This is a genomic window from Streptomyces sp. NPDC001606, from assembly GCF_053596835.1.
The window spans coordinates 1-57,671 of the sequence record NZ_JBSFHC010000025.1 but is presented as its reverse complement, the minus strand read 5'-3'; the positions used below and the strand labels follow the sequence as shown (position 1 = coordinate 57,671).

Here is a 57,671-nt window from a genome sequence, read left to right as displayed (position 1 = left end):
CAGGTCGTCGACGCTGACCCGGAAGGTGACCCGCCGTGGCTGGTCACCGCCTACATTCCGGGATCGTCCCTGGCCGAGGCGGTCGCCACCCACGGCCCACTGCCGGAGCCGGCGTTACGGGTGCTCGGCGCAGGACTGGCCGAGGCGCTGGACGCCATCCATGCCGTCGGGCTGGTCCACCGAGACCTCAAGCCGGCGAACGTACTGCTCGCCGACGACGGGCCGCGCGTCATCGACTTCGGTATCGCCCGCGCGCTGGACGGGACGGCGATCACGCGCACGCAGGTCGTCATCGGCACGCCTGGCTATATGGCGCCGGAACAGATCGCGGGCGGCGCGATCAGCCCGGCCTGTGACGTGTTCAGCCTCGGCCACGTCCTCTGCCACGCTGCCGGGTGCGCGCCGTTCGGTCACGGCGAAGCGCAGGTGATGCTCTACCGGGTCATGCACACCGAGCCCGACCTGAGCGCCGTCCCGGAGCCCCTGCGGCCGACGATCGCCGCCTGCCTCGCACGGAGCCCCGCAGACCGGCCCACACCTGCTCAGTTGTTGGAGCGGTTCGCATCGCCCGCCCATGACGAACCCGCCAAGGCGTGGCTGCCTGCGCAGCTACGGACGGTGCCGGCGGGGGTTGCGGGGGATGTTCGGTCGGTTGATCCGGATCCGATCAGCCTTGCATCGCCGCCAGCCGGGCGCCCCGGCAACCGGACCCTGACCGCGATCACCGAGCCCCGGGATACTTCCGGCTCACAGGCGCCCGGGGGCCGGAAGCGTTGGCTTTACTGGCTCTTGGTGCCGCTCGCCCTCGCGCTCATCGCCGCTGCCATCTGCGTCCCCCTGTTCGTGCTGGACGGCGACGGCTCCCGGCCACCGAACTGCTTCCCGTCCAGCGCCAGCGGGGACGGCTCTCGGCACGAGGTGACCAGTGTTCCGATGGGGACGCCGCACCCGCCCGCACCCGTCGGGCCCGCCGACCGGACGACCATCGAGCTCGGCCAGTCGGTCACGCTCAGCTGGGACCACGCCGGCGCCGTGTCACAGGTCGCCGCCATGCTCGGCGACGCCCCCCGGTATTCCGCCTGGCTGACCACCACATCCTGCACTTTCACGCCCAACGCTGCCGGCGTCTACCACTGGGAGGTGAGCAGCGCGAACGCAGCCGAAGGGCAGGCGGGCAGCGCATGGTCGGAGGATCGGTACCTGTTCGTCAGGCCGAAGGGCTCCTCGACACCCAACCCGGTGCGCGACGCTCCGGACGTCCCCCGTCCGGTGGCCCCGGCGGACCAGACCGTGGTCAAGGCCGGCCGGCCGATCACCCTGAGATGGATGGCGAGCGGCGGCAATTCGTACGTCTCTGTGCTGCTGCCCGGCGGGAAGTGGCAGACCATGGCCTGGCAGAAAACGTCGACATACACATACACCCCGCCCTCGCCCGGGATCTACGTCTGGACGGTGCACACTGCGGACAACGTCGCCTGCGTCGTCGGCACCTGCATCAGCGGGGGGAGTGCGCAGCGGTACCTGATCGTGGAATGAGGTTCGCACTCGCAGGTCGCCGTCCCCGGAAGCCCCCTCAAGACCTGGGCGTTGTGCGAGACACAAGGCGTGCGACCCGAAACCGATCAAACAGACTTCCGAGCACATCTTCGCGATCCCGCGACTGCTCCGAGACGACTCCACAGACGCGGTGATCACCGACCTTCCGTGTCCCGTCCACGAGGCCAGGGGCTCCGCGGCGACTTCCGCCGCCCAGACGGCGACCTGGTCAACCAGGCTCCCGTCGGCATGCCGTGGACAGAACCAACACCGCACTACGCGACGCTCACCAGCGCGCCCTCACCGCCCTGATCAACAGCGGCGAGTACCGCAGGATTCTCACCGACTGGGGCCTCGAAGACGGTGCTGTCACCACAGCCCGTATCCTCCACAGCTGGCCTCGTCACCCTCACCCGCGGTGCCCGATCAGGGTAAATAATGCGACAGACGTCGGTCGGGGCGGTCGGTGGAAGTGCCACCGCATGGCGATCAAGGGAATTCTGTGCGACGTACGGACCGGTATCCCGTGGCGTGACTTGCCGTCACGGTCGGGAAGCGACAGATCGTGTGCCCCGTCAGCCGCTGGGCGGCGGACAGGACAGGGGAGGAGCTTCTGCGTGTTGTCCAGCGTGACGCGACGCCGAGGCTTGAGTGAGCCGAGGCCGCCCACACAACGGGGGCCTCGGCTCACTGGCTTTGTTCACGAGATTGGACAGCAGATGTTGACCACTTCGGGAGGTGCGAGAGTCTGGTGCTGTTCGATTGCCCGCGGCTAGAAGAGGTCGGCCGAGGTGCCCTGCGTGAGGTTCTCGAGAATCGTGCGCAGCCACGGGCTGCGAACGGCTGGTAGCCGGACCAAGGTGTGCTGAAACGTTCCCCAGTCGGCCTGGAACAGGGAGTTGGGGAGCAGCGGGAGCGGGTCGTCGCGAAGTACGTCTTGGGGTATGCGGCCCGACGCGGGAACCGGCAAGTACGGCTGGGGCGAGACCAGCCACAGCCACACCCCCAGCGGCAGAGGCACCAGGTATGCCGACGCAGCCGGGCCGGCAGGGGCCCAGGTCCGACCCGTCTGGGGATGGACCGGCACGAGCAGAATGTCGACGCCCGCGTCGGGGGAGGGCAGTCCCGGTCCCGCCAGGACGGCGCGCCGCTTTGGGGGACCTGCGGGCAGCAGGGCGCCGAGCGGGCGTTGGAACATGTCGGCGGTCAGACCGCCCGGGACCCTCAGCGGCTGCCCTTGGGAGGCCGCAAGCAGGTGGGCGAGGGCATGGCCGGCAGCCGCCTCCCACCGCGGACTCCACGACCAGCGGTGGTTCGACTCCAACTGTCCCCACCTGGCGATCGGCTCGAGCAGGGGCGTTTTCTCCTCCTCCTCTGCCAGCTCCGCCCAGGAGAGGGGCGCAGCGTGGGCACCGTCGATGGGGACACGGTGCACGGCGTCCGAGCTGAGTCGCACCGCCTGCCAGAGCGAGCAGTCGTCGACCCTGGTCGCCACGGGGAGGTCACATGCCTCGCATGCCATGTTGGGCCCGTCGGCTCCGTCGAGACCACAGCAGGCACCGCCGCGCTTCTCAGGAATCAGCCGGGTTCCACGGATGTCACCGGGCGCGATGACACTCGCCCCGGGCGTGCCGTCGGACAGGGAGCAGACCGGCGCGTAGATGCCGCGTGCCTCCGCCTCGCCCGGATCGATCTCGTCCCACATCCGCCACGGTCCTCCCCAGGGGTCCGGGTCCACGGCAAACGTCCCTGACTGCATCAGCACCGGAAGCTGGATCCCGTTCCCGTACACCTGACGGGCATGGACTGGCAGTGCGACCTGGGACAGCGGGGTGGTCAACTCGGCACCGCAACCCGCACACACGAAAACGAACAAATGTCCTCCGCCTGGGAAACAGACGCATCTTCGCAGCTCACCGGCACCCAGCCAGCATGTTTTCTCATCCGCTGCGGGATCGGCGCGGAGCATCAACGCAGGGCGGGCACGGGCCGGCCGCCACCTCTGACGGCGGCAAGCGACTCACTCAGTGGTCGGATTCCTGGTGTGTTGTGGCGCCTCCCGAAGTGGTGAACATCTGCTGCCCATGCTCGAGAACGAAGCCAGCTCACCCTCGGACCGGGTCGACGGTGGCTGTCTGCTCTTGTGTGCTGGACACGGCCGGGATTCGGCGGCGCATGGGGAGAAGGAAGGCAGTCCGGTGGAAGACCGGGGCGTCGCCGATCCCTGGGAACGGCAGAGCGGGGAATCGGCCCAGGCGTTCGAGGCGTTCGCCGCGTGTCGCGATCTCGGCCCGACGCGGGTTGTCACGAAGGTCACCCGCAGAGCATCCGGCGGAGCGCCGGGGCCGGCCCGGCGGGCGGCAGCGTGATCGCCCCGACCACGAGGCCGACCACGCCTCCTGCCGGGCCGCGCCCGGCCCCGACCTCGGCTGGGTCGGCACGGGTGGCTTCATCGCCCGCACCGCAGGATCCCGGCACGGAACCTGAGTGACGACCCCCACCGGCAGGCCGCCACTCACACTGCTGCGGCGCCTCAGTCGCGATCCGCCCTCGACAACCCCACCGGAATGGAGACGATGCCTGGCTCGATCCGGCGGCCGATCGATCGGATGCCGCACGCGCGTGCATCCGAGTTCAGGCGGCCATGAGCCCACTTGGGGCGCCGAATACATCGTCGAACGCCGAGGCGCGCGTGGCGGGGACGAGGAAGTACGGCGTCCCGGATCCGGCTGTGGTTCGACGGGGGCCTTCCTCCCCGAGGCTGAGGGCGTCGTGTGGGGTAAGGAGGTCGAGGTTGTCGAAGACGTAGTAGAGGGGGAGCTGGGTCCAGGCGACGAGCTGTAGGTGGGCGGTGACGGCGGCCCGTTCGACGGCGTGACGCCGGCTGGTCCGACTTGTCATGCGGCTCTTACAGTCGATCAGGACGACCTGGCGGCCCTGTGCGGCGATGAGGTCGGGTGTCCAGCGCAGCGAGCTGGTGGTGTGGTGCAGGGCGAGCCGTACGGGCTCGCCCATGACTCCCTGCCCCCAGGGGCTGACATGCCAGCCGCGGTGGTTGAGTTCCTGGGTGACGCGCTGTTCGTGGGCGTCACCGATCGCCTTCCTTCTCTGAAAGCTCGGCATACGGGGGAGTGTGACGCATGCGGGGCTCGGCGAAACGGCAATCGTCCTCGGGCCCGCATGCTTCAGCCACCGCCGGCCATCGTCCGCGGTTGTCTGTGGGTGTCCGGCAGTGTCCGGGTGAGTCTCATGGTGTCTCGTTGTGTCCCCCGGTGACTTGCTCGAAGTCGGCCGAATGCAGGCGCATCGTCCCGCAGTTGTCGGAGCCTCGTGTTCAGGACCGTTTCTGTGGCTTGTCGGCAGGCTGCGGTACTGCTGTGCTGCCCCCGCAAGGCCTTCGCAGCCCGAGGCTCGGGAAGCCAGGCTGTCGCTGCTCGGATGGGGCCTGCGTCTGCGACTTGAACAGCACGGGGCGGCCGGGTCAGTAGCGGGCCGTACAGGCCGGCGGCTGGCACCAGTGGGGGCGGGCAGGCCGGCTTCGCGGGCTCGTTCGGTGGTCGCCTCCGCCGTAGGCGAGCCAGCCCACCTCCGCCCGCCTGGGCCAGCCCCTGAGGATGCGGCGCAGGCGGGTGAACGAGGCGCTGTTCTCCGCGATCAGCATCCAATCGGCGCGGGCGCGAGCTCGTACATCGCAAGGGGGGCGAGGGAGGGGTACGCCCGCAGGTGGTCGGTGATGCTCAGCAGGCCCGCGGTGACGAGGCGGTGGATGGAGATGCGGGCGAGGCGTTTCTCGTCGCCGTACAGCGCGTAGGAGCGTTCGGGGATCGGTACGGGTTCGGCGTCGGGATGGTCGCGGAGGTGGTCCTTGATGGGGGAGAGGAGGCCGAGGTCGGCCCGGCTCAGCGGCAGATGTGCGGCGAAGGCGAGGGGGTTCGACCCAGGTCCGGGGGCCCGGCCCTTGGGTGCGGGCCCGACGGACGGTGAGCCGTTCCACCCACAGGGGGAGCGGGGGTTCGGAGGCGTGGTCCCAGCCCCGGCCGCCGACGGCAGGAAGCCGGAGGACGCCCTCGCCGGCGAGCTCTTCTGCGGCGCCGGCGAGGATCCGGCGCTGCAGCGGAGAGGTGGACAGGCTGGAGTCGCCCGCGTCGGCAGCCTGCGCCAGCAGATCGAAGCCGACTCGGCTGCGGTCTGGTCGGCGAGGAAGACGGTCATGTGCTCGGCCGGCGTCACTCGTCGCCCTCCGCGTTGCCGGTTTCGGTCTCACCGCTCTGGCGCGGGATGCCCGGGCCGGTGCTGAACAAGTCGACTCGGTGGGCTACGCCTTCTACCTGCGTTCGATGGCCGGTTCCACGACGAGCGATCCCGGCGCACACCGCGGTGGCCGTGAGAGGGCCGAAAGCCGGGCACGGTCCGGGCCGCTACGCGGCGGGCTCCTGGCGCAGGTCCAGGAAGCAGCGCAGCCGCACGCCCGGCTGGCCGGGCTCCCGGGTCGTGCGGTCCGCGACCGCACACCGCCCGGCGAGCAGTGCCTGGACCGAGCTGGGGCTACTCGAGGAGGCCGAGCGCGGTATCCGGCCGGCAGTGCGGACAGGCCGGTACCTGGCGCCGGAGCGCGTCGGGTATGGACGATTTCGAGGTGGACGAGGTGGTCCAGCGGGCGCTGGACCGGCTGACTTTGCGGGCGGAGACCACCACCGCCATGACCAGCACGCTCGATTCCTACGCTGCGGTTCGACGGGTGTGCCGCATCCTGACGCCCCAGCTGGCCGACTGGTGCGCGGTCGACCTGCTCGACGAGGACGGCCACCCCCGCCGGGTCAGCGTGTCCACCGCGATCCCGGCATCCTGCTGGTCGGCGGCCTGACCGGGGTGCTGCCCGATGTCCCGGAAGATCCGGTCGGCCGAAACTCCTCGCCGGCATGGCCGCCGACCACGCCGACGACATCGCCCTCCTCGTCGCCCGCGCGCCCGCCCCGTCCCAGCAATTCAAGTGACCCTGTAACCCGGAGAAGGTCGTCGTTCCTCTTGCAAGCCGCGGTCCTGCCAAACGAGCCAGCCGGAATCCGTCCCCCCTGGGCGGCCCGGACACGCTCAGGGCCTGGGCACAGGCCCGTCGCCGGCGGACACGATCCTGGTCGAACATCAGGATCTTCCCCATCCGGCGCGATCGGAAGACGGCTGCGTCGAGCATGCCCGCCCCCCCTTCCCGGTGAGGAAGGAGGGGTCGTAGGTCTCTTCGTCTTCGGGGCTAGTCGTCCTCGATGGGGCGCAGGGCGCCGGGGTCGCCGAACACGATCATGGTGTCGCCGGCCTGCACGGCGGTCTCGGGATCGGGGTTGGGTTCCAGGGCGCCGTCGGCGCGGCGGATCAGCAGGGGCAGCGCTCCGCCGCAAGCCTGTCGCAGGGGCCGGCCCACGAGGCGGGAGCCGGCATCGAAGCGGATCTCCTCGATCCGGACGTCGGAGCTGCCGGCCCGGGTGAACTCCAGGAAGTCCACCACGTGCGGGCGGACCGCCAGCAGAGCCATCCGCCGGCCGCTGGTGATGTAGGGAGAGACCACGCTGCTCGCGCCGGCGTGGGTGAGGCGTTCGGCCGACGCCGCCTCCGAGGCGCGCGAGACGATGGCGAGCGAGGGGTTGAGGGAGTGGGCGATCAGGGTGATGTAGACGTTCTCGGCGTCCGAGTCGACCGCGCAGACCAGGCCGCGGGCGTGCGTGATGCCCGCGCGGCGCAGCACCTCCTCGGAGGCGGCGTTGCCGATCAGGTAGGGCGCGCGCTCACGCTGCAGCTGCTCTTCCAGGGCGGCCTTGCTCTCGATGACGACGAAGGGGACACCCTCGGCCTCGAACTCGCGGGCCACGGCCTGGCCGACCCGCCCGTAGGCGCAGACGATGAAATGGTCGCGCAGCGTGTCGATGCGGTGCTGCATGCGCCGCCTCCTTCCCGCGGGCCCGAACCGCCCCTCCACCAGTGCTGTCCCGATCAGCCCCAGGGCCGCGACGAAGACCGCGACCCCCACCACCGCCAGCGCGGCGGTGAAGAGCTTGCCCGCCTCGGTGAGCCGGTCGGCGCCGGAGAATCCTTCCGTGGTCAGCGTCATCACCGTCACGTAGACGGCGTCGGGCAGCGAGAACCCGAGCAGCGCATACCCGCCGACGCCAGCTACGAGCAGCACCAGGAGGGCGAACGCCGCCAGGAGCACCCGCCGGCCCCTGCGTGTCGGCCACACAGCACCTCCTGACCCTTCACCTTTGTCTTCAGTGTCCTCGCCGGGCATCGGGGAGCAACACGGAAGCGGTGCGGCGCCGTGGGGGTGGTGGGGGTGGGCGGGGTACGCCGGATGCGCGGTGGACGTACGCCGGGTGGACGCGAAGGGGGCGAAGGGGGCCTGTTCAGTGCAGGATGCTGACGGCCCGCGCGATCACGAGGAGCGAGGTCAGGAGCGCGGAGATGCTCTGGATGGCCATCAGGATCTTGGCGCGGGTCGACAGCGGCATGGTGTCGGTCGGGCTGAAGGCGGTGGAGTTGGTGGTGGACACGTACAGGTAGTCCATGAGGGTGGGGACCCAGTCCGAGGTGGCACTCGCGCCGTCGGCGACTTCCTGGACGGCGTCGTCGTTCTCATCCTGGGAGAAACGGAAGTCCGCCAGGGGCAGGGCGGAGCGGGGCGCCTGGGTGCGGCTGACCGGACCGCCCCGATCCAGCTCCCAGTAGGCCAGCCCAAAGACGATGATGTTCGTGAGCCAGACCTGTAGCGCGGCCACCAGCAGGGACCGGCCGTCCTTCACCCCGGCGTACACCAGTTCGTGGATCAGGATGGCCAGCGCCACGAGGTTGCTGACCGCGATGACGCCGACGAGCGTCAGCGACAGCACGCGGAACGTCTTCGTCTGCCGGGTCAGCCGTTTGGGGTTGATGGCGATGAGCGGGATGAGCAGCAGGCATTCCAGGGCGGGCAGGACGTAGCGGGGAGCGATCAGCAGCCGCTGCGGCAGCACCAGGTACAGGGCGATCGCGGCGAGGGTCGCGACCACCGCCGGAAGCCGTGCCTCTCCCCTGCGCTCATGCCTCGGATGCCGGACACTGGCTTCCGCCCGCGTATGTGCCATCCCACCCGGCCTTCCGGTCGTTGCCGCAACGGACCGTGCCAACGGCGCCTCGCACACCTTCTGCCGTGCCGGGCGCCGCGCACTCCCAGCATGTACCCCGAAGCACGCGGGCCGTGCCTGCGGGGGAAGGACACCGCCCGGCCGGGTGTCTGTCGGCCGCGCGAGCCGACTTTCGCTGCCCGGGGGTGCGTCTGCTCGCCGAACGGCTTCACCTGGGCGGCGCGCTGGGTGGTCTGATCCTGCTGGCGATCGCGACGAACCTGCCCGAGATCGCGATCACGGTGCGCCTTGCGGCCAGCCTGCAGCTGGTCCTGGAGGGGGCCATGGTGGTCGTTGTCCTGGCCGTGGTCGTGATGGGCACCCAGCTCTCGGCGAACCTGCACGCCGCCCGGCCGGCCCCCGCTTCGGTGGCGATCGCGATCCTGTGGGTGGTCGGTCTCGTCCTGCTGAACCGGGCCGGGAAGGGTCTGCCGTGGCGGGAGGGAGGCGACGCATCCGACAGCCAGCCCGAGCCACGCGGCCAGTCCAAGGGCAGGAAGGAGAAGGCCGCCAGCGACAAGGGCGTGAGCACCACGTGCCGGGCTGGTGTTCGGCGTCTCCGCGCTGGCCACGCTGGTGGCCGGTGTCGTGATCGAGCGAAGCGGCGAGGAGTTCTGCACCCGGCAGGGACTGAGCGGTGTGCTGTTCGGCGCGACGGTGCTGGCGGCGGCCACCTCGCTGCCCGAGGTCAGCACCGGCCTGACCTCCACCAAGCTGGGCGACCACCAGCTCGCCCTCAGCGACATCTTCGGCGGCAACGCCTCCCTGCCCGTCCTGTTCCTGCTTGCCACCGTCATCTCCGGCAAGCCGGTCCTGCCGGCCGCGCACGACACCGACATCCACCTCACCGGTCTCGGGATCATCCTCACGATCGTCCACATGGGCTGGGCTGATCTTTCGCCCACGCCGTCAGTAGCCGTGAGGGAGCCCGAGACCGTGGTCATCGTCGCCTGCCTGCTGCTGCCGGTTGTGGCGGTACTGCTGTACGGCATGGACCGTGTCGAGGACTGGCTGTCACGCACCCCGCGGCCACCCCGCCACTCCCGTACCCGGCACTTGCGTCTCATCGAGGGCGGCAGGCAAGGCTCTCTGACGCATCCGCAGACCAGCTGGCGGCGGCCCGCCGCCTGACCGCGGGCCCGCACGCGGAACGTCCCGCTCGTGTCACCGCCACATGCGCAGTGCCCGCTGCGGCAGGCGCCTGACCAGCCAGGCGCTGACGAGGCCGATGGCGGCGCCGGCGGCGACGTCACTGGGGTAGTGAGCACCGGACTGCACCCGCTCCACGGTCACCAGGGCGGCCGGCACCGCGCAGACCGTCGCGGCCAGCGGCCAGGAGGGGGCGATCGCTGCGGTGAAGGCCACAGCTGCCGCGGTGTGCCCGGAGGGGAACGACGAGGAATCCGGCCGGTCCTCGACCTCGTCGTGAGGGATCCATTCCTTGGGTGGCCGCGGCCTGTCACTCACCTGCTTGCACACACCATTGGACACCAACTCCGCCAAGGTGAGAGCCGCCAGACCAGCTACCGCAGCCTTACGGCCCTTCCACCCGCCGGCCCAGACCATCACCGCCGCGGCACCGCACCACAACTTGGTGCTCTCCGCCGTTTCCTCCACCGCCGACAGCGTGCGGTGAAGCGCCGGTTCCCGCCAGGAAGCCATGCGCTTGGTCAGACGGCGGTCCCTCTCGTGCACTGCGGCCAGCAACCTCATGACCTGCTGGTATCCCGTGCTCACCAGATCACGCGTCCGCCGCGGTGGGGCTCCCGCAGTGGACTATCACGCAGATCCCTTACAGGCGCTCCCGCCGCATCTGGGGTATGGACATCTTCTCGTCCGCGCCCCCATGCCTGCGCCTGATCGACGGTCGAGGACCGGCCGTCGGTCAGATGGTGAGAGCGTGGCGGAGTGTTGCGCGGCAGTCGATGACGGCGTCGACGCCGACGATGCTGATGGTGCGCATCACGGACTCGCCGGGTGCGGCCAGACGCAGCCAGCCGCCGGCCTCGCTGAGGGCCCGGTGGGTGGCGATGAAGATGTTGATGCCGCTGGAGTCCAGGAAGGTGACCTGGCGCATGTCCACCACGATGCGCGGGCGGGGAGTGCTGGAGGCGTCCAGGGCCTGGCGGAGCGTGTCGCCGGTGTGGTGGTCGATCTCTCCGGCCAGGGTCAGCACGCGGATGCCGTCGGTGGCGGTGGTCACGACCGACAGCCGGCCGGCCTGCCCAGCGTGTTCCGTGCCCGTCATCTCTGCCTCAGCCATGCCGTGATCCTGGCACACTCAGACCCTCACGCACAGTGCCGCCCGGCATGGTAGGAGCGGTGCCGGTGTGTGGCCCATCCGACAGAAAGGGCATGGCGTGATCCGCGACTGCGCGGGTACGCGCAGGAAGATTTTGTGAACGGGGGAGCGAATGGCGGTTGTGATGGAATCAGACCCGGCGCCGGCAGGCGGCGCGGCACCAGACAAGCCGGTCATCCAGACCAGCGTGGCCCTGGTCGGAGACGGCACGGACATCGCCCACGCCCGCCACCTGGCCGCCGGCTTCCTCACCCGGGTTCAGGCCGAGCACGGCCTGCCCGTCTCGCAGCGTGCCATGGACCTCACCCAGCTCGTGGTCAGCGAACTGGTCACCAACGCCCGCAAGTACGCCCCTGGCCCAGTGCTGCTGGACCTGCAGATCACCGGTGACATGATCGAGGTCGTCGTGTGGGACTCCGACCCGGTGCTGCCGGTCGCCCGCGCTGCAGACGCCGGCCGGGTCGGCCAACACGGCCTGGAGATCGTCATGGCCGTCGCCCAGGGCTTCGAAGCGCAGCGCGAACCGGTCGGCAAACGCATCACCGCCCGCCTCGCCCTGGCCGACGACCCGGGCGGCGCCATCTCCGGACGCCAGCCCTTGTAAAGCGAAGGTCGTCGGTTCGAATCCGACAGGGGGGCTCTGGCAAACCAGCTCTGACCTGGGGTTACTCTCTGGCGGGGCGCTTTATTCGGCCTCGGACTCCGCGTCCGGGGCCGATTGCGTGAGCGGCGCGTGAGCGGATGCGCCGCCACGGCCCGGCTGGGCGGCGGATTCCTCGGCATCCGCCGGCGTCTCGTCGGTGCCGGATTTCCCGCCGTCAGCCGCCTCGCGCTCGGCTTCGGGCTTCTCGGCATCACTCGCCCGGCGGGCGCGCGGTACGAGCCGCGCTGTGGCCTCGGCGATCGCCAGGTCTGCCTCGGGCAACAGGCTCGTGTACGTGTCGACCGTGATGGCGATCGAGGAGTGGCCGAGCATCTCCTGGATGTCCTTCAGTCGGCCCCGGCCGCGTGGGCCAGCGTCCCCGCGCCGTGGCGCCTCGGCGCCGACCGGTCCGGCCCGCCGGGGCGCGAAGCCGCCCGTCTTCCCCGTCGCCGCGATCGACGATCCGGCATTGCCGGAGATCCTTGCCGAACCGGCAGCGGCTCGGGCGGACGAGATGGATGCCGACACCGTCAACCGGGAGCTGCCCATCGCGCGCAGGACGATCGGCTGGTGGCAGCGGAGAGGCTGGATCACCTTGCTCAACTGGTTGTGTGTCGAGCGGGTGCCGCCTGTGTTGTTGGTGCTTGCGCCGGGAGGGAGGCGGTCGTGTCGTCTCCTTCCCGGTGGGCCGGGCGCCGGGGCAGCCGCGATGCGGGCAGCAGGCCGAGAGCGGCGAGTGCGGCCAGGATCAGCAGAGTGGAGCTCATGGTTGAAGCAGTTGAGCCGGTTGCGCTGGCCGCGACGGCGATGCCGAAGGTCGGCCCGATGTTCATGGCGGTCTGCTTGAGCCCGCTGACGACTCCGGCGTACCCGGGCGGCGCGTCACCGACGACGGTCCCGGTGGCGGTGACCATCACGGTGGCGAACCCGGCACCGATGGCGGCAAAGACTGCAGCCATGGCCATCCATGTGCTGGCCGGACCGAGCCGGGACAGCCCCGCGATGCCGACCACGACGAGGACCGTACCGGCGATCGCGGTGCGGCGCGCACCGTAGCGGCGCAGTGCCGCGACCGCGGCGGGTGAGCCGAGGACCATGAGCACGGTCAGCGGGAGCACGCGCAGACCGCTGGCGAGGGGGTCGAGGCGAAGTACGTCCTGGAGGTAGAACGTGGCCCTGAACAGCGCGCCGAACACGCCGGCGGTGGTGACCAGCAGGATCGCCATCGACGCCGTCACCGGTACGGACCGCGCTACGGCTGGTGGAACGATCGGGTGCGTGGTGCTGCGTTCGTGCCAGGTGAGCACCGTTGCGACGCCGATGACGGCGAGGAGTTCGAGCAGCGTCGGCGCGGCGGTCCAGCCCCGCGCGGGTACATCGGACAAGGCGTGGACCAGGGTTGCGAGCGCGACCGCCAGCAGGCTCGCGCTGGTGAGGTTGAGCCGTGACGAGTTGGCCCGTTGAGGTGCCGGCGTCCGTACGGCGAGGGCGAGGACGGCGATGCCGAAAGTGAGGGGCACGTTGACCCAGAAGACGGCGCGCCATCCCAGATGAGCCACGAGAACACCGCCCAGGAGCGGCCCGGACCCTGCCGCCACTGCGATCGCACTGGTGCGGATGGCGATCGGCGTGTCGAGCTGGTCCGCGGGATACGCCAGCCGTAGCAGCGCGAGCGTCGCAGGTTGGAGGAACGCGGCGAACCCGCCCTGCACCGCGCGCAGGACGATCACCCAGTCGACGGCCGGCGCAAGCGCGATCCCGGCCGAGGCAGCCCCGAAACCGAGGACGCCGACGATCAGCAGGCGCGGGTGACCGTACCGATCCCCGAGGCGCCCGGCGATCACGAGTAGCGCGGCCACGGCGACCAGATAGCCGGTGCTCGTCCACTGGATCTGCGCCACGCTCGCGCCGAGATCACGCTGCATGCCGGGCTGCGCCATGAGCAGGATGGTTCCGTCCAGTGCGACGATCATCGCGCCGACCACGCTGACCAGAAGTGCAATCTGCCGCTGTGCGGGGGCGGTCATGAGGTTGCCGGGCCGAGATGGGCGTCCAGCACTGCCGCGATGAGCCGGTCGCGTTGGTTGTCGCCGGGGTCACCGTCCAGCGGTGGGCCGCCGAGGGCGAGTTGCAGGCTGCCCCAGGCCCACAGCTGGGCCACGCCGTGCAGGTTCGACCACAGGGCGGCGGCGGTCACCGCAGGCGGCGGTCCGGCCTCGTTCGGCCCGTCGGCGTTTCGCGCGGCTTCCCTCTCCGACAGGCATCGGGTGACGAGTCCGGTGAAGTGCCGGAACAGCGGGAGGGTCGACTCGCGCAGCCTCGGTTGGTCCGATGCCTGTGCCGCGCCGTCGAACAGGTCGTGCCGCCACATGAGTTCGAACATGCCGCGGTGTTCCAGCGCGTACCTGACGTATGCCCGTGCGAGGGCCTCCAGCTGGCCGCGCGGTGTGGTCGTGCCCGCGACCGCGGCCTCGATCATGGCTGCGAGGTCCTCGAAGCCGCGACGGCCGATAGCCGAGAGCAGCGCGTGGTGCGTGGGGAAGTACCGGCGTGGCGCCCCGTGCGACACCCCCGCTCGCCGGGCTATTTCCCGCAGGCCCACGGACGCGGAGCCCTCGGTCAATACAAGGTCGACCCCGACATCGATCAACCGCTCCCGAAGGGAGCTTTCATCAGTCATAGACAGTGTCTACCATGCAACGTAGACACTGTCTACTCAGTTGGATGAGTGATCGTCATCCTCAGCGGGTGGCGGGGCCGCCTCGGCTCGCTCGCTCACGGCGGCACGCTGACCGGGAATGGTCACGCCCGACAGGTCGAGGCCCTTGTCGAGGCGGAGCGTGCCGTGCGGGTTGATGTTCGACCAGAACAGTGCGGTCAGCCCACGCCGGTGCGCATCACCCAGCTTCATTCCCCAGGCGGCGCAGCCAGGGCTGGCGAGGTAGTCACACGCGAAGGTCGTGCGCACCGCGCGGCCCAACTCTCCGAGGGCCTGCTAGGTCGGGCGCTTGGGGCCGCCGTGGGTGAAGCGCCGCAGCACCTGCTCCGCCTCGGCGGTGCCCAGGCACAGGGCGGTGGCGTACTACGGTGCGTTCGCGTGAGTCATGGTCTCGTCGAGGCGGCACGGGACGCGTGGTGTCGTGCACTGGTGACGATGAGCGAGACGTTCTGCCCGCCGAAGCCGAAGGAATTGCTGAGCACGGCCTCCTGGGAGACGTCTCGTCGCTCTGCGACGACATCGAGATCGATATCGGGACCGACGCCGGCCGCGGTGATGTTGCGGGTCGGCGGGATGACGCCGTGCTTCACACTCAGGACGGCGATGAGCGCTTCGATCGCGCCGGCGGCGCCGAAGAGATGACCGAGCGCCGCCTTGGGGGCCGTCACGGTGGCGCGGCCGAAGATCTTCCCGATCGCGTGCGCCTCGGCGACATCGCCGACCGGTGTTCCGGTGGCATGGGCGTTGATGTGGCTGATCTGCTCGGGAGCCAAACCGGCTTGTGCGAGGGCCTTCCGCATGGCCGAGATCTGACCGGAGCCGTCGGCAGCGGGCGCCGTGATGTGGTGAGCGTCGGCGGCGATGCCGGCACCCGCGAGCACCGCGTGGACGCGCGCGCCGCGGACGCTGGCATGCTCGGCGCTTTCGAGCACCAGGACAGCAGCGCCTTCACTGAGGACGAATCCGCTGCGGTCCGCGGCGAACGGCCGGGACGCAGACGCAGGTTCGGCGGTATGCCGCGACAGTGCCTGTGCCTGGGCGAAGCCGGCAACGGTGATCGGGGTGATCGCGGCCTCGGTCCCGCCCGCGATCACCACGTCCGCCTCGCCGGCACGGATGAGCCTGGCCCCCAGGGCGATCGCCTCGGCACCGGAGGAGCATGCCGAGACGGGCGTGTAGACCCCGGCTCGTGCACCGTATTCGATGCTGATCAGCGCCGCCGCCGCATTGGGCATGAGCATCGGGACCGTGCGTGGCGAGACGCGCCGCGTTCCGGCCGCCTCCAGCACGTCGTCTTCCTTCAGCAGCGTCCGTACGCCCCCGATGCCCGTGCCGATCGCCGATGCGAGCCGGTCCGGGTCCACCTCCGGGGCACCGGCATCGGCCCAGGCTTCGGCCGCCGCGGCGAAGGCGGCCTGCTGCGAGCGGTCGAGGCGCCTGGCCTGCACCGGCAGCAGCAACTCGGCGGGGTCGATCGTCATCGTCCCCGCGACGGTGTCGGGAAGGCCAGTGTCCTCGTGGCCGGGTAGGACGCCGCCGCGGATGCCGGACTCGCCGGCGAGCAGGGCTTTCCAGGTGGATGCCATGTCTGCCCCGAGGGGTGTGATCGCGCCGAGTCCGGTCACGACGACTTCAGTCCGGTGCATGCCTTGCCCTTGGACCTTTCTTGTATGCGATACAAACAGATGATGCCTTGTTGTATCACATACAATTAGGGTGTGGAGAAGAAGCGAACCGAAGCTCGATCAACGTCGACTCGGTCGCGTGACCGCGGTCGCGCGACGAGGCGCCGGCTGATTGAGGCAACTGCCCGGCTCTGCAAGGAGCGGCCCGGCGCTGAGGTGAGCGTCGCGGAGATCGCGAACGCGGCGGGCGTCTTCCCCAATCAGGTCACCTACTACTTCGGCTCCAAGGACTCGCTGCTCGTGCACGCCGCCTTTCTCGGCTTGCTGCACGACGCCCGACGGATCGAGCGCATCGGTCGCCAAGCCCCCGATGCGGCGACATTTCGGCGCAACATCGCCCGCGCCGTCCTGGCCATGCCCTCGCTCCCGTCAGTCGCGCGAGCCCTGGCCGCCGGGATCTCCAAGCCCGAACTCGCCCCGGTGGTCGACCAGCACCTTCAGTTGCTGTTCCGGCAATCCGAGCGCTTCGTGAGCCAGCTCATCGACAGTCGCGGCTGGAGGACCCGTCGACCGCTCAGCGTGGAGACCAGGACGTTCTGGAGCACCGCGCTCGGCGCGGTGCTGCTCGTCCGCGCCGGGGCACACGGCACCAACGCCGACCTCGACCTCGCCGGAGCGTTGACCATCCATAACGAACCCGATCTCGGTTAGCTCAGTCGAACAGGCCGACGACGACGTGCGCGGTTCCCACGCGACGGTGGCCTTGCCGCCGTCGGCGTGTCTGCCGTCGTCAACGAACTCCACTGCTGCGGCTAGTGCCGTATCAGGCAACGTTCGCCCTGTGTTCGATGTGAGATATGGTCCTCAGCCATGGGCGAATTGGTGTTGATCAGGCACGGCGAGACCGCATGGAGCCGCACCGGACAGCATGCTGGCCGCACTGACCTACCGCTGACCAAGGCGGGGGAGGATGCGGCACGTGCGCTCGCACCTCGACTGGCCGAACGGGAGTTCGTCGCCGTCTACAGCAGCCCGCTGACTCGCGCCGTACGGACCGCCGAACTGGCGGGGCTGAGCGGCGCGGAGCCCGACACCGACCTGATCGAGTGGGACTACGGCCGCTACGAGGGGCTGACCGCCGAACAAATCCAGGAACTCAAGCCCGGCTGGGAGCTGTGGCGCGACGGCGTCGACGCCGGCGAGGACCTCGGGCACGTGACGGTGCGGGTCGACGCCTTCATCGGCCGGGTCCGGCCGTTGCTGGACAAGGGCGATGTGGCCGTCGTTGCGCACGGCCACCTGACACGCATACTCACCGCGCGCTGGCTCGGGCTCGACGCGTCGGCCGCGCGGCAGTTCGGGCACCCGCATCCGGGGACGATCAACACGCTGGGTTACGAGCACAAGCTGCCAGTCGTGCTCGGGTGGAACGTGCCGTGATGGCGGCTGCCCATATCCCGTCCAAGGTGTGGCTACTGCCGTGCCGTTAGGCGACGTTGGCCCTGTCGACGACGGAGTGTAGGCGCCGGTCGTCGGCGTGGCGATTTCGCCACATGATGTAGCGGCGGATCATGCTGCCCTGCTCCTTGTGGCTGGCGTGGTCGGTGCCATCGAAGGTGAAGTAGCGCAGGGCGGTGAACTGGGCTTCTATGCGGTCGAGCCAGGAGCTGTCTGGAGGGGTGTAGGCGATCTCGACGTTGTTCGCCGCGGCCCAGGTGCCGACCCGCTGGCACCTACCCGGGCCGGCAGTGGGCCGAACGCTCCGGCAAACACACCCTCGTGGCTGATGTCGTCGACCACCCCCTCGGCGACCAGGAAGTCCACCAGCTTGGTCAGGCTCCAGGTCGAAAAGGGCAGGTCGTGTTCGTCGGCAAGAGCGAGTCTGGAGAGCCCATCACCGAGACCGCGGTCCGCGAGCTGTACGAGGAGACCGGCCTGGCCGTGAAGCCGGAGTCCCTGAAGGTCGCGCACATCATCCGCGGGGCCTGGGGCGGCGAGGCACCCAACGGCTTCCTCACCGTCGTCTTCGCCGCTGACGAGTGGACCGGCGAGCCCGACGATCGCGAACCGCGCAAGCACGCCCAGGTCTGCTGGGTGGATGCCGACGCCCTTCGTCTCGGCTCGTCAGCTACTTCACCACGGTGCAGGGTGGATACATGGATGTCCGGCGGGGCTGGGTGCGGCAGCCATGGCAGTCAAAGCATGCGCTGCTGGTGATTCCGGTCGTGCTCATCGTGGTGATCACGGTGGTGGATCAGCTTGTCCCGGAGGACATCCACCTCGGCCCGTTGCTGGTCGTTGCTCCGGCGATCACCGTCGCATTCGCGGGGCCCTGGAGGACCATGCTGGTCGGGTTCCTGGCCGTAGGAGCGCAGGCATACATCGGCTGGCACTTCGGCGTGCTCTTCAGCCGCAACGTGATGGTCCAGATCCTCGCCCTGGCCGTGCTGTCGGCCCTGGCCGTGCTCTTCTGCGCGGTACGTGAACGCCACCGACGCCAGCTCGCCCAGGTCCGGACGGTCGCCGAGGCCACGCAGCATGTGCTGCTGTGGCCGCTGCCCGATCAGCTGGGCTGTGTGCAGGTCGCCGTGCTGTATCTGGCGGCCGAGGACGAGGCTCAGATCGGCGGTGACCTGTACGCGGCCACTCCGACCGACACCGGCGTAAGGATCATGATCGGGGACGTGCGCGGCAAGGGCCTGTCGGCCATCGGCGAGGCCGCCTTGCTGATCGGCGCCTTCCGGGAAGCCGCCCATGAGCACGTCGGCCTGCCGAAGCTGGCCGCCGCTCTGGAACGGAGCGTGACGCGGAACCTGGCCCAGCTGGAGCCTGCCGAGGAGACCGGGGAACAGTTCGCCACCGCGCTCCTTGTCGAGCTTCCTGAGGAGGACAGCGTCAGCCGGATCATCAGCTGTGGGCACCCGCCACCTATTCTGCTCGGCTCGGACAGCGCGGTCGCGGTTCCCCTGCACCCGGCGCCCCCGCTGGGCCTCGGGGAACTGGGGCCGAGCACGTACACCGTCGATGTGTTCTCCTTCGAACCTGGCGACACGCTCCTGCTCTACACCGACGGCGTCATCGAGACCCGCGACGCCGCCGGCGCTTTTTATCCGCTCCTCGAACGGGCCGCCCAGTGGGCCGGCAGCAGTCCCGAGAAGCTCGTGCACTTCCTCCGGCGCGATCTCCTCGATCACGCGGGCGGGCGTCTCGCCGATGACGCCGCGGTCATCGCACTGCGCCGCACGACGGGCACACACCGTGGCCACCACCGTGTGGCGTGATGCAGCAGGGCTGAGCGGGCTTCGCTGGTGCGGCTGTGCGCATCTGGCAGCAGACCATGACAGAGGTGCACAGACTGCGGGAGGTGTATCACGAGGAAGTGGCGTCGGTCAGTGCTGGCCTGGTGGAGATGGCCCGGCTCGTCGGCTCCGCGATCGGCCGCGCCACCACCGCCCCCCTGGACGCCGACCTGCCACTGACCGAGAGCGTAATCTCGGCCGACATCCAGGTCGACGACCTTCAGCGGGACCTTGAGGACCGGGCCATCGCCATCCTGGCTCGTCAGCAACCGATCGCCACCGACCTTGAGAATCGCTGTCCTGACAACCGTCACGGACAGCTACTCAGGATCAGGAGCGTCGTCGGCTGCCAGGTTATGTGGCTTCGCGGGCAGCAGTGACGAGGGTGCCGACCCCGACGAGCGCGAGGAATGACGAACTGGCGACTTCCAGAGCGCGCGCCACCCGAGGGCGCTTGAGCCATGCCATGGCGCGGGCGGCACCGACGGCGACGGCCGCGAGCCAGATGACGGCGACCGCTGCGTCGATCGCGCCAAGAGCCATGACTGAGCCGAAGCCGGCTCCGTCAGCGGTGAGGAATTGAGGGACGACCGCCAGGAAGAAGAGCCCGACCTTCGGGTTGAGCAGGCAGGACACCAGGCCGGCCCAAATTCCTGCCCTCACTCCGGAAGCTTCGCTCCGGGCGTCCAGCGTGGTGTCGCTGGTTCGGCGCAAGCCTCGCAGTCCCAGGTAGAGGAGGTAAAGACCGCCCGCGATCTTGACCAGCAGGAATGCCTTGCCGGCGTCATGCAGCAAGGCGCTGACACCCAGTGCGACGGTCAGCGCCCACAGCATCGAGCCCAGGCCGGAGCCGATGGCCACCGCGATGCCGGATCGGCTGCCGGACAGGCTGTACCTGAGCACGAGGAATGTGTCCGGGCCCGGCGTTATCGAAAGGAGCAGGCACAAGCCCGCGAAGGCCAGGAGCGTCGAGGTGGTCACGGTTCACCCTCCGATCGTGATCCCCAACCTCGCACCGTGGGCGCGGACCTCTGCGCGGGCCTGCGCCAGGTCTGCGAGGGTGAGTCCAGGCATGACTGATTCGACGTAATCGGCCATGGCCTGCTCGCGATCGATGATGTCCTTGTCCCGCCATTTGGCGGCGCACTGCTCGTGCACGCGGCGATCGGGAAGGGGGAGAGCCAGTTCCTCGGCTCGCGCACGCGCCAAGCCGGGGTCCAGGAGCGTGTTGAAGTCGAGCGAGCCCGGTTCGGGCGACAGCACCTCGACATCCAGCGAGGCGATGCTGCCGGCCCCTGACTCGAGCAGCGTCTTCATCGAGTCGACGTTCTCACGCAGCAGTGCCTCGTCCATGCCCAGGTGGCCTATGACGAAGCCCACCTTGAGGAGCAGCCCCGTGTTTTTCGCCGCGCGCATCGCTTGGACGTTGTGCTCGAACATGTGGTCGGCGCGGAAGGCGGACTTCACGTCCCGCATGGAGGCGAGCGGCTTCTTCATGGCGTGCAGAGAGGTGGCCGTTCCGGCGTCCAGGCCGACCATCAACTGCCGCACTCCAAGGGAGCGCAGCATGGCGGCGTGCCGCTCGTTGGACAGGCCGTCTGCCCTTGCGTAGCCGACCATGACCGGGCGGTCGTCCTCCGGCAGGGACCGCCACCAGGCGGGCGGGGCTTCCTCCATGTCCCGCAGAAGCCGGCCGAACGTCAACGGCAGTTCGTCTGCGGTCAAGTACAGGTAGTCGTAGCCGCCCTGGTGCGCGGCATGGATCACCTCCCATGCGGCTTCCGCGGAGGGCACGGCATTGCGCCACATGCCGCCGAATTGTATGGAGCAGAAGGAGCATGCATCATTTCGGGCGAACTTGATGCAACCTCGCCCGATTTCGACGGGCATCCCGCGGTGGACCTGCCGCCCGGTCTCTCGGGCGAAGGTGGGCACGATCCGCCTGTTGAAGTTCTCCTGGTACAGCGTGGAGTGCTTGAAGACCCTGTCGATCAGGGTGTAGTCGACCTGCGTGTACAGGGGCTCCGGCTGCTGGGGAGTGGTCACCACGTGAGGCCCGCCGTACCAGCTCAGTCCGGGCAGGGACTGCGTGTTGATGTCCGCGCCGGCACTGAGGGCGGTGATCAGGTTGACGAAGCTGCCTACGACTTCGTTGCCCACGAACGCGTAGTCGATCACCCCGCTCTGTGAGCTCACGCACGCGCGGGTGAGCGCCGTGACGTGGTCATTTCCGAAGATCGTGACAATTCGGCTGTTCAGGCTCTTCGCTGCCGAGCAGAGACCAAGTCCCGCCTCGTACGTCGCGGTCAGGGCGCTGATACATAACGCCAGGATGTCGGAAGCGTTGTCCTCGACGTACTTCAGGACATCCGGCCAGGGAATCACGGTGCCGTCGATGTAGATCGGTTCGACGCCGGGAACGTCACGCAGGGCCGAGACCAGCGTCAGGATGCCCAGGTTCGGAAAGTCTGACCAATCGGTGTGCTCCTCGGGGTTCGTGACCGTGCACGAGGAACCGTCGATCACGGTGTTCGAGTTCGGAGGGCTGACAACAAGAACTTGCATCTGAGCCTTTCGCCCGTGGTGGATCCGCCGGTTCTCGAACTTCCAGCAGACGCTCGTGGTAGACGGCGTCCGCTGCTCTGCGGAAGGTGGGGCCTCAGTGCTGGGCGGCGTATGCACTGCCCATATGCCCTTGGATACAGGATGGGCAGCTGCGGGCGGCGTGGGACGGTTGGGAACACGCCGCACTGAAGGGTGCCCTGACGTGCGGGTATCTAGGTGTAACCGTGTCGTTACACGCAGAAATGAGGCCGAAAATAATTCGGGGGTAAAGCGTGGCGTGCTTCCTGATCGGGATCTCCCGGGAAGCACGCCACTTCTCTTGCGAGACCTCGTGCTGTGACTCGTCGCGGTCCTCCCTGGCGTGCCGTGCCGGAGCGTTATGGACCGTGGGATCACTCCACCGTCTGCCGGGCTCACCGGCATGCCGCCGGAGCGGCGAAAAGGGGGACTTTCAAAGGTGATGGTGCGTGACTTCCGCTAAGCTCACCGTGACATCCACGCCTGCACCATCGAGCGCTGGGGCCGCGCCTCGGACAGCGGCCCGCGGGGGAGTGAGTCGATGCGCCATCGTACCCTCGGAGCCGGTGGCCCGGTCGTCAGTGAGGTCGGCCTAGGTACCTGGCGGCCCCTGTTGCGGGACGGGCGGCACGGTGCCGCCCGCGTCGTGGGCGCCGCCCGCGACCTCGGTATCACGTTCTTCGACACCGCCGGCTCGTACGGTGACGCGGAGGAGGTGCTGGGCACCGCCCTGCGGGGCGCGCCGAGAGAGTCCTACGTGCTGTCCACCAAGGTCTACTACGAGCCCGGAGGCGCGGTGGCGGGGCTGTCGCGCGCAGCCGTCAGAGCAGGTGTCGAGCGCAGCCTGAAGGCTCTCCGCACCGAACGCATCGACCTGCTCAGCGCCCACCGGTTCGACGACCGCACCCCCCTGGCGGAGACCGTCGCGGCCTTCGGGGAACTCCTCGCGGAAGGCAAGATCGCGCACTATGGGTTCAGCGAGTGGACGGCGCAACAGATCACTGCGGCCTGCGCGGCGGCGGCGGAACTCGGTATCCGGCCCCCGATCGCCAGCCAACCGCAGTACAGCGTCCTGTGGCGGGTACCGGAGAAGGCCGTCGTGCCGCTGTGCCAGGACCTCGGCATCGGCACGGTGGCTTTCTGGCCGCTCGCCCAAGGCCTGTTGACCGGCAAGTACGCCCCCGGCCAACCGCCCCCGGAGAACTCCAGGGCCGCGGACCCCACAGGGAAGGTCCTGATGGACCACCTCATGGCGGAGCCGATCCTGGAGCGGGTGCAGCTCTTCGCCCGGCTCGCCCGGCGCCGGGGCATGACGCCGGCCCAGCTCGCGGTGGCGTGGGTGCTCAACCGGCCCGGCGTCACCTCGGCGCTGGTCGGTGCCTCGACCCCCGAGCAACTGGTCGAGACGGCGTCTGCCGCCGGGGTGCTGCTGTCGGAACCCACCCTGGAACTCATCGACAAGGTCTTCGCCGGATGTGTCTACGACGACGTCGCCGGCACCGGCTGAGGACGCTCCGGCCGGATGCCGTTCGCATTCCGCCGTCCGCCGGTCCGGAACGAGCCCGTTGCGAGATGATGGCGGGGACGTCGCACCACTGTTGCCGCGTTCGGCGGGCGATCTTCGCTGACCGCCTGAGTCCTGGAAGCACATGACTGACACCTCCCCGCCGTCCGACCGGGACGTGGCCCGCATACGTGCGGCGGTGCCCGCCGACGCGGGACGCCTCCACCTGCTGGCGCTGCCGTTCATGCGGGCCGGCTTGCTGCGGCACCGGCCCCCGGCCGTCTTCGGCGAGCGCGTCGCCGACTTCCTGGTGGCCGAGCACGACGAGCGGCTGGTCGCGTGCGCGGGGGTGCAGCAGCTGGCGGACCAGTCGACAGCCGCGGTGCTGTACAACTTCTGCGTCGACGAGGCGTTCCAACGCCGGGGCATAGGCGCGCGGTTGTTGGCCGGCAGCGTCCAGCACGCCAGGGCGGGCGGGGCGCGGCGGCTCTACACGGCGACGATCCGCCGGGACGGGTGGTTCGAGCGCTTCGCCTTCCGGCGGGTGGAGCCGGTCGACGTCCCGGCCTCCTGGGCGGCCCGGCTCAGCCCGTCCCGCGGCTCCCTCCTCTACGTCCGCGACCTCGCCTGAGGGAGCGCCCGTCACCGGTGCAGGGTGGTCCCGTGACCGGGCTCGGCGGCGCACGCGCTGAGCAGCGCCTGGTCGCCGACCAGCCGGACGACGGGCACACCCGACTGCAACGCGCTGAGGGCTCCGGACAGCTTCGGCAGCATGCCGCCCAGTGGCGGCCGGTCGCGCAGCAGCGCCGCGAGGTCGTCGCTGCCCATGCGGGCGATGACCGACGACGGGTCGGCCGGGTCGGCCATCAGCCCCTCCACGTCGCTGACGTAGACCAGCTGGTCGGCCGACAGGGCGGCGGCCAGGGCGGCCGCGGCGGTGTCGGCGTTGAGATTGTGGAGCAGTCCGCCGGCGTCGGGCGCCACGCTCGCGACCACCGGCAGGAGGCCCGCCTCGCACGCCGTGGTCAGCACCTTCGTGTCCACGGCGGCGACCTCGCCCACCCGGCCGAACCTGGCGACGCCGTCGACGCGCAGCGTGCGCGCCGTCATCATCCCGGCGTCCTCGCCCGACAGGCCGACCGCCGGTATCCCGGCGCCCTCCAGCTGGCCGACCAGGTCCTTGTTGATCCGGTCGACGAGCACCATGCGGACGACGTCCATCATGGCGGGGTCGGTGACCCGCAGGCCGTCGACGAAGCGCGGGGTCAGCCCGCGCCGGGCGGCCTCCTCGCTCACCTCGTGGCCACCGCCGTGCACCAGGACCAGCCGCCGGCAGCCGCCGGCCAGTACGGTCAGGGCGCGCACCGCGGCGGCGGACAGCCGGCCGTCCCGCATCGCCGCGCCCCCGTACTTGACCACGAGCGCCGGCCCGGCCCCGTTCACCGCTGCTCCCCCCTGCGGTGCTCGGTCACCGCGGCGACCAGCCTCCCGAAGGTGGGGCTGCCCACCGGCAGGTTGAGCGGCAGCGAGCAGTCCAGCTCCTCGCCGAGCAGCAGCATGAGTTCGGCGGCGAGCAGCGAGTCGCCCCCCGCGGCGAAGAAGTCGTCGCCGTCGGCCGGCGCCTCGGTGTCCAGCAGCCGTCGCCACAAGCGGCGGGTCTGCTGACGGACCGCGGGATCGCCGTCCGCAGGACGTACGGCCGACGCGTCCGCCGATACCGGCGCGGTGGCGATGCCGGCGGGGGCCGAGGACGGAGCGGGGACGGTGGCCGGCCCGGGGTCCGGGAACCCGCTCGGCTCCGGCGTCCGGCCCGGAGGGACCGCCCCGGCAGGCCGCGGCTGCGCGGTCATGCGTTCCAGGACGCCGACCAGCCCGGCCGCCAACCGCGCGGCCTGCGGGGGGTCGATCAGGGCCGGCGAGTACAGCAGCCCGCCGCGGATCGTCCCGTCGGGCCGCGGGTCGAGTTCGACGGTCACGTCGTTGCTGCTGGACAGACCGGCCGCGGGGAGCGCCGTGACCTCGGCGCCGGCCAGCTGAAACGGCCGGCCGAGGCCGTCGCGCAGGGCGAACAGGACCTGGGTGAGCGGGTTGACCGGCAGAGTGCGGGGCAGCCCGAGCTCCTGCATCAGCAGCGGGAACGACACGTCCTGGTTCTCGATCGCGGCGAGCATGACCGATCGGGTCACGTCCAGCAGCCGGCCGGTGGCCGCCGGCTGCACCGGGATGCGCAGCGGCAGGGTGTTGGTGCTCAGCCCCACCAGGCGGTCGAACTCGGGCAGCGACCGGCCAGCCGTCGACATCCCGATCACGGCCTCCCCGAGGCCGGTCTCCTCGGCCAGCCAGCGGGCGGCCGCGGCGATCAGCACCGTGGAGACGCTGGTCCGCGCACCGACGGCGAGCCTGCGGGCGGCCGCGGTGAGCGAGGCGTCACAGAAGATGTCCTCCCACCGGCCTTCCGACGTGCGAACGGTGGGCCGCGGCTTGAGGAAGGGGAGCCGGGCGGGGCCGGTGATGCCCGCCAGCTGCTGCTTCCAGTACGCCATCTGGGGGTCGAACCGCCCGGTGTCCAGTCCCTCCTGCTGCCAGGCGGCGAAGTCGGCGAACTGGCGGTGGACCGGGGGCAGCGGGTCGGGTCGCTGCTGGAGGAACGCCTCGTAACAGGCGGCGAGTTCCTCCCGGACAATGCTCATGGCCCGGCCGTCCACGGTGATGTGGTGCGTGGTCAGCAACACGGTGTGCCGCTGCGGAGCGTGCCGCAGGACCCGGCAGCGCAGCAGCGGCCCACGGTCCAGGTCGAACCGGGTGGTCGCCTCCTGCCGCGCCAGCTCCGGTACGTCGGACGCGGCAACGCTGTCGAGGAGGTCGAAGCCCGGCGGGAGCTCGGGGTGAATGACGCGCAGCAGCTCGCCCTCCCGGAGGGTGAACGTGGTGCGCAGCGCCTCATGGCGGCCGGTCACGGCGGTCAGCGCGGCGTGGAAGGCTGCCGGGTCGAACGGGCCGTCGACCTGCCAGGCGTAGGCGAGGATGTAGGCGGGGGTGTCGCGGGCGTACTGCGAGGTCAGCCACAGCCGCCGTTGCAGGGCGGTGGCCGGCGGGTGGTAGGGCAGGGTGTGCAGTCGGGCGCTACGCATCGGACGCGTTCCTTTCGGACGGGTACCCCGTGATCCGCGGGCGTGGCCGGGGCGTCAGGTTGCGGGACCGGGCCACCGGGCCCGTCGCTCACCGGTACGCCTGGCGTTGCAGTGCGTGGAGCTGTGCGTACGAGCCGTCGAGTGCGAGGAGTTCGCGGTGCGTGCCGGCCTCGGCGATCCGGCCCCCGCGCAGCACCACGATCAGGTCGGTGTCGCGCATGGTGCCGAGCCGGTGCGAGACGAGCAGGGTGACCGCGCCTGTGGCCCGGCCGATGGCCCGCGCTGCGGCGGCGTACCGGTCGAGCAGCGCCTGTTCGGCGGCCGGGTCGATGGCCGCGGTGGGCTCGTCGAGCAGGAGCAGCAGGGGGTCGGTGCGCATCATGGCGCGGGCGACGGCGAGCTTCTGCCACTGCCCGCCGGACAGGTCGGTCCCGTCGTCGAAGCTTCGCCCGAGCGGGGTGTCCAGCCCGCTGCCGAGGGCGTCCGGCAGGGTTTCGGCGTCGGCGGCGCGCAGGGCGTCGGTGACGGCGAGGGTGTCGTCGATCCGGGGGAGATCGCCGATGCCGACGGTGTCGCGCAGCAGGAACTGCGGCTTGGCGAAGTCCTGGAAGCCCGCCGTGATCCGGGAGCGCCAGTCGGCGAGGTCGAGGTCGCGCAGGTCGGTGCCGTCGACCAGGATGCTGCCGTGCGTGGGGGTGGCCAGGCCCGCCAGCAGCCGGACCAGGGTGCTCTTGCCGGCCCCGTTGTCGCCCACCACACCGACTACGCTGCCGGCCGGCAGGAACAGGTCGGCGTCGGCGAGCGCGTCGTGGTCGGCGCCGGCGTACCGGTAGCCGAGGCCGCGCAGCTCGATGCCCCGGGTGAGCCGTCGCGGCGCCGGGAGGGAGCCGGTCCACAGCGCCTCGGCCGTCTGCGCCCGGGCACGCAGCCGGAGCAGCCGGGTTCCTGCCTCCTTGCTGTTGTGGACGGCGTTGCCGAAGCGGACGGTCTGCGCCATCTGCTGGCTGACGCTGGCCACCAGGGTCAGGGTGAGGACGACGTCGCCGAGGCCGATCCCGCCGGTGACGGCCTGGCGCGCCACGAGGATCACGGCGCCGGCGTAACCGATGGCGAAGACCAGCCAGCCGCCGGCGACGTACAGCGTGCCCAGGAGGCCGGCGCGGTCCAGCCGTGCGTCGGCCGCGAGCAGGTGGCGTAGGTGCCGGTCGCGGAACTCGGAGCGCAGGCCGTAGATGCGCAGTTCCTTCGCCGGACCGGCGGTGGTGGCCTGCTCGAACAGGAAGCGGGCGTGTCGCTGGTCGGCGGCCGTCTCGGTCAGGGCCCGCTGCCTGAGCCGCTCCAGCCGCGAGCCGGCCGCCAGCGACGGCCAGGCGAGCAGCGGCAGGAGCAGCAGGAAGGGGTTGACGAAGGCGAGCGCGACTCCGGTGGCGACCGCCCGCAGCACGGCGCCGATGAGCAGCGAGGTGACGTCGCACCCTTCGGCCAGGTGCATGCGTTCCGCGGCGAGCAGTTCGAGTTCGTCCAGCCAGCCGGAGCGTTCGGCGGGCTCGACCGAGGTGGTCGACAACCGCATGATTTCCCGGTCGACCAGGTGGGCGGTCTGTTCGATGAGGGGCACCGCCAGCCGGATCGCCACCGAACCGGCCGCGAAGCCGAGCGCGTTGATCAAGGCGATGACCGCGGCCAGCCGGACGGTCGAGCCGAGGTGGTGGGCCTGGATGGCCTGGACGGTCAGCTTCAGCCCGTAGGCGGAGGCCACCAGCGTCAGCGGTCGCAGGCTGAACAGGACGGTGAAGGGCAGGGCGCGGGCCCGGTCCGCGCGGAAGGACAGGGCGAAGGCGGCGCCGAGGCCGCGCAGCGAGTCACGCACGCGCCTCACCTCCGGTGCGGGGGCCGGTGAACCGGTCGGCCTGGATGCGGAACATCCGGGCGTAGGCTCCGTCCGCGGCCATGAGTTCCTCGTGGCTGCCGTTCTCGAGGACCGTGCCGTGTTCGAGGACGACGATGCGGTCGGCCCGGCGGGTGGTGGAGAAGCGGTGCGAGATGAGCACGGAGGTCACTCCCTCGGTGAGCGAGAGGAACCGGTCGTTCAGCTCCGCCTCGGCGCGTACGTCGAGGGCGGAGGCCGGCTCGTCGAGGATCAGTAGCCGGGCTCCGTGCCGGACCGCGAACAGCGCGCGGGCCAGGGCGAGCCGCTGCCATTCGCCGCCGGACAGGTCGCGGCCGCCGGCGAACTTGGCGGACAGCATGTTCTGCCAGCCCTGGTCCAGCCGGTCGATCAGCTCGGTGGCCCCGGCCTGCTCGGCGCAGATCCGCATTCCGTCCATGTCGGCGATGTGCTCGACGGACCCGAGTCCCACGTTGTCCGCGGCGCTCAGCTCGTAGTGGACGAAGTCCTGGAAGACCGCGCCGATCCGCCGCTGCCATCGGCCGGTGTCGGACTCCGTCAGCGGGATGCCGTCGATCAGGATGCGGCCGGCCTGCGGCTGGTACATCCCGGACAGCAGCTTGACCAGGGTGCTCTTCCCCGCCCCGTTGACGCCCACGACGGCCAGGGACTGGCCGGCCGGGATGTCCAGGTCGAAGCCGCTGAAGACCGGTTCGGCGCGTCCGGGGTAGCGGAAGCCGACTGCCTCGAACCGGATGGCCGGGGCGGCGCCGGGGACGGCTGCCGGTGGGTCGGAGGCGGCCGACGGGAGGGCGTGTTCGAGCGCGCGGACCAGCGGGACCGCGGCGGCCCCCTGGTCGATTTTCACGTTGTCGGGGCTGACGCCCATGACGGCGCTGAGCCCGAGCATCGCGCCGGCGTAGGCGGTGAAGTGTCCCGCGCTCAGGTCGCCGTGGGATGCGGCGAGGCCCAGCACGGTGAAGCCGCAGAGCTGTACGGCCATCACCCCGGCGGTCAGCAGGGGCATCAGGAGGCGGCCGTCCCGGCGGGCCTGCCACAGGCCCGCCATGGCGGCCCGCCACTCCTGGTGGAAGCGCAGGTCGAGCCAGTCGCGCAGCCCGAAGATACGGATCTCCTTTGCCGCTTCCGGGTCCCGGGCGAAGTCGCGTACGTACGTCGAGCGGCGCAGCTTCGCCGGGGTGCCCATCAGCGCCTGCTGGCCGCGCCGGTAGTCGGCGACGACCCCGCTGGTCAGGACGGCGAAGCCGGCCAGCAGGGCCAGGGCGAGCCACCAGTGGAAGACGGCGATCAGCGCCGCGCAGGCCACCGCCTGTAGGCGGGCCACGCCGATGTTGGCGGTCGCGATCAGGGCGTCGCGCGGGGTGAAGCCGGCGGTGCCGACGCCCTGCGCCCCCGTCACCAGGTCGAGCGTGGCGGTGTCTTCGAGGTGGCCGATGCCGGTGGGGCCGAGCGAGGCGGCCATGACGCGGTCCCGCAGCTGCCGGGTCAGGCGCCGTCCGAGGGCGTCGGCCGTCTGCTGGGCGACCGGGACCAGCAACTGCTGGAGCAAGAAGCCGAGGGCGACCAGGACGCCCAGCACGGTGACCTGACGCAGTGCCCAGGCGTGGCCGTGGGAGGCTGCGCCCGACACCACGTCGACCAGCCGGCCGTTGGCGATCGTCAGGGCCACCGGCGCTAGGGCGGCGCCGACCAGTGCGAGCAGCAGCAGTCCGGCCAGCGGGAGACTGACGGACGGCAGCATCCCGAGCATCGCCAGCAGCGGTGAACCGCGCCGGGCGGGCCGTTCACCTGCGGGGCCGGGCGGCCGCGGGGGCATGCGATCGTTCTCCTTCCCGTCCCCTGGCGGAGACGCATGCTGCCCCGGGCGGGGCCGCGCATCAGATGAGGCGGAGCGGCGGCACGGTGTTGTGGGCGCGTACCCAGCGGAAGGCGTCGCTGGTGGCCTGCTGGCCGCCGTGGACCGGCAGGGTGACCCCGGAGACCCAGCCCGCCTGCTCGCTGCACAGGTAGAGCACCGCGGCCGCGACGTCCTCGGGGCGGCCGAACCGGCCCAGCGGGTAGAGGGAGGCTCGGTCCTGCCGGTCGTCCTCGTCGGTCAGCCACGGCTGGGTCATCGCGGTCTCGATGAGGGCGGGGGCGACCGCGTTGACCCGGATGCCGTCGGTTCCCAGTTCGTACGCGAGGGCGCCGGTCAGGCTGATCAGGGCGGCCTTGGCCGCTCCGTACAGGGCCTCGCCCGGGGCGGGGAACAGGCCGTCGATGGAGGCGGTGGAGACGATGGCGCCGCCGGTCCCCTGGGAGGCCATCACGCGGGCCGCGGCCATGATGGTGAGCAGCGGGGCCTTGACGTTCACCCCGAACACGGAGTCGATCGACGCCGCGGTGGCTTCGGCCAGCGGTCCCGCGGAGCCCGGCACGTCGCCCCACCCGCCGATGTTGCCGACGAGGATGTCCAGCCCGCCCATCCGGTCGGCCGCCTCGGCCACGGCCCGTTCGGCGGTCGCGGGATCGCCGCAGTCGGCGGCGATCCAGTGCGCGGCGCCGCCGGCCCCGCGGATCTCCCGGGCCACGGCCTCGACGTCAGCGGCCGTTCGAGCGACCACGGTGACCTGGGCGCCCTGGCGGGCCAGCAGCAGCGCCACCTCACGGCCGATGCCGCGGCCGGCCCCGGTGACCATGGCGCGTGCGCCGTCGAGACGAAAGGGTTCCGACACTCGTTCTCCTCGTGGATCTCTCGACCGTTCTCGATCAGGCACATGACCGGGCCGCGGCCACGGGAGCGAACGCCTCGCTCACGGCGGCCGGCACGGTCATGGTGGGCGGTACCCGGCGTCGCCCGCGCCGCGCCGGCTGTGTTCCGCGGCGCGGACGACGCCGCCGATCTGCATGGCGGCACCGTCCGGCACCTGCTCTCGGACTCCCGCCACTCATGCCTGCCTCGGCGGGACGGGTACCAGCCGCGTGGCGGCGCCGCCGGTCGGCGGCGGGTCCAGCGGCCGGGGTGCGGCGATCAGCCAGGCCGCGAACTGATCGCGGTAGAAGGGGCTGCGCGGGTCGCCGGACTGGCCGCCGGGAAGGTTGAGGAGGGCCTGCGCGGGCCGGCCGGGGGACGCGGCGAGCCGCACGGCCGGGCCGAAGCCGGGGCGCGCCGCGCAGACCGACTCCGGGCAGCCCGGCATCTCGTCCTGGGGCAGGTCGAGGAGCGCGGCGAGTTCGGGCGCGAGGGGCGACATGGGATGGCGGATGCCGCTGGGGTTCAGCACGCCCCACCGCAGCGCCTCCGGGCCGGTCTCCGGTGCCATGTGGCGCAACAGGCCCCCGCACACGTCGAGTTCGAACAGCAGGAAGCTCCGCTGGTCGCGGTGCGGCGGTGGGAAGAGCGAAGCGTCGCCCAACATCGCCCGCAGCGGCGACTCGTGCGAGTGCCAGCAGTAGACGAAATCCTCGTTCCCGGCCGCACAGCGGCTCAGCAGCGCGGCGAACAGCGACTCGCGCAGCAGCTCGCGCCAGGCGACCAGCACGGCCAGCCCGATCGCGTCGGTACCGGCGGTGCCGTCCCAGGCGCGGACGGCCTCGCGCAGCCGGCCGCGCTGCTCGTCGGCCCGGGTCACGGAGTCGGTGAGGACCGTGAGCGCCAGGTCGCGGTAGAAACCGTAGAACTGCGCGTCGGTGTCGCTCTGGAGCGCCAGCAGCCGGTGCTCGTCCCAGGTTCCGCCGGTGTCGAGCAGTTCGCCGATCCGTGCGGCCCGTCGGGCCGAGAAGTGGTTGGCGGCCAGGCCCGGGACCTGACCGTGCTCCCGGACGCCGTTGTTGGCGCTGACCAGCCGCCCCGAGGCCGGGTCGGTGACGTGCGGCAGCTCGTGCGGGGACCGGTGGGCGGTCCAGGCGCGGTCGGGCGTGACCGGTCCGGCGCCGTCGCGCACCGGGAAGCGGCCGGAGACGGTCCAGGCGATCCGGCCGCCGGAGTCGGCCAGCAGGACGTTCAGCGGCGGCCCGCCGGCCCGTCGGGCGGCCTGGGTACCGGCCTCGACGTCCCCGGCGGTCATCAGCGCGCCCAGTCCGAGGTCGACGCCGCCCGGGTCGCGGCCCACCCAGTGCCGGGCCAGCAGGAGCCCGTCGGGTCCCGGTCCCTCGACCGGTCCCCACGGGCTGTCCCGCACCTCCACCTCGACCGGGTCGCCGTGGCGCACCAGGATGCGTTCACGCCGGGTGGTCAGGTGCGAGGGCCGCACCTCGACCAGCTCGACCACGTCCGCCGCCAACCGGGTCGCCCCCCAGGCCAGCGTGGCGCTGACCCCGGTCACGAAGACCGGAAGCCCGGGGACCGTCACACCGTCCACCCGGCCGTCCGGCCAGCGCAGGCCGGCCCGGTGGAAAAGGGCGGGCGCGCCCAGCGGAAGGTGCATGTCGTTGGCCAGCAGTGCTCGCCCGTCGGAGGTGTGCGAACCGGACAGGGCCAGGGCGTTCGAACCCCAGGGACGGTCGTCGGACGCCACGATCTGGCGGTCGCCGCCGGACGGGACGGGCGCCTCGGCGAGCAGGGCGCGCAGCGCCCGCACCGGCGGGTCGGCCTTCCTGCCGTCGGTCGGCCGACCGTCCAGCCCCACGAGGTAGGGGTCGGCCTCGCCGAGCAGGAAGCCGACGACCTCGGGCGGCAGCGAACGGTCCATCAGCCCGCGCATCCGGTGGTGTTCGCCGTCGCCGCTGAGCATCCGGGCCAGCAGGAGGGCGACCAGCAGCGAGTCGCGCGGCCGCCACGCCTCCATGGGCAGGCCGAGCACCTCCAGCTCCAGCGGCGGCGGCGCGGCGGCGATCACCGCGTTGACGCCGCTGGTGTAGGCGGTGAGCACCGCCCGCTGATCGTCGGGCAGGTCGCCCAGCGCCCGATCGGCGGCGGCGGTGAGCCCGGCCCGGCGCTGCGCGGTGTCCTGGGCGACGGCCGGGGGTCCGAAGAGTTCGGCCAGCCGGCCGGCCGCGCTGCGGCGCAGCAGGTCGAGCTGGAAGAGGCGGTCGGTGGCGACCGCGTGGCCGAGGCCCGCCCAGCAGTCGGACAGGCAGGAGGCGCGGACGGTCGGGACGCCGCCGGCTCCGTGCTCGATCGTGACGTCGGCCCGCAGTCCCGGCAGGCCGTGCACGGCCCCGGTCACCACGGCGCGCCGGTGCTGCGGGCGACCGGCTCGCCGGGGGACGCCAGCAGGCGCTCCAGCAGCGACCGGACCTCCTCCAGCAGGTGCCGGGCCGGTTTCTCGTCCAGTACCGACCTGCTGACCTCCAGCGCGAGTCGCAGATCGTCGTCCTCCTCGCGGACGACGAAGGACGCCGCGGTCGAGGACGGCAGGACGCCCGCATGCGATCCGTCCGGGGGCCGGTGGACCTCGAAGCGGGTCGGGCCGGCCTGGTGGGGCGGACGCGGCGGTTCCCAGGCCACACCGATGTGGAACGGCGGCTGTTCCGGCGGCAGTGCGTCGAAGGCCAGCTCCATCGGGGCGCGCTGGTGGGTGAAGCTCTCCAGCACCTCGGCGCGGGCGGCGGCCACCAGCGTGTCGAAGGCGGCGGCCGGGTCGACCGGCACGTCCAGCGCCAGGGTGGTACTGAACAGACCCACCGTGTGTTCCCACGCGGGGTCCTCGCGGTTGGCGCTCAGGGTGCCGAGCCGCACCGGCGACGGGGCGCCGCGGGCGTGCAGCGCTGCGGCGAGCGCGGCGGTCAGGCAGATGAACGGCGTGGCGCCCCGCGAGCCGGCGAAGTTCCGCAACCGGCCGGCGAGTTCGCGGCCGAGTGCGATGTCGGCGGTGACGAAGTCGAACGGGTCGGCCGCCGCCGCGGGCTCGGGGCCGAGCCGCGGTTCCGGCACCGGACGGCTCAGTTTGGCACTCCAGTACGCCAGGTGGTCGGCGTAGCGCCCCAGCTCCAGCTGCCTGCGCTGGTGCCCGGCGTACCGCAGGTGCGCGGGTTCGGCCGCGGGCCCGGCGCCGACGCCGCCGGACTGCCGTACGCCGTACGCCTCGGCGAGGTCGGCCAGCACGACGTTCAGCGACACCCCGTCGCAGAACAGGTGGTGCACCGCCAGCAGGAGGTACGAGCGGTCCGGTGACAGCCGCACCAGCCGGGCTCTGAGCACCGGTCCGCGCACCGGATCGAGGGGCTCGGCGAGCAGGATGCGGGCCTGCCGGACCGCTGCCTCCTCGGCGGACCGCGCGGCGAGGGCGCTCAGGTCCGTCACCGGGCAGGGCGGCGGCGTGACCGGGGCGACGGTCTGCGTCGGCGCGCCGCCGTCGGTACCGGGGACCACCCGGCCGCGTAGCGCCGGGTGCGCCGCGACCACGTCGCCGAGCGCCGCGGTCAGCACCGGCACGTCCAGCGGTCCGTCGATGAGGACCGGCAGGAGCGCCGTGTTGAAGGGGGTGCCGGCCAGGAACTCCTGTGTCCGCCAGAGCTCTTGCTGCTGCACCGAGAGCGGGACGGGGACGTCCGCGTCCCGCCGCGGGCCGTCCGCCTCGCGCTGCGGGAGGCCGGCGACGGCCTCCGCCACCGCGCGGACCGTGCGGTGCTCGAAGATCACGCCGACGTCCACCGCGCGGCCGAGCTTCCTCGTCAGCCGGCCGGCCGCCCGGACCGCGAGCAGTGAGTGGCCGCCGAGTGCGAAGAAGTCGTCGTCGGGCGAGGTCGCGGGCCGGTCCATCAGCTCGTTCCACACCTCGGCGACCTGCTCTTCCAGCGGGGAGCCCCACACCTGCGGCTTGGCCGACGGCGCGACCTGCCCGATTGCCCCGGCGGCGATGGCCGCCCGGTCCACCTTGCCGTTCGGTGTCAGCGGAAGCCGGTCGTAGACGCGCAGCGCGGCCGGGACGAAGTGCCCGGGCAGCCGGCCGGCCAGTTCGGCCAGCAGGGCGGCGGACAGGTCGGGGCCCACCCGCGTGGACTCGACGCCCGCGGCGAGCACGACCTCGCCGCGGCTGTCCGAGGAGACGGCGATCGCGGCACGGCCCACCCCGTCCAGCGCCGCGAGAGCCGCCTCGATCTCGCCGGGCTCGACGCGGTTGCCGCGGATCTTCACCTGGTCGTCCAGCCGCCCGCGCAGGCGCAGCGTCCCGTCCGGCAGGAGGGCGCCCACGTCGCCCGTGCGGTAGAGGCGGTCCGCTCCGGTACCGATGAAGCGCTCGGCGGTCTCGGCGGGCGCTCCCCGGTACCCGCGGGCCAGGCACACCCCTCCCAGGTGCACTTCGCCGTCCTCGCCCGCCGGGACGGGCCGTCCGCCCTCGTCCAGGACGAGCACCCGGACGTTGTCGACCGGCCGGCCGACGGTCAGCTCGGCGCCGGCCGGCTGGAAGCCGCCGGTCACCTGGACGGTCGCCTCGGTGGGGCCGTAGACGTTGGCCATGGCGCAGTGCGGCAGAAGCCTGCGGGTGCGCGACCACAGGTCCTCGCGTACCCGGTCGCCCCCCAGGAACAGACTGGAGAGGGCGGGCACGGGGGCGGCCGCGGATTCCAGGACCAGCAGCAGTTCCTCCCACAGCGCGGGCACGCAGTGCAGCCCGGCGCCCGGGCGGGCGGTCAGCTCGGCCAGCAGGCGTTCCGGATCGAGCCGCAGGTCCTCGTCCACCAGCCAGACCGCGTCGCCGCGGGTCAGCGGAGCGATCACCTGCTGAAGACAGGCGTCGGAGGTGAGCCGGGTGGTGGCGGGCAGCAGGGCGACGCCACCGTCGACGCGGTTGGCCCGGGCCACCCAGCGGCAGTAGTTGACCAGGCTGCGGTGCGTGACCTCGACACCCTTGGGCACGCCGGTGCTGCCGGAGGTGAACATGACGTAGGCGAGGTCGTCCGGCTGCACGGGGGCATCGGCCGGCTCGGCGGGACCCGACCACACCTCAGGTCCCAGGACGATCGAGGGCGTGCCGGGGCCGGCCCGCAGGGCCCACTCGGCGGACTCCTGCTGCCCGCACAGCGCGGCGTCGGGGCGGACCTGCGCCAGCAGGGCGCGGGTGCGCTGCGGCGGGTCGGCGAGGCCGAGCGGCAGCCATGCGGCGCCCGCTGCGAGCGTGCCCAGCATCCCGGCCATGAGTTCGGGGGTGGCCGGGCCGAAGACCGCCACCAACGACCCGGGGCCGACGCCCACGTCGCGCAGCCGGGCGGCCACCCGTGCGGCGGCCAGGGCGAGTTCGCGGTAGGCGACGGTGCGGCCGGGCGCGTGCAGCGCGACGGCGGCGGGCCGGCGGCGGGCGTGCTCCGCGAACAGGCCGTGCAGGCTGGCCCCGCTCACCGGGCCGCCTGCTCGGCGACGAGCGTGCCGACCGCCGTCCGCGGCTCCTCGGTGACCGTCCGCAGGATGCCGTCGAACGTGGTGACCAGCGCCTCGATCACCTCCGGCGGGTAGCGGTCGGCCTTGTAGGTGACGTACCCGGTCAGCATCGGCCCGTCCACGCGCAGCTCCATCGTCAGTCCGAAGGTGCTGGGGTCCAGTTCCTGGTCGTCGCCGACGGCGAGACCTGACGCCTGGCGCAGGAAACCGCCGGGCACGGGGGTCTCGGGCACCCAGGACTCCTGGAGGGCGAAGCCCACCTGGAGCAGGTCGGCGGGGTCGATGCCGTCGCGTTCGCGGAGCGCGTCGACCACCTCCTCCAAGGGGACGTCCTGATGGTCGAACGCCTCCAGCAGGGCCGATCTCACCGCGCGCAGGTATGTCTCGAACGGGTCGGCGGTGTCGACGGGCACGCGCAGCACCAGGGTGTTGGCGAAGAGTCCGACCAGCTCCTGGGCGCCGGGCCAGCGGCGGTTGGCGACCTGGATGGCGGCCATCGTCTCTCGCGCGCCGCTGCGGCACGCCACCGCCAGCAGGAACACCGCCAGCAGGATCGTGAAGTCGGTGGTGCTCTCCCGGCGGGCCAGCCGCGAGACCGAGGCCAGCGCCGAGGCGGGCACGGTGACGGGATGGGTGGCGCTCCGGTAGGTGTCGTCGCCGTCCAGCGCCCCGGGCAGCCGCAGATCCGGGTAGGGCGCCGCGAGCCGCTCCAGCCAGTAGGCGCGGGACGCGTCCATCCCTCCGGCGGCCCGGTGGGACACCGCCCAGGCGGCGAAGTCGGTGTACCTGAAGGCGAGCGGCTCGGGCAGCGCGGTGCCCTCCACCCGGGCCCGGTACTGGGCGGCGACGTCGGCCACCAGCTGGTTGCGCGACCAGCCGTCGAAGGCGATGTGGTGGGTGACCACCAGCACCGCGCTGCGGGTCGCGGTGAAGCGCAGCACCCTCAGCCGCAGCGGAATCTCGCGGACCAGGTCGAACGGCAGCCGGGCCTCGGCCCTGGCAGCCCGCCGGATCGCCTCCTCGCGCGACGCCTCGTCCAGGTCCCCGTACTCGCGCTGCCGGACCGGCACGGTGAAGTCCGGGCGTACGGTCTGCCGGGGGCCGTCCGGGGTCTCCTCCAGGGTGGCGTGCAGGACGTCGTGCCGGCGGACGGCGCCGCGCAGGGCGGACATCAACAGGCGCGGGTCGAGGTTCCCGCTCAGGTCCACCCGCATGACCTGGTTGAAGAACGCGGCCTCCGGCAGGGTGCGCTCGACCTTCCAGAACTGCTCCTGGAGCGGGGCGAGCGGAGCGCTGTAGGGGCGTGACGGGGAGTGGACGAGCCGGACCGGCCCGTCGGCGGGTGCGTCGGCGACGCTGCGCTCGCCGGTCTCCTGCGCATGCTCCCGGGCGGCGGCGACCAGGGCGCCCAAGCCGGCCAGGGTGGGGTGGTCGAAGACGTCCCGCAGCCGCAGGCGGACGCCGAACTCCTCCTCGATCCGGCCGATCAGCCGGGTGGCGATGAGCGACTGCCCGCCCAGGCTGAAGAAGTCCAGGTCCTCGGCGCCCTCCGGCCGGTCGAGCAGCTCGTTCCACACGTCCCGCAGACGCTCGCCGGTGTCGGTCACGCCTGCGCTCCGGCGCCGGCGAGGGTCCGGACGCCGGCCGTCTCGGCGGCTTCCCGCAGTTCCTGAAGGTGCACCAGGTTGGCCAGCACCTCCTTGGGCGCGACGCCGAAGTCCACCAGGCAGGCGATCTCGGTGACGCCCGCGGCGGCGAGTTCGCGGACCCTGGGCAGCGCGGACCGCGGTGTCCCGAACAGCCCGTTGGTGGTGAAGTAGCGCTCGAAGGCCAGCTCCGCCAGGGCCGCCCGGTCCGCGGCGCTCACCTTGGCGGGGTCGATGGCCACGTCCTTGCTGCTGGCCAGTTTCGCGAACAGCTCCATGTGCGAGCGCAGGTAGCCGATCATGGGGGCGTGGACCGTGCGCCGCACGGCATCCTCGTCGGACCCGACGAAGGTGTGGAGCATCGCGGTGACCGCGTGCTCGTCCGGATCGCGTCCGGCGGCGCGCAGTTCGTCACGGTAGAGCGCGGCCTTCTCGCCGAGTTCGGCGGGGCTCTGCTCCAGCAGGGCCGTCAGGACGTGCAGTCCCTCGCGGGCGCCGGTGCGCCAGGTCTCCGGCGAGGACGACGCGGTGATCCACAACGGGATCTCCCGCTGGACCGGGCGCGGGAGGGTGCCGATCGCGATGGTGCTGCCGGCGCCGTCCCGGCGCTCGACGGTGCCGCCGCCCCACAGCTCGCGTAACTGCCGGATGCCCTGCACCGTCCGGTCCCGGCGGTCGGCGTAGGCGCCGGGGGCCAGCGCAAAGTCGTTGGGGTGCCAGCCGGAGGCGAAGGAGACCCCGGTCCGCCCGCCGGACAGGTTGTCGACGACGGCCCACTCCTCGGCCACCCGCACCGGGTCGTGCAACGGGAGCACGACGCTGCCCGCCCGCACCCCTAACCGTTCGGTGACCGCGCTGACGGCGCCTGCCAGGACCGCCGGCGCCGGGTAGGGGCCGCCGAAGGAGTCGAAGTGGCGTTCGGGGAGCCAGATCGCCTCGAAGCCGTTGCGGTCGGCGAAGCGGGCGCAGTCCAGCAGGAAGGCGTAGTGCTCGCCGGTGGTGTGGTCACCGCCGGCCGAGAAGAAGAACAGGCTCCACTTCAGCGGCTGTCCGCCGTGGCGGGCGCGCACCGGCGCGGGAGCCTCGCGGGGCGGCGCGGGCGGCGGCTTGCGGGCGGCCAGCCGTTCCTGGAGCAACCGACGCTGCTGCGGGGACAGGGCGCGTATGCGGGCGTCGATTTCCACCACTGCGATGATGCCTCCATGCGACGGCCGGTACGCCGTCCCGCGTCGGCAGGGGCATGGGGCCTGGCCCACGAGCGGACGCACGGAACAGTGAGCCGGGGGAGTGACGGCGCGGGTCAGGTGGAGCCTCAGCGATCACAAGGATCTGCGCTCGGCACTCTTCCGTCAAGACCGCTCGATACGACCCCACGGACGCCCGGTGTGTGCCATGGTCGTCTGGCATCCGAGGCTTGGGAGGGCGGGACGAGGTGGCAGGGGAAGCGCGAGCCGGCGCCGTGCCCGCGGGGGGAGCGGGCGACGACCTGGCCGGACGCCTGGAACGGCTCACTCCGGCCCAACGGGCCCTTCTGGAACGCCGGTTGAGGAAGCGTACATCGCCCGGACCGTACCGGCCGTCCGCGACGCAGTTCGGCATCTGGCTCTTCGAGCAGCTCAATCCCGGGACCTCGACCTACCACAACCCCGCGGCCGTACGCCTGTCCGGGCCGGTGGACGAGGACCTGCTCCGCGAGGCGCTCCAACGGGTCCAGGACCGGCACGAACCGCTGCGCTCGCGCTACCCGGCCGACGAGGACGGCGTCCCGCACGCGTTCGTGGAGCCGCCGGGCGCGCTGCGCCTGCCCTGGCGGGTGGAGGATGTCACCGCCCTGCCCGATCCCGCACAGCAGGCGGCTCGGCTCGTGGCGCAGGAGGCCGTCACGCCCTTCCGGCTCGACCGGGGGCCCGTGTGGCGCTGCCTGCTGGTGCGCACCGGACCCGAGGAGCGGGTGCTGGTCACCACCTTCCACCACATCGTCTCGGACGGCGGCTCGCTGGGCGTGCTGCTGGCCGAACTCGCCGCCCTGTACCCGGCGTTGGCGGCCGGCCGGCGGCCCATGCTCGCCGTGCCGCCCCAGGGGTACTTCGCGCTCGCGGCGAAGGACGCCGTGCCGGCGGAGGCCCTGGAGCACTGGCTGAGGACCCTCGACGGCGCGCCCGACCGGATCGACCTGTCCCCGCTGACCGAGCGGTCCGCAACGGCTGAGCCGCCGCAGCCGCCCACGCGGGGCGGTGAACCCGGACCGGCGCCGGGCCCGGCGGCCGGCGGGAAGTGGGCGGGCCGCGAGCTGACGCTGCGGGTGCCGGACGGCCCGGCCACGGCACTGGAACAGCTGTGCGCGCGCCACGGCACCAGCCTGTTCACCGGGTTGGTGGCGGCGTCGGCGGCCACCTTGCACCGGGCGAGTGGCCAGGACGACCTCGTCATGACCACCCCGGTCGACCGGCGCGGCCACGAAGGGCGCGCGCTGATCGGCTGCTTCGTCAACACGGTGGTCCTGCGCCTGCGCGTCGGCCCCGACGACCGGCTGGACGCGCTGCTGGAACGGGCCGCGGGGGTTGTGGCCGACGCACTGGCCCACAGCGGCCTGCCGTTCTCCCGGCTGGTCTCGGCGCTTCCCCGCCGCGGTGATGGGCGCAGCCCGTTCGGGAACGTGGCGGTGGTGCACAACAACGCGCCGATGGACGCCGTGTCCCTGGGCGGCCTGAGGCTGAGCCACCACCCTCTGCCGCCGGTGGAGGTCAAGCACGACCTCGCCCTGTCCTGGAACCGCCGGCGCGACGGGCTGACCGGCCGGATCGAGTACGCCGCCCGGTTCCCCGACGCTGCCGTGGAACGCCTCCGCGGGCATCTGCGGCACACCGTGGAGACGCTGGCCGCCGCGCCCGCCACACGGGTCGCCGACCTGCCGGCGCTGTCGGAGCCGGCCCGATGACCGGCGCCGCCGGGACCGGACCGCGCTTGTCCGGCTCGCCCTGGTTCCCCTACGCCGCCGAGCACAGCGATGCCGCGACCCGGCTGTTCTGCCTGCCGTACGCAGGAGGCGGCTGGGCCCTGTTCCGGGACTGGCAGGAGCAGCTCGGGCCGGACGTCCACGCCGTGCCGGTGAAGCTGCCCGGCCGGGCGGAGCGCTTCCACGAGCCCGCGGTGGACCGGATGGACCTCCTCGCCGATCAGCTCGCAGTCGAGGTGGCCCCGCTGCTGGACCGGCCGTACGCTCTGTTCGGCATCAGCATGGGTGCGCTGCTGGCGTTCGAGACGGCCGCGCGGCTGGTCGACCGCGGACTGCGCCCACCGGACCGGCTCTTCGCCGCCTCCTGCCGCGCGCCCCGCGAGCCGTTCGGCACGACGCCGGTCCACGGCCTGCCGGACGCAGCCCTCATCGAGGTGCTGACCCGCCTGGCGGCGACCCCGCCCCACCTGCTGGCCAACGCCGAGCTGATGCGGCTGGTCCTTCCCACCGTCCGCGCGGACTTCGCCTGCACCGAGACCTACGTACGCCCCGACCGCGCGCCGCTGCCGGTTCCGGTGACGGCCATCCGCGGACGGGACGACGACACACTGACCGAGGCGATGGTCAGCGGCTGGCGCGCCGAGACCTCCGCCGGGTTCGAGCAGCTGGAAGTGACGGGCGACCACTTCCTGGTCCACGGCGACCAGAGCGAGCTCACCGCGCTGGTACGCCGGCGGCTGCCCGGGGGCGCGGGGAACCGGTAGCCGGCGCAGGCGTCGTGCCCACGCCGGCTACCCCGGGGTGGAGGCCCGCTGCGGGACGTCCCCTCCACCCCACGACCGGTCCGGCCCGCCCCGGGGAGCGGGTCAGGCGTTCGCCTCGCCCTCGGTGCCCAACGCCGCCTCGATGTCCGAGCTCGACAGCCCTTCGATCTCGCTGAGCAACGCCTCCAGCTCCTCCGAGGCGACCTCCCCGACCTCTACGTCGACGGTCGGCTCCTGCTCCGCGGCCGCCGCGTCGTGCGGCCCGACGGCCGACGGGCCCTCGCCGGCGGATCGGATCAGCTGGGCGATCGTGGCCACCGTGGCCTCCTGGAAGATCTCGCCCAGCGGCAGTTCGATCCCATGGGCGTCCCGCAGCCGTCCGACCAGTTGCATGGCGAGCAGGGACTGCCCGCCCAGTTCGAAGAAGCTGTCGCGAACGCCGATCTCGTCGATGCCGAGCATGTCGCGCCACATGCCCGCGACGTACTCCTCCGTCTCGTCGCGCGGCGCGACGTAGGGCACGGACATCTTCGGCCGGCCCTTGGCCGTGCCGCCGGAGGGGCCTGCCGGCCCGCCGTCGGCCGGCGGGGCGCCGACGGCGGAGGCGGCCTCGGCCTGCCGTGCCAGCGCCTCGCGCACGTCGGGGTCGGCCGCGCACACGGTGAACGGCCCGTCCCCGCCCACCGCGGTCAGCAGGCGGTACAGCTCCTTGGCCTCCTGTGGTCCGCAGTCCGCCGCGTCGCGCAGACCGGGGGTGTCCGTCTCCCGCCAGTGCTCCCACTGGACGTTGAGCCAGGGCGTGGCCGCGGTCCGGTTGCGCCGGGTCACGTAGGTGTCGGCGTACCAGTTGGCCGCGGTGTAGGCGGCTCCGCCCACTCCGCCCAGCAGGCTGGAGAGCGACCCGACGATCAGGCAGCGGTCGTACGCCACACCGTCCAGGGCCGCGTCGAGTGCGTGCAGCCCGGCCATCTTGGTGGTCATGTGGTGGGCGAACAGCTCGGGCGAGGAGTCCAGCACGGCCCGGATGCCCTGGGAGACGGACATGCCCGGGGTGTAGACCACCCCGGCAAGACGGCCGTCCCGCCGCGCCGCCTCCTGGACCGCCGCGGTCAGCGCCCCGACGTCCTCGGCGTCGCCACGGCGCACGGTCAGACGGTCGCCGCCGAGCGCCCGCAGCTCCTCCAGCTCCCGCCGCGCCGCCGGGGCGAGCGCGCCGGGTTCGACGCGGTCGTAGAGCATCACGCGGGCGGCGGGGTCGCGCAGGATCTCCGCGGCCAGGGTCCGGCCGATCATGCCGAGCCCGCCGACCAGGAGGTGGGTGCCGTGTCCGGCGGGGACCTGATTGCCGACGTCCACCCGGACATGCGCGCGGACGAACCGCTTCCGGCCCCGGAGGGCCACCGGGGACGCCTGCGACGCCGTGTCGCCCAGCTCGGCCAGCAGGTCCGCCACCGTCTCCGGCAGGCGGTCGGCCGGGTCGCGCGGGTCCAGTTCGACCACCCGGCAGTCCCAGGAGGTCTCCTGCGGCACGACTCGGCACAGGCCGACCGCGGTGGCCAGGCCGGGCCGCAGCGGGTCCTCACCCGTCACGTCGAACACGTGGCGCGTCACGTGGAGCAGCCGGACCGGCTGCGCCCCGCCGGCCGGCAGGATGTCGAGCAGCGACCGCAGGCCGACCGCCTGTTCCTGCTCCACGGTGGCCCCGGGCGCGGCGTCCAGCGCCCGCAGGTGCACCACGGCGTCCGGGCGGGAGCCCGGCGTGGCCAGCGCCGCCTTCACCGCGGCGCCGGCATCGGCGTCCACCAGCGTGACCCGGCTGCCCAGCGCGGTCAGCCGCTCGCCCAAGGCCGCGCCGACCCCGGACCGGTCCGCCAGCACCAGGACCGCGGTCGCTTCGGGGGCGGCGGCGGTGGCCCCGGACCCGGCCGCCGCGCGCGGCAGTTCCACCCAGCGGGGCCGGTGTATCCACTCCTCCGGTCCCCGGGGGGCCGTCTCCAGCGCGACGACCGCGTCGTCGGGCGCGGCGTCGATCCAGTGCCGGGTGCGCTGGAACGGATAGGTGGGCAGCGGCACCCGCAGGCGGGGGTGCTGGTGGGTACGCTGCCAGTCGATGCGGACGCCCTGGTGCCACAGCTCGGCGAGCCCGTCGAGCAGGGCCGCCTGCTCACTGCCGCGCTGGTCGGCACCGGGCATCATGGTCGCCACGGGCGCGTTCCGCGCGGCCAGTTCGCTGTCGGCCAGCGCCGACAGCTGACGGCCCGGTCCGACTTCGATCAGAACGGTTCCGGGGGGAGCCACCACCTCCCGCAGACCGTCGGCGAACCGCACGGTCTCGCGCAGCTGCCGGGCCCAGTAGCCGGGGTCGGTGGCCTGCTCGGCGGTCAGCGGCCGACCGCTGACACCGGAGATCACCGGGATCGCGGGCGGGTTGAGCGCCGCCTTGGCCACCGTGGCGGTGAAGTCCGCCAGGACGGGGTCGAGCATCGCGGAGTGGAAGGCATGGGAGACCCGCAGCCGCCGGCTCACCACGCCGTCGGCCCGCAGCCGGGCCTCGAAGGCGTCCACCGCCTGGTGCTCCCCGGCGACGGAGACCAACGCCGAGCCGTTGACCGCGGCGACCGACAGCTCCTGGTCGCCGATCAGCTCGCGGACCCGGGCCTCGGGCAGCGCCACGCCCAGCATCGACCCGCCGGGCAGGGCTGCCACCATGCGGCCGCGCGCGGCCACCACCGACAGCGCGTCGGGCAGGCTGAAGACGCCCGCCAGGGTCGCGGCCACGTACTCGCCGATGCTGTGCCCGAGCATGGCCGCGGGTTCCAGGCCGTAGGACAGCAGCAGCCGGGCGAGCGCGTACTCGACGGTGAACAGCGCAGGCTGGGCGAGGTCGGTCGAGGTGAGGCCGTCGGCCGAGGGATCGCGGCGGGTCAGCAGCAGCGGCCGCAGGCGTTCGGCGGTCTCCACCGGCATCAGGGCGAGGCACTCGTCGACCGCGTCCCGGAACACCGGTTCCAGGCGGTGCAGTTCGGCTCCCATGCCGACGCTCTGGCTGCCCTGGCCGGGGAAGAGGAACACCAGGGGACCGGCCTCGTCCACGGTCTCCGAGCTGCGGATGCGTCCGGAGCCCTTGGCGCCCAGGGCACTCGCGGCGTCGGCCAGGTCCCGCGCCACGACGCTGGCCCGGTACTCGTGCTCGGTCCGGCCGACCTGGAGGGTGTGGGCGACGTCGGCCAGCACGGCGCCGGGGTTCTCGCGCATCCAACGGGCGGTCTGCTCCATCCGCTCGGCGAGGGCCGGCCTGCTGCGCGCGGAGAGCACCACCAGCTGGCTGCCGGGCTCCGGCGCACCGGCCACCGGCTCCGGGGCCTCCCGCAGCACCACGTGTGCGTTGGCCCCGCCCATGCCGAGCGAATGCACCGAGGCGTAGCGCGGCCGGCCCGGCTCGCCCTCCATCGGCAGCAGCTCTGTCGGCACGTAGAACGGACTGGCCGCGAAGTCGATCTCGGGGTTGGGTGTCCGGAAGTGCAGCACCGGCGGGATCGACTTGTTCTTCAGGCACATGACGGCCTTGATGAAGCCGGCCACCCCGGCGGCGGCGTCGAGGTGGCCGATGTTGGGCTTGACGGAGCCGATGGCGCAGTAGTTCGAGCGGTCGGTGGTGAGCCGGTACGCCTTGGTGAGCCCGGCGACCTCGATCGGGTCGCCCAGCGGCGTGCCGGTTCCGTGCGCTTCGACGTAGTCGATGACGTCCGCGGTCAGACCGGCCGAGGCGATGGCGCCGGCGGCGGCGCGGGCCTGGCCGTCGACGCCCGGCGCCGTGAAACTCGCCTTGGACCGGCCGTCGTTGCCGATCGAGGTGCCGGCGATCACGGCGTGGATGTGGTCCCCGTCGCGCAGGGCGTCGTCGAGGTGCTTGAGGAGCACGGCGCCGGCGCCGTTGCCCACCACACTGCCGGTGGAGTCGGCGTCGAAGCTCCGGCAGTGGCCGTCCTTCGAGGCCGTGGCGTTCTGTAGATAGCCCGCGTTGTGCGGCATCCGGAGCGACGCGCCGCCGGCGATGGCCATGTCGCACTCGCCGGCCAGGATGGCCTGCGCGGCGAGGTGGATCGCCGTCAGGGAGGTCGAGCAGGCGGTCTGCACGGCGACGGCCGGACCCTGGAGGTTCAGCTTGTAGGCGACCCGGAGCGCCAGGTAGTCCTTGTCGTTGCCGATCATGGTGGCGTGGTCCCCGACCGCGTCGAGCATCCGCCGGTTGCCGACCAGGTTGACCAGCAGATAGGTGTTCATGGTGGAGCCCGCGTAGACGCCGACCAGCCCCGGGTAGCGGGCCGGGTCGTAGCCCGCGTCCTCCATGGCCCAGTGGGCGCACTCCAGGAACAGCCGGTGCTGGGGGTCCATCAACTCGGCTTCGCGGGCCACGTACCCGAAGTAGTCGGCGTCGAAGTCCTCGGCCCCCTGGAGGGCCGCGGACGCCGGCACGTAGCGGGGGCTCGCCAGCATGTGGGCGGGCACGCCGGCGGCCCGCAGCTCGTCGTCGTCGAAGAACCGGATCGACTCGACGCCCTCGCGGATGTTCTGCCAGTACTGGTCCGGGCTGTCCGCACCGGGGAACCGGCAGCCCATGCCGATCACCGCGATGTCGGCGGGGATCGCGTCGTTCTGCTTCTGACCGTTCAACTGCGCTCCAGAGTCGGTCCGGGCAAGGGACGGGGGGATCAGCCGAAGGTGATCCGGATGTGCTGGGCGCCGCGCCGACGGGTGCGGCCGGTGACCACCGGGCGGTCCGTATCGTCCACAGGCCCGGAGGTGAGCAGGCTCTCCAGACGAGCCGCCAGTTCGGCGACCGTGGGGAACTCGAAGATCAGCATCAACGGCAGCCCCGAGAGGCCCAGTTCCCCTTCGAGGCGGGAGACCAGCGGCGCCACCAGGAGCGAATGCCCGCCCAGGTCGAAGAAGTTGTCGTGGGTCCCGACGCGCGGGACGTCCAGCACCTCCCGCCAGACCTCCGCCACCCGGCGCTCCACGGCCCCGGTGGGCAGCTCTCCGCGTACCGGCTCGGGATCGGCCGCCGCCAGGCTCTCGTCGAGTCTGGCCCGGTCGAGCTTGCCGTGCGCGGTACGCGGGAGCGCTTCGAGCGGGACGATCCGGGCGGGTACCTCGTGCGCGGGCAGGTGGTCGGCCGCCCAGCCGCGCAGGGCGTGGACGCCGGAGCCGGGCTGCGGCACCACGGCCGCGGCCAGCCGCCGCCGGTTCCCGTCCCCCTCGACCACCACGACGGCGTCCAGGACGTCCGGGTGCCGCAGCAGAACGGACCGCACCTCTTCCGGCTCCACCCGGAACCCGCGGATCTTGACCTGGTCGTCCAGGCGGCCGAGCAGGACCAGGTCACCGTCGGGCCGGAGGCTGCCGAGGTCGCCGGTACGGTAGCGGCGCGAGCCGTCCGCCCCGGTGGTGAAGCCCCCTGCCGCCGCCGCGGGCCGGTTGAGGTAGCCCGCGGCCACCCCCGGTCCGCCGATGACGACCTCGCCGAAGCCGCCCGGCGCGGTCGGGTCGTCCCAGGGGTCGAGGACGTCGACCCGCGAACGGCCGGTCGGCGGCCCCACCGGCACGACGCCGCTGCCGACGCCCGCCTCCTGCGCGGTGATGAAGCGCATCGAGCAGTTGATGCTCGCCTCGGTCGGCCCGTAGCCGTTGACGAAGACCGCGTCCGGCGCCACCAGCGCGGTCAGCGCCCGCAGCGCCTCGTAGGTCAGCATCTCGCCGCCGAGCACCACGGTGCGTACCGAGGGCATCTCCACGCCCGCGGCGGCCAGTTCGGCGGCGAAGGTCGGCGTCAGGTAGAGGATGGTCAGCCGCTCCCGCCGGACGAACCGGGCGTACGCGGGGGCGGACAGCCGTTCGTCCTGGTCGGGGAAGTGGAGGGCGGCACCGAACAGCACGGTGGTGAACACTTCCTGCAGACCGAAGTCGAAGCTCAGCGACAGGGTCTGGGGAAGCCGGGTACCGGGGCCGAGGTCGAAGCGTTCACGCTGCCACAGCAGCAGCGGCAGCACGTTGGCGTGGGTGATCGGCACCCCCTTCGGAGTGCCGGTGGTGCCCGAGGTGTGGACCACGTAGGCCGTCGCGTCGGCGCTCGGCGGGCGCTGGACGGGCACGGCCGGCGGCGGCGCCGGCTCGTCGAGCACGACCACCGGCCGGCCCGGGGCCAGCCGCGCCGCGCGCGACGCATGGGCCCGGTCGGTGAGGACCGCGGCGACACCCGCGTCGGAGGCGACGAAGCGCAGCCGCTCGTCGGGGAAGGCGGGCAGCAGCGGCACGAGGCCGCAGCCGGCGGTGAGGGCGGCCAGCGCAGCGGTGACGAACCGCGGCTCGGGCGGCAGCAGCAGGCCTACCGGAGCCCCCGCGCCGGAACCCGCGGCGCCGGCCAGCCGGGCCGCCGCCTCGGCGACCTCGGCGGCCAGCTCGGCATAGCTGACCGTGCCGGCGGACGAGACCAGCGCCGGGGCGCCGGGGTGGGCGGCGCAGCTCTCCGCGAAGTAGTCGGCCATGGTGCGCGACGGATCGGGTTGGGGGCCGCGGCCCACTGTGACCGCCGCCAAGCGCGCGCGCTCTTCCTCCGACAGGACGGTGAGGCGGGCGATCGGCACCTCCTCCTGCGCCACCGCCGTCGCGGCCACCCGTAGCAGCCGCCCGCCCAGTTCCTCCGCGGTGTCCTCGTCCAGCACCTCGGTGGCGTACCGCAGCACCAGGGTCAATTCGCCGTCGGACTCCGCGACGCTGACATCGAGGTCGGCCAGCACGGTGGTGTGCGGCAGCGGTACGGCCTCCAGCACCAGAGCGCCAACCCGGCAGGTACGGCCGGGTATCTCCTCCGCGAGTGCGGCCAGGCCGTCCGGGGCGCCCGGCGGTGTCGAGGTCCAGCCGAACATGGTGGCGAACAGCGGGCTGCGCGCGGCGTCCCGGGTGGGCCGGACCGCGGCGGCGATGTGCGGCAGCGGATACTGCCGGGCGGCCAGGGCCCGCCGGAACCGGGCGGCAGTGTCACGGGCCAGCCCGGCGAACGACCCCTCCGCCGGTACGTCCAGCGGCACCGGCAGGGTGTTCACGCAGTAGCCGACCACCTGGCCGGAGCGGGCGTCGGGGCGCACGGTGGTGGGCACACCCACCACCAGCCGGCGCTCGCCGGACAGCCGCGCCAGCACGACCGCGTAACAGCTGAGCAGCACCACGAAGGGCGTGGTGCCGAGGCGGCGGGCGGTGGCCCTGACCTGTTCGCTCAGCGCGGCGCCGAACGGCAGCCGGAGCAGATCGCCGGACCAGGTGCGCGCGGCCGGCCGCGGCCGGTCCAGGGGCAGCCGCAGATCGCCGTCCGGGCCGTCGGCCAGCAGCTCGATCCACTCGCCCCGCATCCGCTCGCCCTCGGGCCCGGTCAGCAGCCGGTGCTCGGCCGCGACCACCTCGGACATGCCGGGGGCCCGCGCCAGGGCGCCGGCGGCGCCGTCCGCCAGTTGGCGGTAGCGCTCGCCGAGCTGGGCGAGCAGCAGCCCGAGCGACCAAAGGTCGGCGGCGATGTGATGGACCGCCAGCAGGAGGACGGGGTCCTGTCCCTCCGGCCGGATCAGGGTGATCCGGACCAGCGGCCCGTCCTCCGGGTCGAGCGGGTCGGCGGCGCGCGCGGCCAGCAGCGCGTCGAGGCCGTCGGCGGAGGTGTCGAGCACGACCAGTTCGGGGACGGGCGCGCCGGACGGGTGGGCGGTCACCCGACCGCCGGTCATCGTCCACCGTGCCCGCAGCGCCTCGTGGCGCCCCGTCACCTCGCGCACCGCGCGGGCCAGCAGGTCGGTGTCCACGCCGCCGCGCAGCCGCGCGGCGCGCGTCAGGGCGTAGCGGGACTCGCCGGCCGAGGAGTGCTCAAGGAACCACAGGGCCTGCTGGCCGGCCGAGGCTGTGGGCGCGGACTCCCCGCCGACCCCGTCCTGACTGGGGGAGGCGTCCTGACCGGCACCGGTGCGCAACGCCTCCGCCAGGCCGCCCACCGTGGCGTCGTGCAGCAACTCCTCCAGCGGGACGGTGCGACCGAACCGCTCCTGCACGGCGTGCTGGAGCTGGACCGAACGCAGCGAGTCCATGCCCAGCTCCGCCAGCGCCCGGCCGCTCGTGAGGGCGGTGGTGTCCGGCACGCCGAGCACCTCGCCGAGCAGGGCCAGCAGCTCCGGGTCCGGCCCGTCGGCCGGCACCGCGGCCCCGCCCACCGGGGCCGCCCCCTCCTGCGGCGACAGCACCTGGAGGGCGCCGGAACGGTAGGCGTCCCGGCAGGCACGGCGGCGGATCTTGCCGCTGGACGTCTTGGGAATGGTGCCTCGGCGGACCAGGACCAGGCGGTCCAGGCGCAGACCGTGCCGACGGGCCACGTCGGCGCGGACCGCGGGCAGCACGTCCGGGCCGACCGCGCCCCGCACCTCGGCCACCACGACCAGCTGCTCGCCGACCGCGAAGGCTGCCACGCAGCCCTTCCTGATCCCCGCGGACGACTGCTCGACCGTCGACTCGATGTCCTGCGGGAAGTGGTTGCGCCCGCGCACCACGATGACGTCCTTCGAGCGCCCGGCGACGTGCAGCCGGCCGTCCGCCAGGAAACCGAGGTCCCCGGTGCGCAGATACGGTCCGCCGCCGTCCGCCGTGCGGGCCGCGAACAGCTCGGCACTGGCCTCGGGCTGGTCCCAGTACCCGGCGCCGATGCTCGGGTCGGCGGCGTTGATCCAGATCTCGCCCAGCTCCCCGTCGGGGACCGCGCTGCCGTCCGCCCCGACGATGAGCAGCGTGTCGGGCGGTGCGCCGCAGCTGACCGTGGTCTCCCCGTCGCCGCCGGGGACCGGCGCCGTGCCGGGCGCGTCGGCGGAGTTCTCGGCCGAGACCAGCAGGGTGCTCTCCGCCAGTCCGTAGCTGGGCGTCATCGCGGCGGGCCGGAATCCGGCCGCGGCGAAGTGCGCGGCGAAGGAGGCGACGGTGTCCGCGCGTACCGGCTCGCCGCCGTTGATGGCGGTACGCCAGGCCGTCAGGTCCAGCGAGGCGAGGTCGTCCTGCCCGACCTTGCGCACCGCCAGCTCGTAGGCGAAGTTCGGCGCCGCGCTGATCGTCCCGCCGAAGCCGGACAGGGCCCGCAGCCAGCGGACCGGGCTCTCCAGGAAGGACAGGGGCGAGAGCAGGACGCAGGTGGCTCCCAGGTGGAGCGGGTGGAGCACCGAGCCGATGAGGCCCATGTCGTGGTACAGCGGAAGCCAGCTGACCACGACGCTGTGCTCGTCCTGTCCGTAGGTCTCCGCCATCCGCGCCTGGTTCGTGGCCAGTTGGCGGTGGCTGACGATGACCCCGCGCGGGGTGCCGGTGGAGCCCGAGGTGAACTGGAGCAGCGCGGGCGCTTCGGTGTCGACGACGGGCGCGCTCCAGCCGTCCGGCGCCTGCTCGGCACGCTCCAGTGGGCCCAGCACCACGGCATCGGGCGTCCTGGCCGTGATCTCCTCCATGGCCCAGGGCAGATCGGTGAGAACGGCCACAGGCCGGGTCGCGGCGGCGATGTCCCGGGCGGTGTCGATCTCCCGCCGCCCGACCGGCGGATAGACGGGTACCGCGACGAACCCCGCGTACCAGCAGCCGAGCAGGTCGACGACGAAGGCCAGTCCGGGCGTGTGGGCGAGCACGGCCCTGCTGCCCGGTCCCCCCAGCGCCTCCAGCCGTGCGGCGGACGCCCGCGCCGCCGCGTCCAGTTGGGAGTACGTCAGGGAGTCCGTGACGTTCTCGCCGTCGCCCAGGAAGCGGAAGGCGATCTTGTCGGGACTGTTCCGGGCGTGGGCGCGCAGCCGCTCGGTAAGCGTCGTGAAGGGCGGCGGAGGCAGGCAGGAGGTCATCGAGGCTCTCCCGTCGGGGGACGGTCAGGAGGAGACGGAGTCTGCGAGGTGCCGCGTGCTGTTCCGGTGCAGGTGCAGGTCAGCGGGCCGGCCCACCGGCGCCGGCTCTCGGGCGACCTCACGTCCGGGCGCGTGGGCCGCCGCCCGCCGCGAGCGCCGTCCAGCGGGTCAGCACGGCGGCGGTGATCTGGTCAGGGGTGAGCCCGCAGACGGCCCGCAGGTCCGGCACGGAGCCGTGCGGCAGGAAGTCGTGGGCCACCGCGAACACGCGTACCGGTGTGTCGACGTCCTTGTCGGCGAGGCGCTCGCGCACCGCGGCGCCGAGACCGCCGCGGCTCCAGTGGTCCTCGATCACCGCGACCATCCGGTGTTCCCCGGCCAGGTCGGGCAGCCGCGCGTCGAGCGGCTCGATCCAGCGGGCGTTGGCCGACCCGGCGGGCACCCCGGCCGCGCGGAGCCTGGCGGCCACCTCGGTGGCGCAGGGCAGCAGGTCGCCGGCGCCGACGACCAGCACGCCACCGGGGGCCGACTCGACCTGCCAAGCCGTCAGATCGTCGCCGGGTCCGGCCGCGGTGTCGCCGCTGCGCGTCGGCCCGGGGTCGTCGATCGCCTTCCCGTAGCGGATGGCGACGGGTCCCGGATGCCGCACCGCGGTCCGCAGCAGACCGCGCATCTCGGCGGCGGTCGACGGGGTCGCTATCGCCATCCCGGGTATCTGGCGCAGCAGCGCCACGTCCCCGAGACCGTGGTGGGAGGCCCCGTCGCCGCCGGTGATCCCAGCCCGGTCGACGACCACCACGACCGGCAGCCGGTGCAGCCCGATGTCGAACAGCAGCTGGTCCTGCGCCCGGTTGAGGAAGGAGGAGTGGATGGACAGCACCGGGTGGCGCCCCGCCATGGCCAGTCCGGCGGCGAGCCCCGCGGCGTGCTGCTCGGCGATCCCGACGTCGTGGAAACGGTCGGGGTAGCGCTCCCGGAAGACGTCGAGTCCCGACGGGCCGCCCATGGCGGGGGTGATCACCACCAGGTCCGGGTCCTCGGCGGCGAGTTCCACCAGGCACGGGCCCAGCACCGAACCGGCCGGCACCCGGCCCCGCGGCAGCGTGTGCTGGCGGCCGGTGTCGGCGTCGAAGGGACCGACGCCGTGCATGTGCTCGGTGCGGTCGTCGAGGGCGGGCCGGTAGCCCCGGCCCTTCTGGGTCCTGACGTGCACCAGCAGAGGGCCGCGCTCGGCGCCGGCCTCTGCCAGGACCTTCTCCAGCGCGCCCAGGTCGTGCCCGTCGACGGGTCCCAGACAGCGAAAACCCAGCGCCTCGAAGACGCCGGGCGCCGCACCCGGCCGGGAGTTCCGCAGGTGCCGCGCCAGCGCGCCGGTGGTGGGTGCGTAGCTGCGGTTGTTGTCGTTCAGCACGATGGTGACGTCCAGGCCGCGGTCACCGATGTCGTTGAGCGCCTCCAGCGCCATGCCAGTGGTGAGCGAGCCGTCGCCGGTCACGGTCACCACCCGCCGGTGACGGTCGGCCGGGCGGGCCGCGAAGGCGCTGGCGAGCCCGGCGGCGTAGGACAGGGACGTGCCGGCGTGCGAGTTCTCCACCCAGTCGTGCGGGCTCTCGGCCCGACTGGGGTACCCGGACAGCCCGTCCAGCTCGCGCAGCGACCCGAAGGCCGGGGCCCGCCCGGTCACCATCTTGTGCACATACGCCTGGTGACCGGTGTCCCACAAGATGACGTCCTCGGGACTACGGAAGGCCCGGTGCAGCGCGATCGTCAACTCGACGACGCCCAGGTTCGATCCGAGGTGGCCGCCGCTGGCGGAGACGCTGCTGACGAGCAGTTCGCGCACCCGCGCTGCTACGGCGGGCAGATCCTCCGGCTCCAGCCGACGCAGGGCATCGGGCGTCCACACATCGAGGGCGGTCATGCAGTCGAACCTCCGTCGCCAGGTCGGGGATCCAGCGGTGGTCGGGGCATGCGGCAGGGGCGGCCGCCCCAGTCCTGGCCTATGAGGTGACGGCTGCGGGCACCGCGGTGGCCCCGGCGACACGTTCAGGCGCGGCTGGTCGGTGCGGTTCGGCGGGCAGCCGTGCACCACCGGGCCGCTCAGGCGCGCCCCGGTACGTCACCGCCCCGATGTCCTCGTACCGTACGGTCCTGTCCGTGGGCCGCATGCGGGAGGATGTGGGGGGCGGATGGGCTCACAGAGTCAGACCTCGGTGGCGGTCTGGGCGGTGCCGGAACCGGTCGGCTTCTCGGGCGGTTCCTCGGCCTCGTCCTCCTCGACGTCCTGAAGCGCCTCCATGTAGAGATCGCGCACCTTCTTCAGTTCCTCGTCATTGAGAAAACGAGAAAACGAGTTGGGCATCTGTGACCTCTTCTCGAAAGCCCGTCGGATGCTGCGAGAACAAACCAGCAACCCGCGCCGCAGGTGACGGCGGACGCAGGGTGGGACGCGGCCCAGGGGCCTGATCGAGTGCGGAGTCAGCGTAGCCGAGAGATCACGGACTGTCTTTAGCCAATTCAAGCCACACCGCTGGGCGGCCCATCCGCCGGGAGCCCGGGCCCGCGCCCGGCGGACATGCCCGGTGACGGCGCCGGGACGCCCGCGGCGCGGCCCGGGCCGCCGGTTCGGATGGCCTGTTCCAGCCGCCGGTTCTGCCAGCGGATGCGCTCTTCAGGGGACGGCCGCGGACAGCCGGTCGCCGTTCGGCCGTCCCGACCGCAGCGCTCATCCCTGCCCCTTTTGCGGCCCTGAGGCTGACGGATTCGATCGCGCACCGCGACCAGTCCAGCTCGCCTCGGGCACCAAGCTCGTCCAGAAGAACGCGGTGGAGCCGGGACCGGACCCGGTCCTGGCTCCACCGGGCGAAGCGCCGGTAGACCGTCGGCAAGGCCGGCCCGAACACCGGGGGCAACCGCCGCCAGGTGCACCCCGAGGTGGCCACGAAGGTGATCGCCGCCAGGCATTCGCGGTCACCCGACCGCCGACGGCCGCGGTCCTGCGGACGTATGACCTCCGTCGGCGGAGCCACCCGCCGGAACAGCATCCACAACTCATCCGGCACCAACCGCTCCATCAGATCCGTCATGCACGGCTCAACGGGCGATGACACCAAATGAAGCGACGGCTAAGACCGTGTCCTACGTGGTGAGGCGGACGAGTCGCTTGTAGCAGCACAGGGCGGCGCATCCGAGAAAGGCCAGGTAGTTGCGGGGGTGTTGACATGGTGCGCTCGATGATCCAGCGGCGTCGCCTAATCGGCCTTGGGGGAACATCGGTACAGCGGTAGCAGTAGGCACTTGATCTTGGATAGGCTGCCGCCGCCCTGTTTACATGAGAGGACATGATGAAGAAGCACATATCGCGGCTCGTAGTCGCAGTCACGGCCGTCGCGGCCAGCACGATTCTCAGCTCGCCCGCAGCGCACGCTTCGGCCCCGAAGGTCACCTGGCATGACGATGCCACCGGGAAGTACCTGGTCTACCAGCCCAACACGGAATCGGCGGTCGAGACGGTAGACCACACCTGGTACAACGGGCCTTATGACTGGAGCGATTTCCAGCAGTCGGACGGCAGCTATATCGAAACGCCGTACGGGGTCTCCAACGTGTGCCTGACCGCTTACTGGGACAATAGCGTTTACATGGAGAACTGCAAGCCCAACAACGATTACGAGCGCTGGTACGAGGAGTGGCAGGGCAACGGTTGGCGCCTGCGGAACAAGGCCACCGGCTACTACCTGGACAGCAACGCGAGCGGCAGCGTCTACGCCCTGCCCGGCAACGGCGGCAACTACCAACTGTGGCACTGATTAAGGTGTCTTTGCGCGCTGTGAAGGAGGTCATGTCTTCGGCTGTAACCGTCCCATTTGGCCGTGGCGTAACTGAGATTCTCTCGAACGGTCAGGCACTCCGCCTGCCGGGCCGTCAGGATCCGTCGGCGGCGCCCTGCTTGATGAGCTGATGCGGCGGCTTCTTGCCCGCGTCCGGGATCCGGTCGCGCTGCACGACCTCCACCGTGATCAGGTAGTGCAGGACCGCCACGGTGGAGAACTCGTAGCTCGACTGGCGCAGCAGCTAACGGGCCGTCCGCAGGACGGTCGCTGCGGCCTCGGGTACGCCGTCGGCACCACCAGGACCTGAACCAGGTCGCGCATGTCGGCCTAGCTGCCGACGAAGAGGTGGGCGCGTTCGTCCGGGGCAGGGAACGGCATCCGCTGCGTGGTCATCCCCGCCGTATCCCAGCAGCAGGCCGTCACCCAGGCCAAGCGGTACGACCCCGACGGGACCTACGTCCGGCGCTGGGGGCCCGAACTCGGCGGGCTGGACGCCCCGGCGCTGCACGAGCCGTGGAAGCTCCCCGCCCCCGAGCGGGCGGCCTTCGCTACCCCGCCCCGGTGGTGCAGTTGGCTGAGGGCCTCGAGCGGTTCCGCCGCGCCCGAGGCAGCGACGACCGGGCCGCGCCTTACGCCGGCCGGCGGGCGGTCTGACGGCGCTCGGCGGTGTCGCGGTGGGGAGAGTAGCCGCCCTGACAAGCGCCGACCCTGCCGCGGCCGGGCGAGCAGCCGCTGTGACGGGCGTACAGGCCTGCCGCGGTGGGCAAGCAGCCGCCCTGACAGGCACGACGAGCGAGCGGCCGCCGCCCCGGCCCGCCGCTCTCAACCCGCCCGCGACCGGTGTACGCCGCTGTCGTCCGCGTAGAGGCGGATGAGCGTTTCGACGGCGTCCCGAAGTCCGGAACAGCGGGGGAAGCCGGCGGTTCCCCGCCGGTCCCAGCCCGGTCCGACCGGCAGCACCACGGCCGCCTGCGCCCGCCCGCCGCCCTCCATTCGAGTCCGTCGAGATGCCGGGCCAGCGGCAGGGAGGCGGGGGAGCGGGTCTGCGACCACAGGACGCACGCCAGCAGGGCCTCCGCCGGCACCGCGGCACCCAGCATCCGGGTCGGCACGACGCGCTCGCCCAGGGTGGCGATCAGCGCCTCCAAGGGAAGCGAGTGCTGTTCGCCGGGGTGCAGGCGAGCACCACGGGCGGGGCGCCGGAGTGGGGCTCGGTACGCGGCAGCAGCAGGGGAGCACTGCGCAGGGTGCTGGAGATGTGCCAGGACAGCAGGTGTTCGACCTCCACATAGCGGTCGCCGGACGACTCCCATGTGCGGTCCACGGTCGGCAGGGTCGGCACCATCGCCTCCTCCCAGGCCACCACCAGGCCGTCCTGTTACGACGCTCTCTGCCAGCCGACGTTCCAGTTCCGGCGCGTCCAACCGGACCGCGGCACCGGCCAGGCCGCGGCACTCCTGACGCGCGTCGCAGAGCGGCAGCCCGCTTCCGGGGCCGCCGGGCCGGGCGACAGCGGGGGAGGGGGCAGCGGAGTGCTGTCCGGCGCGGCCGGTGTCTCCGCCGCGCGTGGCGTCAGCGCCTCGGGGCAGCCGGGAGCCGCTCCGCTGGTGGTGGACGGCCGCGTGCGGGTCGACGCGGTCCTCACCGAGACACCGGACAGCGACGCGGCCAAGCGGACCGTGCAGCGCCTGCGGGAACGCCTGCACGGGTCGATCCGGGGGCCCTCGTCGGCGGTTACACCGCCCAGCAGTACGACACCCAGCGCACCGCCGCACACGACCCTGCTGCTGTGGTCGACCTGGTGCCTGTGGGAGTCCGGGGCGCTGCGCGCGGCGAAGCGGCGGCCCGAGACCGCGAGCGGTACGGCGCCGC

Annotated in this window: 43 protein-coding genes and 7 pseudogenes (1 of these 50 running past the window's edge); 17 read left to right on the top strand and 33 right to left on the bottom strand. The window is 72.3% G+C overall.

Annotation, left to right across the window (positions count from 1 at the left end):
- Together ACWCV9_RS33565 and ACWCV9_RS33560 are read left to right on the top strand one after the other, a co-directional pair.
- Window positions 1-1,536: the 3' portion of a protein kinase domain-containing protein gene (locus tag ACWCV9_RS33565; protein ID WP_450792279.1), read on the top strand. Its footprint begins 228 nt before the window's first position; only the last 1,536 of its 1,764 coding nucleotides appear in the window; the start codon falls outside the window, past its left edge; the stop codon is at window positions 1,534-1,536.
- Between the two features lie 452 nt (window positions 1,537-1,988).
- A pseudogene (locus ACWCV9_RS33560) lies at window positions 1,989-2,173 on the top strand (transposase); the annotation flags it as partial.
- A 135-nt stretch (window positions 2,174-2,308) separates the two neighbouring features.
- Here ACWCV9_RS33560 and ACWCV9_RS33555 read toward each other — a convergent pair.
- The 5 genes from ACWCV9_RS33555 to ACWCV9_RS33535 form a co-directional block, all read right to left on the bottom strand.
- A complete protein-coding gene (locus ACWCV9_RS33555) occupies window positions 2,309-3,412 on the bottom strand; it encodes a hypothetical protein (protein ID WP_450792278.1) in 1,104 nt (367 codons plus the stop codon).
- Between the two features lie 758 nt (window positions 3,413-4,170).
- The gene (locus ACWCV9_RS33550; protein WP_450792276.1) at window positions 4,171-4,659 is read right to left on the bottom strand and encodes a hypothetical protein; all 489 of its coding nucleotides are present in this window, start codon (window positions 4,657-4,659) and stop codon (window positions 4,171-4,173) included.
- Window positions 4,660-5,190: 531 nt separating this feature from the next.
- Window positions 5,191-5,766 carry a hypothetical protein gene (locus tag ACWCV9_RS33545; RefSeq protein ID WP_450792274.1) on the bottom strand — a complete coding sequence of 192 codons (576 nt, stop codon included), beginning with the start codon at window positions 5,764-5,766 and terminating at the stop codon, window positions 5,191-5,193.
- Window positions 5,767-5,954: 188 nt separating this feature from the next.
- Window positions 5,955-6,062 (bottom strand): DUF6207 family protein, encoded by a 108-nt coding sequence (locus ACWCV9_RS33540; protein WP_450792346.1) that lies wholly within the window; start codon window positions 6,060-6,062, stop codon window positions 5,955-5,957.
- A 19-nt stretch (window positions 6,063-6,081) separates the two neighbouring features.
- The gene (locus tag ACWCV9_RS33535) at window positions 6,082-6,228 is read right to left on the bottom strand and encodes a DUF6233 domain-containing protein (protein WP_450792344.1); all 147 of its coding nucleotides are present in this window, start codon (window positions 6,226-6,228) and stop codon (window positions 6,082-6,084) included.
- Here ACWCV9_RS33535 and ACWCV9_RS33530 point away from each other — a divergent pair.
- The gene (locus ACWCV9_RS33530; RefSeq protein WP_450792351.1) at window positions 6,158-6,400 is read left to right on the top strand and encodes a hypothetical protein; all 243 of its coding nucleotides are present in this window, start codon (window positions 6,158-6,160) and stop codon (window positions 6,398-6,400) included. The genes ACWCV9_RS33535 and ACWCV9_RS33530 overlap by 71 nt on opposite strands.
- A 384-nt stretch (window positions 6,401-6,784) precedes the next feature.
- On the opposite strand, the gene ACWCV9_RS33525 is transcribed toward ACWCV9_RS33530, so the two are convergent.
- Window positions 6,785-7,765: a potassium channel family protein gene (locus tag ACWCV9_RS33525; protein WP_450792273.1), complete on the bottom strand. Its 981-nt coding sequence runs from the start codon at window positions 7,763-7,765 to the stop codon at window positions 6,785-6,787.
- Between the two features lie 163 nt (window positions 7,766-7,928).
- Window positions 7,929-8,570, bottom strand: coding sequence for a hypothetical protein (locus ACWCV9_RS33520; RefSeq protein WP_450792271.1), 642 nt, complete (start codon window positions 8,568-8,570; stop codon window positions 7,929-7,931).
- Window positions 8,571-9,230: 660 nt separating this feature from the next.
- On the opposite strand from ACWCV9_RS33520, the gene ACWCV9_RS33515 reads away from it, so the two are divergent.
- Window positions 9,231-9,815, top strand: coding sequence for a hypothetical protein (locus ACWCV9_RS33515; RefSeq protein ID WP_450792269.1), 585 nt, complete (start codon window positions 9,231-9,233; stop codon window positions 9,813-9,815).
- 33 nt (window positions 9,816-9,848) lie between these two features.
- Here the strand turns inward: ACWCV9_RS33515 and ACWCV9_RS33510 are convergent, their stop codons facing one another.
- Both ACWCV9_RS33510 and ACWCV9_RS33505 read right to left on the bottom strand, forming a co-directional pair.
- Window positions 9,849-10,397, bottom strand: a complete 549-nt coding sequence (locus tag ACWCV9_RS33510; RefSeq protein WP_450792268.1) for a phosphatase PAP2 family protein — start codon at window positions 10,395-10,397, stop codon at window positions 9,849-9,851.
- A gap of 172 nt (window positions 10,398-10,569) precedes the next feature.
- Window positions 10,570-10,947: an STAS domain-containing protein gene (locus ACWCV9_RS33505; protein ID WP_450792267.1), complete on the bottom strand. Its 378-nt coding sequence runs from the start codon at window positions 10,945-10,947 to the stop codon at window positions 10,570-10,572.
- Window positions 10,948-11,110: 163 nt separating this feature from the next.
- Between ACWCV9_RS33505 and ACWCV9_RS33500 the strand changes: the two genes are divergently transcribed.
- On the top strand, window positions 11,111-11,590 hold the full coding sequence (locus tag ACWCV9_RS33500; protein WP_450792265.1) for an ATP-binding protein: 480 nt from the start codon (window positions 11,111-11,113) through the stop codon (window positions 11,588-11,590).
- 81 nt (window positions 11,591-11,671) lie between these two features.
- Here the strand turns inward: ACWCV9_RS33500 and ACWCV9_RS33495 are convergent, their stop codons facing one another.
- The 5 genes from ACWCV9_RS33495 to ACWCV9_RS33475 form a co-directional block, all read right to left on the bottom strand.
- Complete coding sequence (locus ACWCV9_RS33495) at window positions 11,672-12,232, bottom strand: hypothetical protein (RefSeq protein ID WP_450792263.1); 561 nt, start codon at window positions 12,230-12,232, stop codon at window positions 11,672-11,674.
- The gene (locus ACWCV9_RS33490; RefSeq protein WP_450792261.1) at window positions 12,229-13,656 is read right to left on the bottom strand and encodes an MFS transporter; all 1,428 of its coding nucleotides are present in this window, start codon (window positions 13,654-13,656) and stop codon (window positions 12,229-12,231) included. The genes ACWCV9_RS33495 and ACWCV9_RS33490 overlap by 4 nt, the downstream gene beginning before the upstream one ends.
- Window positions 13,653-14,309: a TetR/AcrR family transcriptional regulator gene (locus ACWCV9_RS33485; protein ID WP_450792259.1), complete on the bottom strand. Its 657-nt coding sequence runs from the start codon at window positions 14,307-14,309 to the stop codon at window positions 13,653-13,655. The genes ACWCV9_RS33490 and ACWCV9_RS33485 overlap by 4 nt, the downstream gene beginning before the upstream one ends.
- 36 nt (window positions 14,310-14,345) lie before the next feature.
- The gene (locus ACWCV9_RS33480) at window positions 14,346-14,597 is read right to left on the bottom strand and encodes a hypothetical protein (RefSeq protein WP_450792257.1); all 252 of its coding nucleotides are present in this window, start codon (window positions 14,595-14,597) and stop codon (window positions 14,346-14,348) included.
- Between the two features lie 134 nt (window positions 14,598-14,731).
- The gene (locus ACWCV9_RS33475; protein ID WP_450792255.1) at window positions 14,732-15,994 is read right to left on the bottom strand and encodes a beta-ketoacyl-[acyl-carrier-protein] synthase family protein; all 1,263 of its coding nucleotides are present in this window, start codon (window positions 15,992-15,994) and stop codon (window positions 14,732-14,734) included.
- 72 nt (window positions 15,995-16,066) lie between these two features.
- On the opposite strand from ACWCV9_RS33475, the gene ACWCV9_RS33470 reads away from it, so the two are divergent.
- Both ACWCV9_RS33470 and ACWCV9_RS33465 read left to right on the top strand, forming a co-directional pair.
- Entirely contained in the window at window positions 16,067-16,684 is a 618-nt protein-coding gene (locus ACWCV9_RS33470; protein ID WP_450792253.1) for a TetR/AcrR family transcriptional regulator C-terminal domain-containing protein, read from the top strand.
- A gap of 159 nt (window positions 16,685-16,843) precedes the next feature.
- A complete protein-coding gene (locus tag ACWCV9_RS33465; RefSeq protein WP_450792252.1) occupies window positions 16,844-17,413 on the top strand; it encodes a histidine phosphatase family protein in 570 nt (189 codons plus the stop codon).
- Between the two features lie 46 nt (window positions 17,414-17,459).
- On the opposite strand, the pseudogene ACWCV9_RS33460 reads toward ACWCV9_RS33465, so the two are convergent.
- Window positions 17,460-17,711: pseudogene (locus tag ACWCV9_RS33460) on the bottom strand (IS630 family transposase); the annotation flags it as partial.
- A gap of 41 nt (window positions 17,712-17,752) precedes the next feature.
- Here ACWCV9_RS33460 and ACWCV9_RS33455 point away from each other — a divergent pair.
- The 3 genes and pseudogenes from ACWCV9_RS33455 to ACWCV9_RS33445 all read left to right on the top strand — a co-directional run.
- On the top strand, window positions 17,753-18,190 hold the full coding sequence (locus tag ACWCV9_RS33455) for an NUDIX domain-containing protein (RefSeq protein WP_450792251.1): 438 nt from the start codon (window positions 17,753-17,755) through the stop codon (window positions 18,188-18,190).
- Window positions 18,130-19,254: a PP2C family protein-serine/threonine phosphatase gene (locus ACWCV9_RS33450; RefSeq protein ID WP_450792250.1), complete on the top strand. Its 1,125-nt coding sequence runs from the start codon at window positions 18,130-18,132 to the stop codon at window positions 19,252-19,254. Before ACWCV9_RS33455 ends, ACWCV9_RS33450 begins: the two co-directional genes overlap by 61 nt.
- A 74-nt stretch (window positions 19,255-19,328) precedes the next feature.
- Window positions 19,329-19,559: pseudogene (locus ACWCV9_RS33445) on the top strand (PhoU domain-containing protein); the annotation flags it as partial.
- 67 nt (window positions 19,560-19,626) lie between these two features.
- On the opposite strand, the gene ACWCV9_RS33440 reads toward ACWCV9_RS33445, so the two are convergent.
- Together ACWCV9_RS33440 and ACWCV9_RS33435 are read right to left on the bottom strand one after the other, a co-directional pair.
- A complete protein-coding gene (locus tag ACWCV9_RS33440; RefSeq protein ID WP_450792248.1) occupies window positions 19,627-20,253 on the bottom strand; it encodes a LysE family translocator in 627 nt (208 codons plus the stop codon).
- Window positions 20,254-20,256: 3 nt separating this feature from the next.
- Entirely contained in the window at window positions 20,257-21,798 is a 1,542-nt protein-coding gene (locus ACWCV9_RS33435; protein ID WP_450792246.1) for a B12-binding domain-containing radical SAM protein, read from the bottom strand.
- A gap of 598 nt (window positions 21,799-22,396) precedes the next feature.
- Between ACWCV9_RS33435 and ACWCV9_RS33430 the strand changes: the two genes are divergently transcribed.
- Window positions 22,397-23,362, top strand: a complete 966-nt coding sequence (locus tag ACWCV9_RS33430) for an aldo/keto reductase (RefSeq protein ID WP_450792244.1) — start codon at window positions 22,397-22,399, stop codon at window positions 23,360-23,362.
- 142 nt (window positions 23,363-23,504) lie between these two features.
- Window positions 23,505-23,990, top strand: coding sequence for a GNAT family N-acetyltransferase (locus tag ACWCV9_RS33425; protein WP_450792242.1), 486 nt, complete (start codon window positions 23,505-23,507; stop codon window positions 23,988-23,990).
- Window positions 23,991-24,001: 11 nt separating this feature from the next.
- Here ACWCV9_RS33425 and argB read toward each other — a convergent pair whose 3' ends face one another.
- The 9 genes from argB to ACWCV9_RS33380 all read right to left on the bottom strand — a co-directional run bounded on the left by argB (window position 24,002) and on the right by ACWCV9_RS33380 (window position 39,528).
- Window positions 24,002-24,802: an acetylglutamate kinase gene (gene argB, locus ACWCV9_RS33420; RefSeq protein WP_450792241.1), complete on the bottom strand. Its 801-nt coding sequence runs from the start codon at window positions 24,800-24,802 to the stop codon at window positions 24,002-24,004.
- Window positions 24,799-26,490, bottom strand: coding sequence for a condensation domain-containing protein (locus ACWCV9_RS33415; protein WP_450792239.1), 1,692 nt, complete (start codon window positions 26,488-26,490; stop codon window positions 24,799-24,801). Before ACWCV9_RS33415 ends, argB begins: the two co-directional genes overlap by 4 nt.
- Before the next feature lie 88 nt (window positions 26,491-26,578).
- Window positions 26,579-28,360: an ATP-binding cassette domain-containing protein gene (locus ACWCV9_RS33410; protein ID WP_450792237.1), complete on the bottom strand. Its 1,782-nt coding sequence runs from the start codon at window positions 28,358-28,360 to the stop codon at window positions 26,579-26,581.
- On the bottom strand, window positions 28,353-30,215 hold the full coding sequence (locus ACWCV9_RS33405; protein WP_450792236.1) for an ABC transporter ATP-binding protein: 1,863 nt from the start codon (window positions 30,213-30,215) through the stop codon (window positions 28,353-28,355). The genes ACWCV9_RS33410 and ACWCV9_RS33405 overlap by 8 nt, the downstream gene beginning before the upstream one ends.
- Before the next feature lie 61 nt (window positions 30,216-30,276).
- Window positions 30,277-31,113 carry an SDR family NAD(P)-dependent oxidoreductase gene (locus ACWCV9_RS33400; RefSeq protein ID WP_450792234.1) on the bottom strand — a complete coding sequence of 279 codons (837 nt, stop codon included), beginning with the start codon at window positions 31,111-31,113 and terminating at the stop codon, window positions 30,277-30,279.
- 213 nt (window positions 31,114-31,326) lie between these two features.
- On the bottom strand, window positions 31,327-33,549 hold the full coding sequence (locus ACWCV9_RS33395; RefSeq protein ID WP_450792232.1) for a penicillin acylase family protein: 2,223 nt from the start codon (window positions 33,547-33,549) through the stop codon (window positions 31,327-31,329).
- Window positions 33,543-36,659 (bottom strand): amino acid adenylation domain-containing protein, encoded by a 3,117-nt coding sequence (locus ACWCV9_RS33390; RefSeq protein ID WP_450792230.1) that lies wholly within the window; start codon window positions 36,657-36,659, stop codon window positions 33,543-33,545. The genes ACWCV9_RS33395 and ACWCV9_RS33390 overlap by 7 nt, the downstream gene beginning before the upstream one ends.
- Entirely contained in the window at window positions 36,656-38,305 is a 1,650-nt protein-coding gene (locus tag ACWCV9_RS33385; protein WP_450792228.1) for a condensation domain-containing protein, read from the bottom strand. Before ACWCV9_RS33385 ends, ACWCV9_RS33390 begins: the two co-directional genes overlap by 4 nt.
- The gene (locus ACWCV9_RS33380) at window positions 38,302-39,528 is read right to left on the bottom strand and encodes a MupA/Atu3671 family FMN-dependent luciferase-like monooxygenase (protein WP_450792226.1); all 1,227 of its coding nucleotides are present in this window, start codon (window positions 39,526-39,528) and stop codon (window positions 38,302-38,304) included. The genes ACWCV9_RS33385 and ACWCV9_RS33380 overlap by 4 nt, the downstream gene beginning before the upstream one ends.
- A gap of 359 nt (window positions 39,529-39,887) precedes the next feature.
- Here ACWCV9_RS33380 and ACWCV9_RS33375 point away from each other — a divergent pair, with 359 nt between their 5' ends.
- Both ACWCV9_RS33375 and ACWCV9_RS33370 read left to right on the top strand, forming a co-directional pair.
- Window positions 39,888-41,282, top strand: coding sequence for a condensation domain-containing protein (locus tag ACWCV9_RS33375; RefSeq protein ID WP_450792224.1), 1,395 nt, complete (start codon window positions 39,888-39,890; stop codon window positions 41,280-41,282).
- Window positions 41,279-42,064 carry a thioesterase II family protein gene (locus ACWCV9_RS33370; RefSeq protein ID WP_450792222.1) on the top strand — a complete coding sequence of 262 codons (786 nt, stop codon included), beginning with the start codon at window positions 41,279-41,281 and terminating at the stop codon, window positions 42,062-42,064. Before ACWCV9_RS33375 ends, ACWCV9_RS33370 begins: the two co-directional genes overlap by 4 nt.
- 102 nt (window positions 42,065-42,166) lie before the next feature.
- Here ACWCV9_RS33370 and ACWCV9_RS33365 read toward each other — a convergent pair whose 3' ends face one another.
- The 6 genes and pseudogenes from ACWCV9_RS33365 to ACWCV9_RS33340 form a co-directional block, all read right to left on the bottom strand.
- Window positions 42,167-46,738 carry a beta-ketoacyl synthase N-terminal-like domain-containing protein gene (locus ACWCV9_RS33365; protein WP_450792221.1) on the bottom strand — a complete coding sequence of 1,524 codons (4,572 nt, stop codon included), beginning with the start codon at window positions 46,736-46,738 and terminating at the stop codon, window positions 42,167-42,169.
- Window positions 46,739-46,776: 38 nt separating this feature from the next.
- A complete protein-coding gene (locus tag ACWCV9_RS33360) occupies window positions 46,777-51,966 on the bottom strand; it encodes an amino acid adenylation domain-containing protein (RefSeq protein WP_450792219.1) in 5,190 nt (1,729 codons plus the stop codon).
- 118 nt (window positions 51,967-52,084) lie between these two features.
- Window positions 52,085-53,887 (bottom strand): 1-deoxy-D-xylulose-5-phosphate synthase, encoded by a 1,803-nt coding sequence (locus tag ACWCV9_RS33355; RefSeq protein WP_450792218.1) that lies wholly within the window; start codon window positions 53,885-53,887, stop codon window positions 52,085-52,087.
- Window positions 53,888-54,169: 282 nt separating this feature from the next.
- Window positions 54,170-54,328, bottom strand: a complete 159-nt coding sequence (locus ACWCV9_RS33350; RefSeq protein WP_166663712.1) for a hypothetical protein — start codon at window positions 54,326-54,328, stop codon at window positions 54,170-54,172.
- A 373-nt stretch (window positions 54,329-54,701) separates the two neighbouring features.
- A pseudogene (locus tag ACWCV9_RS33345) lies at window positions 54,702-55,052 on the bottom strand (transposase); the annotation flags it as partial.
- A gap of 52 nt (window positions 55,053-55,104) precedes the next feature.
- Window positions 55,105-55,216 (bottom strand): annotated as a pseudogene (locus ACWCV9_RS33340) (IS5/IS1182 family transposase); the annotation flags it as partial.
- Window positions 55,217-55,307: 91 nt separating this feature from the next.
- Between ACWCV9_RS33340 and ACWCV9_RS33335 the strand changes: the two are divergent.
- Both ACWCV9_RS33335 and ACWCV9_RS33330 read left to right on the top strand, forming a co-directional pair.
- The gene (locus ACWCV9_RS33335) at window positions 55,308-55,775 is read left to right on the top strand and encodes an RICIN domain-containing protein (RefSeq protein ID WP_450792216.1); all 468 of its coding nucleotides are present in this window, start codon (window positions 55,308-55,310) and stop codon (window positions 55,773-55,775) included.
- A gap of 442 nt (window positions 55,776-56,217) precedes the next feature.
- A pseudogene (locus ACWCV9_RS33330) lies at window positions 56,218-56,453 on the top strand (FAD-binding domain-containing protein); the annotation flags it as partial.
- Between the two features lie 481 nt (window positions 56,454-56,934).
- Here ACWCV9_RS33330 and ACWCV9_RS33325 read toward each other — a convergent pair.
- Window positions 56,935-57,123 carry a hypothetical protein gene (locus tag ACWCV9_RS33325; RefSeq protein WP_450792214.1) on the bottom strand — a complete coding sequence of 63 codons (189 nt, stop codon included), beginning with the start codon at window positions 57,121-57,123 and terminating at the stop codon, window positions 56,935-56,937.
- Between ACWCV9_RS33325 and ACWCV9_RS33320 the strand changes: the two are divergent.
- Window positions 57,113-57,671 (top strand): annotated as a pseudogene (locus tag ACWCV9_RS33320) (hypothetical protein); the annotation flags it as partial. The gene ACWCV9_RS33325 and the pseudogene ACWCV9_RS33320 sit on opposite strands and share 11 nt — an antisense overlap.

Bases quoted from the DNA above. Each gene is read 5' to 3' on its own strand.
- ACWCV9_RS33465 (WP_450792252.1), top strand. From the start codon at position 16,844: ATGGGCGAATTGGTGTTGATCAGGCACGGCGAGACCGCATGGAGCCGC.
- ACWCV9_RS33490 (WP_450792261.1), bottom strand. From the start codon at position 13,656: ATGACCGCCCCCGCACAGCGGCAGATTGCACTTCTGGTCAGCGTGGTC.
- ACWCV9_RS33475 (WP_450792255.1), bottom strand. From the start codon at position 15,994: ATGCACCGGACTGAAGTCGTCGTGACCGGACTCGGCGCGATCACACCC.
- ACWCV9_RS33425 (WP_450792242.1), top strand. From the start codon at position 23,505: ATGACTGACACCTCCCCGCCGTCCGACCGGGACGTGGCCCGCATACGT.
- ACWCV9_RS33415 (WP_450792239.1), bottom strand. From the start codon at position 26,490: ATGCGTAGCGCCCGACTGCACACCCTGCCCTACCACCCGCCGGCCACC.
- ACWCV9_RS33370 (WP_450792222.1), top strand. From the start codon at position 41,279: ATGACCGGCGCCGCCGGGACCGGACCGCGCTTGTCCGGCTCGCCCTGG.
- ACWCV9_RS33355 (WP_450792218.1), bottom strand. From the start codon at position 53,887: ATGACCGCCCTCGATGTGTGGACGCCCGATGCCCTGCGTCGGCTGGAG.
- ACWCV9_RS33350 (WP_166663712.1), bottom strand. From the start codon at position 54,328: ATGCCCAACTCGTTTTCTCGTTTTCTCAATGACGAGGAACTGAAGAAG.
- ACWCV9_RS33450 (WP_450792250.1), top strand. From the start codon at position 18,130: ATGGATGTCCGGCGGGGCTGGGTGCGGCAGCCATGGCAGTCAAAGCAT.
- ACWCV9_RS33510 (WP_450792268.1), bottom strand. From the start codon at position 10,397: ATGAGGTTGCTGGCCGCAGTGCACGAGAGGGACCGCCGTCTGACCAAG.
- ACWCV9_RS33335 (WP_450792216.1), top strand. From the start codon at position 55,308: ATGATGAAGAAGCACATATCGCGGCTCGTAGTCGCAGTCACGGCCGTC.
- ACWCV9_RS33505 (WP_450792267.1), bottom strand. From the start codon at position 10,947: ATGGCTGAGGCAGAGATGACGGGCACGGAACACGCTGGGCAGGCCGGC.
- ACWCV9_RS33485 (WP_450792259.1), bottom strand. From the start codon at position 14,309: ATGACTGATGAAAGCTCCCTTCGGGAGCGGTTGATCGATGTCGGGGTC.
- ACWCV9_RS33550 (WP_450792276.1), bottom strand. From the start codon at position 4,659: ATGCCGAGCTTTCAGAGAAGGAAGGCGATCGGTGACGCCCACGAACAG.
- ACWCV9_RS33500 (WP_450792265.1), top strand. From the start codon at position 11,111: ATGGAATCAGACCCGGCGCCGGCAGGCGGCGCGGCACCAGACAAGCCG.
- ACWCV9_RS33360 (WP_450792219.1), bottom strand. From the start codon at position 51,966: ATGACCTCCTGCCTGCCTCCGCCGCCCTTCACGACGCTTACCGAGCGG.
- ACWCV9_RS33530 (WP_450792351.1), top strand. From the start codon at position 6,158: ATGGACGATTTCGAGGTGGACGAGGTGGTCCAGCGGGCGCTGGACCGG.
- ACWCV9_RS33430 (WP_450792244.1), top strand. From the start codon at position 22,397: ATGCGCCATCGTACCCTCGGAGCCGGTGGCCCGGTCGTCAGTGAGGTC.
- ACWCV9_RS33405 (WP_450792236.1), bottom strand. From the start codon at position 30,215: ATGCCCCCGCGGCCGCCCGGCCCCGCAGGTGAACGGCCCGCCCGGCGC.